The sequence below is a fragment of the Streptomyces sp. KL109B genome (assembly GCF_030766935.1).
Classification (GTDB): domain Bacteria; phylum Actinomycetota; class Actinomycetes; order Streptomycetales; family Streptomycetaceae; genus Streptomyces.
Genome location: NZ_JASERL010000014.1, coordinates 168,486 through 225,338, shown reverse-complemented (window position 1 = coordinate 225,338; position 56,853 = coordinate 168,486). Strand labels below are relative to the sequence as shown.

48 protein-coding genes and 1 pseudogene (2 of these 49 running past the window's edge) are annotated in these 56,853 nt (G+C 72.5%); 18 read left to right on the top strand and 31 right to left on the bottom strand.

All coding sequences use genetic code 11. From position 1 onward, the window contains the following. Positions 1-489, bottom strand: the 5' portion of a protein-coding gene (locus RBJ65_RS35830) for a dihydrofolate reductase family protein (RefSeq protein ID WP_306319594.1). Its footprint begins 84 nt before the window's first position; only the first 489 of its 573 coding nucleotides appear in the window; the start codon lies at positions 487-489; its stop codon lies beyond the left edge, outside the window. An 81-nt stretch (positions 490-570) separates the two neighbouring features. Then, a complete protein-coding gene (locus RBJ65_RS35825) occupies positions 571-1,584 on the bottom strand; it encodes a LacI family DNA-binding transcriptional regulator (protein WP_306319593.1) in 1,014 nt (337 codons plus the stop codon). Positions 1,585-1,707: 123 nt separating this feature from the next. On the opposite strand from RBJ65_RS35825, the gene RBJ65_RS35820 reads away from it, so the two are divergent. The 3 genes from RBJ65_RS35820 to RBJ65_RS35810 all read left to right on the top strand — a co-directional run bounded on the left by RBJ65_RS35820 (position 1,708) and on the right by RBJ65_RS35810 (position 5,633). Next, positions 1,708-2,775 carry a C45 family peptidase gene (locus RBJ65_RS35820; protein ID WP_306319592.1) on the top strand — a complete coding sequence of 356 codons (1,068 nt, stop codon included), beginning with the start codon at positions 1,708-1,710 and terminating at the stop codon, positions 2,773-2,775. 50 nt (positions 2,776-2,825) lie between these two features. Then, positions 2,826-4,151 carry an MFS transporter gene (locus RBJ65_RS35815; RefSeq protein ID WP_306319591.1) on the top strand — a complete coding sequence of 442 codons (1,326 nt, stop codon included), beginning with the start codon at positions 2,826-2,828 and terminating at the stop codon, positions 4,149-4,151. A gap of 120 nt (positions 4,152-4,271) precedes the next feature. Then, positions 4,272-5,633 (top strand): MFS transporter, encoded by a 1,362-nt coding sequence (locus RBJ65_RS35810; RefSeq protein WP_306319590.1) that lies wholly within the window; start codon positions 4,272-4,274, stop codon positions 5,631-5,633. Between the two features lie 95 nt (positions 5,634-5,728). On the opposite strand, the gene RBJ65_RS35805 is transcribed toward RBJ65_RS35810, so the two are convergent. Together RBJ65_RS35805 and RBJ65_RS35800 are read right to left on the bottom strand one after the other, a co-directional pair. Next, the gene (locus RBJ65_RS35805; RefSeq protein ID WP_306319589.1) at positions 5,729-8,677 is read right to left on the bottom strand and encodes an FAD-binding and (Fe-S)-binding domain-containing protein; all 2,949 of its coding nucleotides are present in this window, start codon (positions 8,675-8,677) and stop codon (positions 5,729-5,731) included. 183 nt (positions 8,678-8,860) lie between these two features. Beyond that, the gene (locus RBJ65_RS35800; protein ID WP_306319588.1) at positions 8,861-10,129 is read right to left on the bottom strand and encodes an aspartate aminotransferase family protein; all 1,269 of its coding nucleotides are present in this window, start codon (positions 10,127-10,129) and stop codon (positions 8,861-8,863) included. Between the two features lie 116 nt (positions 10,130-10,245). Here RBJ65_RS35800 and RBJ65_RS35795 point away from each other — a divergent pair, with 116 nt between their 5' ends. Together RBJ65_RS35795 and RBJ65_RS35790 are read left to right on the top strand one after the other, a co-directional pair. After that, positions 10,246-11,793 carry an NAD-dependent succinate-semialdehyde dehydrogenase gene (locus RBJ65_RS35795; RefSeq protein WP_372341294.1) on the top strand — a complete coding sequence of 516 codons (1,548 nt, stop codon included), beginning with the start codon at positions 10,246-10,248 and terminating at the stop codon, positions 11,791-11,793. 71 nt (positions 11,794-11,864) lie between these two features. Next, positions 11,865-12,386 (top strand): DUF3830 family protein, encoded by a 522-nt coding sequence (locus tag RBJ65_RS35790; protein WP_306319587.1) that lies wholly within the window; start codon positions 11,865-11,867, stop codon positions 12,384-12,386. A 40-nt stretch (positions 12,387-12,426) separates the two neighbouring features. On the opposite strand, the gene RBJ65_RS35785 is transcribed toward RBJ65_RS35790, so the two are convergent. The 5 genes from RBJ65_RS35785 to RBJ65_RS35765 form a co-directional block, all read right to left on the bottom strand. After that, positions 12,427-13,341 (bottom strand): SDR family oxidoreductase, encoded by a 915-nt coding sequence (locus RBJ65_RS35785; protein ID WP_306319586.1) that lies wholly within the window; start codon positions 13,339-13,341, stop codon positions 12,427-12,429. 54 nt (positions 13,342-13,395) lie between these two features. Then, positions 13,396-13,908: a putative immunity protein gene (locus tag RBJ65_RS35780; RefSeq protein WP_306319585.1), complete on the bottom strand. Its 513-nt coding sequence runs from the start codon at positions 13,906-13,908 to the stop codon at positions 13,396-13,398. A 3-nt stretch (positions 13,909-13,911) separates the two neighbouring features. After that, on the bottom strand, positions 13,912-14,259 hold the full coding sequence (locus RBJ65_RS35775; protein WP_306319584.1) for an SH3 domain-containing protein: 348 nt from the start codon (positions 14,257-14,259) through the stop codon (positions 13,912-13,914). A gap of 108 nt (positions 14,260-14,367) precedes the next feature. Next, positions 14,368-15,843: an amidase gene (locus tag RBJ65_RS35770; protein WP_306319583.1), complete on the bottom strand. Its 1,476-nt coding sequence runs from the start codon at positions 15,841-15,843 to the stop codon at positions 14,368-14,370. Further along, complete coding sequence (locus tag RBJ65_RS35765) at positions 15,840-16,856, bottom strand: D-2-hydroxyacid dehydrogenase (protein WP_306319582.1); 1,017 nt, start codon at positions 16,854-16,856, stop codon at positions 15,840-15,842. The genes RBJ65_RS35770 and RBJ65_RS35765 overlap by 4 nt, the downstream gene beginning before the upstream one ends. Positions 16,857-17,223: 367 nt before the next feature. On the opposite strand from RBJ65_RS35765, the gene RBJ65_RS35760 reads away from it, so the two are divergent. The 3 genes from RBJ65_RS35760 (at position 17,224) to RBJ65_RS35750 (ending at position 19,764) form a co-directional block, all read left to right on the top strand. Continuing rightward, positions 17,224-18,123, top strand: a complete 900-nt coding sequence (locus tag RBJ65_RS35760; protein ID WP_306319581.1) for a decarboxylase — start codon at positions 17,224-17,226, stop codon at positions 18,121-18,123. Positions 18,124-18,257: 134 nt separating this feature from the next. Further along, positions 18,258-19,028 carry a decarboxylase gene (locus RBJ65_RS35755; RefSeq protein ID WP_306319580.1) on the top strand — a complete coding sequence of 257 codons (771 nt, stop codon included), beginning with the start codon at positions 18,258-18,260 and terminating at the stop codon, positions 19,026-19,028. Positions 19,029-19,065: 37 nt separating this feature from the next. After that, positions 19,066-19,764 carry a GntR family transcriptional regulator gene (locus tag RBJ65_RS35750; RefSeq protein ID WP_306319579.1) on the top strand — a complete coding sequence of 233 codons (699 nt, stop codon included), beginning with the start codon at positions 19,066-19,068 and terminating at the stop codon, positions 19,762-19,764. Positions 19,765-19,823: 59 nt separating this feature from the next. On the opposite strand, the gene RBJ65_RS35745 is transcribed toward RBJ65_RS35750, so the two are convergent. Continuing rightward, on the bottom strand, positions 19,824-20,570 hold the full coding sequence (locus RBJ65_RS35745; protein WP_306319578.1) for a cyclopropane-fatty-acyl-phospholipid synthase family protein: 747 nt from the start codon (positions 20,568-20,570) through the stop codon (positions 19,824-19,826). A gap of 322 nt (positions 20,571-20,892) precedes the next feature. Between RBJ65_RS35745 and RBJ65_RS35740 the strand changes: the two genes are divergently transcribed. Next, positions 20,893-23,298 (top strand): MFS transporter, encoded by a 2,406-nt coding sequence (locus tag RBJ65_RS35740; RefSeq protein ID WP_306319577.1) that lies wholly within the window; start codon positions 20,893-20,895, stop codon positions 23,296-23,298. A 36-nt stretch (positions 23,299-23,334) separates the two neighbouring features. Here RBJ65_RS35740 and RBJ65_RS35735 read toward each other — a convergent pair whose 3' ends face one another. Continuing rightward, positions 23,335-24,519, bottom strand: a complete 1,185-nt coding sequence (locus RBJ65_RS35735; protein ID WP_306319576.1) for an epoxide hydrolase family protein — start codon at positions 24,517-24,519, stop codon at positions 23,335-23,337. An 82-nt stretch (positions 24,520-24,601) separates the two neighbouring features. Here RBJ65_RS35735 and RBJ65_RS35730 point away from each other — a divergent pair, with 82 nt between their 5' ends. Both RBJ65_RS35730 and RBJ65_RS35725 read left to right on the top strand, forming a co-directional pair. Then, complete coding sequence (locus RBJ65_RS35730; RefSeq protein WP_306319575.1) at positions 24,602-25,210, top strand: CGNR zinc finger domain-containing protein; 609 nt, start codon at positions 24,602-24,604, stop codon at positions 25,208-25,210. Positions 25,211-25,216: 6 nt separating this feature from the next. Beyond that, positions 25,217-26,182, top strand: coding sequence for an Lrp/AsnC family transcriptional regulator (locus RBJ65_RS35725; RefSeq protein WP_306319574.1), 966 nt, complete (start codon positions 25,217-25,219; stop codon positions 26,180-26,182). Between the two features lie 18 nt (positions 26,183-26,200). Here RBJ65_RS35725 and RBJ65_RS35720 read toward each other — a convergent pair whose 3' ends face one another. The 7 genes from RBJ65_RS35720 to RBJ65_RS35690 all read right to left on the bottom strand — a co-directional run bounded on the left by RBJ65_RS35720 (position 26,201) and on the right by RBJ65_RS35690 (position 33,122). Then, complete coding sequence (locus tag RBJ65_RS35720) at positions 26,201-27,487, bottom strand: MFS transporter (protein WP_306319573.1); 1,287 nt, start codon at positions 27,485-27,487, stop codon at positions 26,201-26,203. A gap of 49 nt (positions 27,488-27,536) precedes the next feature. Continuing rightward, positions 27,537-28,193, bottom strand: a complete 657-nt coding sequence (locus tag RBJ65_RS35715) for a GntR family transcriptional regulator (RefSeq protein ID WP_306319572.1) — start codon at positions 28,191-28,193, stop codon at positions 27,537-27,539. A gap of 61 nt (positions 28,194-28,254) precedes the next feature. Continuing rightward, entirely contained in the window at positions 28,255-28,974 is a 720-nt protein-coding gene (locus tag RBJ65_RS35710; protein ID WP_306319651.1) for an MIP family channel protein, read from the bottom strand. A gap of 165 nt (positions 28,975-29,139) precedes the next feature. Then, on the bottom strand, positions 29,140-29,715 hold the full coding sequence (locus RBJ65_RS35705; RefSeq protein WP_306319571.1) for a helix-turn-helix domain-containing protein: 576 nt from the start codon (positions 29,713-29,715) through the stop codon (positions 29,140-29,142). Beyond that, complete coding sequence (locus tag RBJ65_RS35700; protein ID WP_306319570.1) at positions 29,712-31,256, bottom strand: MFS transporter; 1,545 nt, start codon at positions 31,254-31,256, stop codon at positions 29,712-29,714. The genes RBJ65_RS35705 and RBJ65_RS35700 overlap by 4 nt, the downstream gene beginning before the upstream one ends. A 59-nt stretch (positions 31,257-31,315) precedes the next feature. Beyond that, the gene (locus RBJ65_RS35695; protein ID WP_306319650.1) at positions 31,316-32,401 is read right to left on the bottom strand and encodes a HAMP domain-containing sensor histidine kinase; all 1,086 of its coding nucleotides are present in this window, start codon (positions 32,399-32,401) and stop codon (positions 31,316-31,318) included. A 13-nt stretch (positions 32,402-32,414) separates the two neighbouring features. Further along, positions 32,415-33,122 carry a response regulator transcription factor gene (locus RBJ65_RS35690; RefSeq protein WP_306319569.1) on the bottom strand — a complete coding sequence of 236 codons (708 nt, stop codon included), beginning with the start codon at positions 33,120-33,122 and terminating at the stop codon, positions 32,415-32,417. A 219-nt stretch (positions 33,123-33,341) separates the two neighbouring features. Here RBJ65_RS35690 and RBJ65_RS35685 point away from each other — a divergent pair, with 219 nt between their 5' ends. Together RBJ65_RS35685 and RBJ65_RS35680 are read left to right on the top strand one after the other, a co-directional pair. Continuing rightward, complete coding sequence (locus tag RBJ65_RS35685) at positions 33,342-33,737, top strand: peptidase M15 (RefSeq protein WP_306332195.1); 396 nt, start codon at positions 33,342-33,344, stop codon at positions 33,735-33,737. Then, positions 33,734-34,795, top strand: coding sequence for an endonuclease/exonuclease/phosphatase family protein (locus RBJ65_RS35680; RefSeq protein ID WP_372341293.1), 1,062 nt, complete (start codon positions 33,734-33,736; stop codon positions 34,793-34,795). The genes RBJ65_RS35685 and RBJ65_RS35680 overlap by 4 nt, the downstream gene beginning before the upstream one ends. A gap of 12 nt (positions 34,796-34,807) precedes the next feature. Here the strand turns inward: RBJ65_RS35680 and RBJ65_RS35675 are convergent, their stop codons facing one another. After that, entirely contained in the window at positions 34,808-35,380 is a 573-nt protein-coding gene (locus RBJ65_RS35675) for a helix-turn-helix domain-containing protein (protein ID WP_306319567.1), read from the bottom strand. Between the two features lie 94 nt (positions 35,381-35,474). On the opposite strand from RBJ65_RS35675, the gene RBJ65_RS35670 reads away from it, so the two are divergent. Further along, a complete protein-coding gene (locus RBJ65_RS35670) occupies positions 35,475-36,311 on the top strand; it encodes an EamA family transporter (protein WP_306319566.1) in 837 nt (278 codons plus the stop codon). A 129-nt stretch (positions 36,312-36,440) separates the two neighbouring features. Continuing rightward, positions 36,441-37,145, top strand: a complete 705-nt coding sequence (locus RBJ65_RS35665) for a B3/4 domain-containing protein (RefSeq protein ID WP_306319565.1) — start codon at positions 36,441-36,443, stop codon at positions 37,143-37,145. A gap of 1 nt (position 37,146) precedes the next feature. On the opposite strand, the gene RBJ65_RS35660 is transcribed toward RBJ65_RS35665, so the two are convergent. The 4 genes from RBJ65_RS35660 to RBJ65_RS35645 form a co-directional block, all read right to left on the bottom strand. Then, the gene (locus RBJ65_RS35660; RefSeq protein ID WP_306319564.1) at positions 37,147-39,804 is read right to left on the bottom strand and encodes a hypothetical protein; all 2,658 of its coding nucleotides are present in this window, start codon (positions 39,802-39,804) and stop codon (positions 37,147-37,149) included. Positions 39,805-39,921: 117 nt separating this feature from the next. Beyond that, entirely contained in the window at positions 39,922-40,833 is a 912-nt protein-coding gene (locus RBJ65_RS35655; RefSeq protein WP_306319563.1) for a formylglycine-generating enzyme family protein, read from the bottom strand. Beyond that, a complete protein-coding gene (locus RBJ65_RS35650) occupies positions 40,830-42,305 on the bottom strand; it encodes a sulfatase-like hydrolase/transferase (RefSeq protein WP_306319648.1) in 1,476 nt (491 codons plus the stop codon). Before RBJ65_RS35650 ends, RBJ65_RS35655 begins: the two co-directional genes overlap by 4 nt. A gap of 79 nt (positions 42,306-42,384) precedes the next feature. Next, a complete protein-coding gene (locus RBJ65_RS35645) occupies positions 42,385-43,593 on the bottom strand; it encodes an ROK family transcriptional regulator (RefSeq protein WP_306319562.1) in 1,209 nt (402 codons plus the stop codon). A gap of 136 nt (positions 43,594-43,729) precedes the next feature. Here RBJ65_RS35645 and RBJ65_RS35640 point away from each other — a divergent pair, with 136 nt between their 5' ends. Beyond that, a complete protein-coding gene (locus RBJ65_RS35640; protein ID WP_306319561.1) occupies positions 43,730-45,109 on the top strand; it encodes a sugar porter family MFS transporter in 1,380 nt (459 codons plus the stop codon). Positions 45,110-45,113: 4 nt separating this feature from the next. Here the strand turns inward: RBJ65_RS35640 and RBJ65_RS35635 are convergent, their stop codons facing one another. The 4 genes and pseudogenes from RBJ65_RS35635 to RBJ65_RS35620 form a co-directional block, all read right to left on the bottom strand. Continuing rightward, entirely contained in the window at positions 45,114-46,289 is a 1,176-nt protein-coding gene (locus RBJ65_RS35635; protein WP_306319560.1) for a damage-control phosphatase ARMT1 family protein, read from the bottom strand. A gap of 36 nt (positions 46,290-46,325) precedes the next feature. Then, positions 46,326-47,510 (bottom strand): aminotransferase class V-fold PLP-dependent enzyme, encoded by a 1,185-nt coding sequence (locus tag RBJ65_RS35630; protein ID WP_306319559.1) that lies wholly within the window; start codon positions 47,508-47,510, stop codon positions 46,326-46,328. A gap of 62 nt (positions 47,511-47,572) precedes the next feature. Beyond that, positions 47,573-49,036 carry a CehA/McbA family metallohydrolase gene (locus RBJ65_RS35625; RefSeq protein ID WP_306319558.1) on the bottom strand — a complete coding sequence of 488 codons (1,464 nt, stop codon included), beginning with the start codon at positions 49,034-49,036 and terminating at the stop codon, positions 47,573-47,575. Positions 49,037-49,122: 86 nt separating this feature from the next. Then, positions 49,123-49,770 (bottom strand): annotated as a pseudogene (locus tag RBJ65_RS35620) (MmgE/PrpD family protein); the annotation flags it as partial. Between the two features lie 262 nt (positions 49,771-50,032). Here RBJ65_RS35620 and RBJ65_RS35615 point away from each other — a divergent pair. Beyond that, on the top strand, positions 50,033-50,317 hold the full coding sequence (locus tag RBJ65_RS35615; protein ID WP_306319557.1) for a GntR family transcriptional regulator: 285 nt from the start codon (positions 50,033-50,035) through the stop codon (positions 50,315-50,317). Here the strand turns inward: RBJ65_RS35615 and RBJ65_RS35610 are convergent. From RBJ65_RS35610 to ald, 3 genes are all read right to left on the bottom strand, one after another. After that, on the bottom strand, positions 50,298-51,779 hold the full coding sequence (locus RBJ65_RS35610; protein WP_306319556.1) for an amino acid permease: 1,482 nt from the start codon (positions 51,777-51,779) through the stop codon (positions 50,298-50,300). The genes RBJ65_RS35615 and RBJ65_RS35610 overlap by 20 nt on opposite strands. Before the next feature lie 120 nt (positions 51,780-51,899). Then, positions 51,900-53,267, bottom strand: coding sequence for an aspartate aminotransferase family protein (locus RBJ65_RS35605; protein ID WP_306319555.1), 1,368 nt, complete (start codon positions 53,265-53,267; stop codon positions 51,900-51,902). A gap of 83 nt (positions 53,268-53,350) precedes the next feature. Next, positions 53,351-54,466, bottom strand: a complete 1,116-nt coding sequence (gene ald, locus RBJ65_RS35600) for an alanine dehydrogenase (RefSeq protein ID WP_306319554.1) — start codon at positions 54,464-54,466, stop codon at positions 53,351-53,353. 223 nt (positions 54,467-54,689) lie between these two features. On the opposite strand from ald, the gene RBJ65_RS35595 reads away from it, so the two are divergent. After that, positions 54,690-56,279, top strand: a complete 1,590-nt coding sequence (locus RBJ65_RS35595) for a PLP-dependent aminotransferase family protein (protein WP_306319553.1) — start codon at positions 54,690-54,692, stop codon at positions 56,277-56,279. Here the strand turns inward: RBJ65_RS35595 and RBJ65_RS35590 are convergent. Continuing rightward, positions 56,194-56,853, bottom strand: the 3' portion of a protein-coding gene (locus RBJ65_RS35590) for an IclR family transcriptional regulator (protein ID WP_306319552.1). The gene runs 117 nt beyond the window's last position; the window shows 660 of its 777 coding nt (coding positions 118-777); the start codon falls outside the window, past its right edge; its stop codon occupies positions 56,194-56,196. The two genes, RBJ65_RS35595 and RBJ65_RS35590, sit on opposite strands and share 86 nt — an antisense overlap.

Here is a 56,853-nt window from a genome sequence, read left to right as displayed (position 1 = left end):
GTCCGTGGCGCTGAACAGGCGCTTGCCCGCGCCCAGCAGCACCGGGAAGACGAGCAGGTGGTAGCGGTCGATGAGGCCCGCGTCCGAGAGGTTCCGGTTGAGGGTGGCACTGCCGTGCACGATGATCGGGCCGCCCTCGGTCTCCTTGAGCGCGGCGACCTCGTCGAGCGAGCGCAGGATCGTCGTCTCGCCCCAGTCGGACACCAGGTCGCCCTGCTTGAGGGTGGTCGACACGACGTACTTCGGCATCGGCTTGTAGTGGGCGAAGTCCGCCATCCCGGGCCACACCGGGCTGAACGCCTGGTAGCTGACCCGGCCGAGCAGCATCGCGGTGGCCTCGGTCTGCTCCCTGCCCTTGATCTCGTACGCCTCGGGCACGAAGTCGATGCCCTTGAACGTCCATCCCGAGTTGCGGTACTCGGGCTCGCCGCCCGGCCCTTCCATGACTCCGTCGAGGGAAACGAAGGCCGTGCTGATCAACGTACGCATATCGGATCTCCCTGAATCTGCGCCTGTTACCTGTGGACTCTGCACCAATTACCTTTCCTTGACCGGCGTGTGCGGCGAAACTCATCGTTTTGTCGAGGCCCGCTCCCACAAATGCGCTTGGGTGATGCGCGGTGCGGTGGGGCGTTCCCCCGCGATCAGGGACTGGAGGATGTCGAGGAGCGCGCCGGAGCTGCCGACCGGGTCGAGTTCGAGCGCGGAGATGGTGGGCCGTGCGCCCCGGGAGTGCTCGGAGTCGGAGCCGGCCGCGACCATGACCCGGCCGGGGACCTCGACGCCTTGGGACATGAGTCCCTCCTGGACGCCCGCCGCGTGCCGGCCGGTCAGGCAGAAGACGGCGTCCGGGAGGCCGTCGGCGGCGATCCGGCGGGCCAGGTCGACGCCGCCCTCGACGCCCGCGCGTTCGGCGAGTTCGTAGAGGCGCGGCGGGAGGCCGCGGTCCGCGCACCAGGACGTGTAGGCCGCTTCGTGCTCGCTGTTCCAGGCGTTCGCGTCGGTGCCGCGGACCAGGGCGACGGTGCGGGCGCCGCGGGCCGCCAGGTGGTCGAGGACGAGGCGCGCGGAGGCCGCGTCGTCCTCCGACGCCCAGTACGGGAAGTCGGGGCGGCCGGGGGCGCTGCCGTAGGTGACGTAGGGGATGCCGCGCCGGTCGAGGAGGGCGACGACCGGGTCGTCGCGGTGCGGGTTGGTGACGATGTAGCCGTCCATGGAGAACGCCAGGGGCGGCACCGGCGACCGGGTCAGGTCGGGCACCAGCATGAGGCTCAGGCCACGGGCGAGGGCCTGTGAGGCGGCGGCGCCGACGAACTTCTCGAAGACGTCGACGCCTTCGGGCTTGTAGTCGCCGAGCGCGTCGAGGGAGCGGAGCACGAGGCCGACCGCGCCCATCGTGGAGCTGCGCATGCCGCGCGCGAGGGCGTCCGCCGCGTACCCCATCTCGTCGGCGGTCTCGCGGATGTGCGCGCGGGTGGCGGCGCTCAACGTCCCCTTGCCGTTGAGGGCGTGCGAGACGGCGGTGATCGACACCCCGGCCCTGCGGGCCACGTCCTTGATGGTGATGCCCTGCGCGCGTGCCACTTCCCGTCCCGTCCTCTCGTCCATGCCCAGGCCCGTGCGAACCCGTCCTGGCCAGGCATTGTATAAAACGTTTTACCTTCCTACGGTGATCCGCGCCCCCTCCCCCGTCCTGGAAGGAATCCCGTGTATCTGCACACCCTGACCACCGACACCGTCGACCCGAGCGAGCGCGGGGCGCTGCTCGGCGGCCGGTTCGGCGGCGAGATCCGGCGCGGCGCCGCGCTGTACCTGGAGCACTTCGCCGCGCTCGGCCTGCCCGATGAGCGCGTGCGCGAGCTGGCCGAGCGCAGCCATGAGGCGCTGCGGGCGTGGGCTCCTGGTCTCGCCGCGGAGTCGGACGCCTGCGCGGACGCGGCCGGTGTCGAGCGGTGGCGGGTCGCCGCGGTCGGCGCCCGCACGGAGATCCTCGCGGCGTGCCCGCCCGCCGGTGAGGGCGAGTGCTCGACGGCCGTGTACGCGCCCGGGGGCGGCGCCGCCCCGCAGACGGTGCAGACGTGGGACTGGCACGAACACCTCGTGCCCGACGCCCTGTTGCACGCGTTCACCCCGGCCGAGGGCCGCACGGTGAAGCTGTTCACGGAGTTCGGCGCGGCGGCCAAGATCGGGGTGAACAGCGCGGGCCTGGGCGTGCACTTCAACATCCTGTTCCACCGGGCGGACGGCGCGGGCGGCGGCGTTCCCGTGCACGCGGTGGCGCGCCGAATCCTCGACGAGGCGGACACCCTCGAAGAGGCCGTGGAGCTCGCGGGGTCGGCGCGGGTCTCCGCGTCCACGTCGCTGACCGTCGTGACCGCCGACGGCGGCGCCGCGAGCCTCGAACTGTCCCCGCGCGGGCTCGCCGTGGTGCGGCCGGGCGACGACGGCTGGCTGCTGCACACCAACCACTTCCTCGACCCGGAACTGGCCGCCGGTGATGTGTGCCCGGGTGACTCGTCGACGGCGGAACGCCTCGCACACCTCGGCGCGGTCCGGGCCGCGCTGCCGGGGCTCGCGCCGGCCGAGCGCGCCAAGGCGCTGTGCGGGAGCGCGGGTTCGGGCGCCGTGGTGTGCATGCGGCCCGACGCCGCGAAGCCGCCGCACGAGCAGTGGGGCACGCTCCTGACCGTCGGCCTCGACATCGCGGGCGGCGGCCTTGACTACGCGGTCGGGACACCCGACATCGCGGCCGAGCGGGGCTTCTCCCGCTTCTGACACGCCGCCTCCCCCGCCCGCCGTCTTCGAAGGATCAGCAAGGACCAGCGATGACACAGACCGTCAGATCCGGCCCGCCGCAGCAGGCCGCCACCTCCGTGAACGTGGTCCGCACGTTCTTCATCTCCGGCTTCGGAACCGCCCTGGAGTTCTACGACTTCATCATCTACGGGCTCGCCGCCGCGCTCGTCTTCCCGGAGGTGTTCTTCCCGAGCTTCGATCCCACGGTGGGCACCCTCGTGGCGTTCGCGGCGTTCGGCAGCGGCTTCGTGGCGCGTCCGCTCGGCGGCATCGTGATCGGTCACTTCGGCGACCGGATCGGCCGCAAGGCGATGCTGGTGCTCACGCTCCTGGTGATGGGGTCGAGCACGTTCCTCATCGGCTGTCTGCCGACGTACGGGGCGTTGGGCGTGGCCGCGCCGATCATGCTGGTCGTCCTCCGCCTCGTGCAGGGTTTCGCGGCGGGCGGCGAGTGGGGCGGCGCGTCGCTGTTCGGCATCGAGAACGCGCCGCGGGACCGACGCGGCCTGTGGGGCAGTTTCACCAGCGCGGGCATCGGCATCGGCTCGCTGTTCGGCACCGGCGTCTTCACGCTGGTGACCCTGCTTCCCCAGCGTGCGCTGGAGAGTTGGGCCTGGCGGGTGCCGTTCTGGCTGGGCGGGCTGCTGGTCCTGGTGGGGGTCGTGGCGCGCTCGCGGATGCCGCACGAGGAGCGCCGCACCGAGTCGGCGCCGCGCGTCCCGATCCTGGACGCCGTCAAGCGGCACCCGCGCCAGATGCTGCTCGCCATCGGCGTCGCGTTCGGCTACAACACCCTCGCGTACATCGGCTCGATCTTCACGGTGACGTACGCGGAGGAGCGCGGCTACAGCCACACGCAGTCGCTGCTCCTCCAGGTCGCGGGCTCCATCGCGTTCATGGTCGCGGTGCCGGTGATGGGGCTGCTCTCCGACCGGTTCGGCCGCAAGCCGGTGGTGATCCTGGGGACGCTCGCGTACGGCGCGTTCTTCTTCGCGTACTTCCCGATGGTGGACGGTCATGTGCTGCTGCTGGCGACGGTCGCGTACGTGGTGGTGAACGTGTTCATGGCGGCGCCGCAGGGCTGCATTCCGGCGTTCCTGGGCGAGCAGTTCTCCGCCGCCACCCGCTACTCGTCGATCTCCGCGACGTACCAGGTGGGCGCCGCGCTCGGTGGCGGTACGGCCGCGACGACGGCGACCGCGCTGCTGCTCGCCTTCGACGGGAACCCGATCGGGGTGGGGCTGTACTCGGCGGCCGCTGCGCTCGTCCTCGCGCTGTGCGCGTGGGGGCTGCGGGAGACGTTCCGGGTGCCGACGGACGAACTCGGCACGGCCCAGGGAGCGCGCCGCGCCTGACGCGATCGCGGCCCTTGCCAAACATTCCGCGCAACTGATCTCATGCTCTCCGATCGTCAACAGTCCAGTTGTTGACAATAGACATTCTGAGAACATGAGATCAGCGGAAGGCACACCGCCATGGATCCTCTCTCGCATCAACCGGCCGGCGGCGACAGCGGCGGCGGACGCCCGCCGGTCCCGCCCAAGACCCTCCGCCGCGTCGTGGCCGCCGCCGCCATGGGCAATGCCATCGAGTGGTTCGACTACGGGATCTACGGCTATCTCGCGGTCCATGTCGGCCGCGCCTTCTTCCCTTCCGGCGACTCGCTCTCCCAAATGCTGTCCACGTTCGGCGTGTTGGCGGTGTCGTTCGCGGTGCGCCCCTTCGGGGGCATGGTGTTCGGTCCGCTCGGCGACCGCATCGGACGCCAGCGGGTCCTCGTCCTGACGCTGTCCCTGATGTCGCTCGCCACCTTCGCGATCGGTGTGCTGCCGACCTACGCGACGGTGGGGGCTGCCGCGCCGCTGCTGCTTGTGCTGTGCCGGATGCTGCAGGGCTTCTCGACGGGTGGCGAGTACGGGGGTGCCGCCACCTTCATGGCCGAGTACGCGCCGGACCGCAGGCGCGGGTTCTTCGGCGCGTTCCTGGAGTTCGGCACGTTGATCGGCCTGACGTCGGGCGCGGCGCTCGCCACGTTCGTGTCCACGGCGGTCGACCCGGCGACGGTCGACGCGTGGGCGTGGCGGGTGCCGTTCCTGGTGGCGCTGCCGCTGGGCGCGGTCGGCCTGTATCTGCGGATGCGGCTGGAGGACACTCCGGTGTTCCAGGAGATGGCGGAGCGCGAGGCGACGTCGAAGGTGCCGCGCCGCGAGACACTGAAGCACTGGCGGATGATCGGCATCCTGATGGCGTTCACGCTGCTCCTGAACGTCACCGACTACGCGCTTCTGACGTACATGCCCACGTACTTGAAGTCGGTCCTCGGCATCGGTGACCTGGCGAGCGACCTCGTGCCGATGACCGTGATGGTGGCGATGATGGTGGTCATCCTGCCGATCGGCGCGCTCACCGACCGCGTCGGCCGCAAGCCGGTCGTGCTGACATCGTGTGTCGGCTCGCTGATCCTGTCGGTGCCGGCGGTGTGGCTGATCGGTCGCGGCTCAACCGCCGCCACGGTGGCGGGCGTTGCCGTCCTCGGCCTGCTCCTGGTGATGCTCCAGGCGTCGGTGGCCTCGACACTGCCCGCCCTCTTCCCGGCACACGTCCGCTACAGCGCCTTCGCCATCGGCTACAACTGCGCGACGTCACTCTTCGGCGGCACGGCTCCCCTGGCCATCACGGCACTGATCGCGTCGACGGGCGACCACCTCGTGCCCGGCTACTACATGGCGGCGGCCGCGCTGCTCGCCCTGGTGCCGCTGATCCGGATGCCGGAGACGGCGGGCCGCTCGCTGCGGGCGGCGGCGCCGGAGGAGGCCGGGGTGTCCGTACGGGCGTGAGGGACGGCGTACGGAAGTGACGGCGTACGAAAAGGGGGCGGCACCCGGTGTTGGGTGCCGCCCCCTTTTTTTCGTGGTGTGCGGGGCGTGGTGTCTCAGCGCTCGCGGCGGGTGCGCAGGGCGTCCCTGAGGAGTTCCGCGAGGTGTCGGGGGCGGCGGTCGGAGAGTTGGGTGATCTGGGTGCGGCAGCTGTAGCCGTCCGCGAGGACCACCGTGTCGTCGGCCGCCTCGCGCAGCGCGGGCAGCAGGGTGTGTTCGCCGACCGCGACCGACACGTCGTAGTGGCCGTCCTCGAAGCCGAAGTTGCCGGCCAGGCCGCAGCAGCCGGAGTCGAGGCGGCCGCTGTCCACGCCGACGCGGGCGAGCACCCGGTCGTCCGCCTTGCTGCCGAGCGTGGCGTGCTGGTGGCAGTGGGTCTGGGTGAGGGCGGTGACGTCGTCGAGGTGGCCGAAGTCGACGTCGGGGGCGCGCTGGTCGAGGAGTTCGGCGAGGGTCATCGTCTGCTCGGCGAGGCGCTCGGCGCGCGGGTCGCCGGGGAACAGCTCCGTGGCGTCCGAGCGGAACAACGAGGTGCAGCTGGGCTCCAGGCCGATCAGCGGCATCCCTTCCTGGAGGTACGGGTCGACGGCCTTCAACGTCCGCTCCAACACCCGCTTGGCCATGTCGAGTTGCCCCGTGGTGTGCCAGGTGAGTCCGCAGCAGAGGCGGTCGGGCGGGAGGACCACCTCGAAGCCGGCGTGTTCGAGGACGAGGACCGCCGCGCGGCCCACTTCGGGCGACATGAACTCCGTGAAGGTGTCCGGCCAGAGGAGGACCTTGCCCCTGCTGCCGGGGGCCGGGGTCTTGGGGCGCTTCTTGAAGCTCGTACGGAAGCGGCGTGACGCGAAGGGCGGGACCGGGCGCTCCGGGGCGATGCCGCCCGCCTTCTTGAGGAGACCGGCCGCCTTCTTGTTGCGCGTCACCGCGTTGACGAGGCCGGGGGCAAGGCCCGCCACATGCGACCACAGGGGCAGCCAGCCGAGGGCGTAGTGGGAGGCGGGGCGGCGCTTGCCCTTGTAGTGGTGGTGCAGGAACTCCGCCTTGTAGGAGGCCATGTCGACGCCCACGGGGCAGTCGCTCTTGCAGCCCTTGCAGGACAGACACAGGTCGAGGGCCTCGGCTGCCTCCTCGGACTGCCAGCCGTCGGTGATGACGTCGCCCTGCACCATTTCGTAGAGCACGCGTGCGCGCCCGCGCGTGGAGTCCTTCTCGTCTCCGGTGGCGCGGTAGCTGGGACACATCACGCCGCCTGACGCGGTGCGGCACTTGGCGATGCCGACGCAGCGGCGCAGCGCCTTGGACAGGTCGCCGCCGTCCTCTTGGAGCGCGAGCGTCGTCGTCAGGGAGAGGGTGGGGCGGTGGCCCGCGGTGATGCGGAGGCGTTCGTCTGCGGGGCGGGGATGGACGAGGATGCCGGGGTTGAGGCGGTTCTCGGGGTCCCAGACGGCCTTGAACTCGCCGAAGGCTTCCATGGCTTCGGCGCTGTAGACGAGCGGCAGGAATTCGGCGCGGGCCTGGCCGTCGCCGTGTTCACCGGAGAGGGTGCCGCCGTGCTTGGCGACCATTTCGGCCGCGTCCCTCATGAACGTACGGAAGATCCGTACGCCGTCCGCCGTCTCGTGGTCGAAGTCGATGCGGATGTGCACGCAGCCCTCGCCGAAGTGCCCGTACGGGGTGCCCTGGAGGCCGTGCGTCTCCAACAGGGCGGCCAGGTCGCGCAGGTAGTCGCCGAGGTGCTCGACGGGGACGGCGGAGTCCTCCCAGCCGGGCCAGGCCTCGGAGCCGTCGGGGGCGCGGGTGGCGAGCCCGGAGCTGTCCTCGCGGATGCGCCACAGGGCGGCCTGCTCCTTCGGATCCTGTACGAGGCGTACGTCGACGGCGCTGGTGTCCTTCAACAGGGCGTCGGCGCGGGCCCGTTCGGCGTCCGGGTCGGGTGTCGGGTCCGTGTGGCCGAACTCGCACAGCAGCCATCCCGCGCCTTCGGGAAGCATCTCCTCGGGGCGGGCGTCGGGCACGTTGCGGCGCAGCGCCGCGACCTGGTCGCCGCCCAGGCCCTCGCAGGCGATGGGCTCGTGGCGCAGGACGTGGCGGGCGGCGTCACCGGCGGCGGGCAGGTCGGAGAAGCCGAGCGCCACGAGGGTGCGGCGGGCAGGGAGGTCGACGAGCTTGACGGTGGCCGACACGACGACGGCGCAGGTGCCTTCGGTGCCGACCAGGGCGGCGGCGAGGTCGAAGCCCTTCTCCGGGAGGAGGTGTTCGAGGCTGTAGCCGGAGACCTGGCGGCGGAAGCGGCCGAACTCGGTGCGCAGCATGGCCAGATGGCGGTCGCGCAGGTCGCGGAGGCGGGCGTGGATCTCGCCGGTGCGGCCGCCCTCGTCTATGACGTGCTGGAGTTCGTCCGCGTCGAGGGAGCGGAGGCGGATGCGCTCGCCGTCGTAGGTGAGGACTTCGAGTTCGACGATGTTGTCGGCGGTGCGGCCCCAGGCGACGGAGTGCGTGCCGCAGGCGTTGTTGCCGATCATGCCGCCGATGGTGCAGCGGGCGTGCGTGGAGGGGTCGGGGCCGAAGCGCAGTCCGTGCAGTTTGCAGGCGTCCTGGAGGCGGTCGAGGACGACGCCGGGCTCGACGCGGGCGGTGTGGGCCTCGGCGTCGATGTCGAGGATGCGGTTGAGGGAGCGGGAGGTGTCGATGACGACGCCGTCGCCGACGGCCTGGCCCGCGATGGAGGTGCCGGCGCCGCGCAGGGTGACGGCGACGTCGAGGCCGTGGCAGGCGGCGAGGGCGGCGGCCAGCTCGTCGGTGTCGGCGGGCAGGACGACGGCGGCGGGGACCTGCCGGTAGACGGAGGCGTCCTGGGCGTACTCGGCGCGGCGCCGCGTGCCGAAAGCGACCTCGCCGCGCGGGACGGCGGCCCGCAGCGCGCGCTCCAGCTCGCGCAGCGTCGCCGGGTCGGGGCTGTCGGGGCGGGGCGCGGCGGATCCTGGCGGGGCGACGGGGGCGGACATCTGGGGCTCCTTCGGGCGGGGTGGCGGGTGGTGCGCAGGCGTGCGGCCGATCACTCACGGCAGTGGCGCGGAACGCGGTCACGCGGAACGCAGTGGCGCCCCGGCGCGGCGGGAGGCCGGCCGGGGCGCCAGTGGAGGTGCGGGGCGGCGCCGATCGCGCCGCACCCGCTCCTGCCGGAGGCGTCAGCCGAGGACCGCCGCGACCGACTCGCGCCACAGGCGCAGGCCCTCGTCGATCTGCTCACCGTTGACGACGAGCGGCGGGATCATGCGGACGACCTGGCCCTGCGCGCCGCAGGTGAGCAGCAGCAGACCGCGCTCGGCGGCGGCCGCGTGGACGCGGGCGGCGGTCGCGCCGTCCGGGGAGCCGTCGGCGGTGACGAACTCGGTGCCCGCCATGAGGCCGAGGCCGCGGACGTCGCCGATGCCGCCCTGGCCGCCGACCGGGTAGGACGCGGCGACCTCGCGCAGCCCGGCGAAGAGCTGCTCGCCGCGCTCGCGGGCGTTCTCGACGAGCTTCTCCTCCTGGATCACGTCGAGCGTGGCGATGGCCGCCGCGCACGCCACCGCGTTGCCGCCGTACGTGCCGCCCTGCGAGCCGGGCCAGGCCCGCGCCATGAGTTCCTTGGACGCCGCGATCGCCGAGAGCGGGAAGCCGCTGGCGAGGCCCTTGGCGGTGACGATGATGTCGGGCTTGCCGTCGAAGTGGTCGTGGCCCCAGAACTTGCCGGTGCGCCCGAACCCGGTCTGCACCTCGTCGATGATCAGCAGGATGCCGTGCCGGTCGGCACGCTCCCGCAGGCCCCGCAGGAAGGCCGTGTTGGCGGGAACGTAGCCGCCCTCCCCGAGGACCGGTTCGACGATGAAAGCGGCGGTGTCGGCGGGCGCGGTGACCGTGGCGAGCAGCTGGTCGAGCTCGCGCAGCGCGAACTTCGTCGCGGTCTCCTCGTCCCAGCCGTAGTAGAACGCGGCGGGGAACGGCGCGAGCGCGACGCCCGCCATCAGCGGCCCGTACCCGGAGCGGAACTTGGTGGCCGACGTCGTCATCGACGCGGCGGCGAGCGTACGGCCGTGGAAGCCACCCTGGAAGGCGACGATGTTGGGCCGGCCGGTGGCCTGCTTCGCGAGCCGCATCGCGGCCTCGACCGCCTCCGAGCCGGAGTTCACGAAGAAGAGTGAGTCCAGCCCGTTCGGCAGCACCTCGCCCAGGCGCTCGCTGAGCGTGCGCAGCGGCTTGTGCATCACGGTCGTGTACTGGCCGTGGATGAGCTTGCCGACCTGCTCCTGGGCGGCGGCGACCACCTTCGGGTGGCAGTGCCCGGTGGACGTGACGCCGATGCCGGCGGTGAAGTCCAGGTGGGCACGGCCCGACTCGTCGTAGAGATGGACGCCCTCGCCGCGTTCGGCCAGGACGGGGGTGGCCTGCTTGAGGACGGGGGACAAGGCACTCATGGACGGCTCCTCGCTCGGTGACCGGACCTGCTGCGGATCTTCTGCCCACAGATCTTCTACGGAGATCAACATCGGGCTGCGTCGTAGGATTGTCAACAACCTACACTCATGCAAGCATGCAATTCCGCGGCTGTCCACGAGTGAGCCGGGCCGGGAGTTCCAAAACCACGGGAGTCGAAGTGAGTGCAGTGAGCGAGCAGCAGACAGAGCGCGAGCGGGCGGTCGTCGCGTCCGTGCCCGACGGGCTGTTCATCGGCGGCAACTGGCGCCCGGCGGCCTCCGGCGCGACCTTCGGCGTCGAGGACCCCTCGGTCGCCCGTGAGCTGCGCACCGTCGCCGACGCGGGCGCCGAGGACGCGCGCGCCGCCGCCGAGGCGGCGGGCGCCGCGCAGGAGTCCTGGGCGGCGACGTCGCCGCGCGAGCGGAGCGAGATCCTGCGCCGCGCCTACGAGCTGATCATGCAGCGCCAGGACGAACTGGCCCTCCTGATGACCCTGGAGATGGGCAAGCCGCTGGCCGAGGCGCGCGGCGAAGTGGCGTACGGCGCCGAGTTCTTCCGCTGGTTCGCCGAGGAGGCCGTCCGGATCGAGGGCGGCTACCAGACCTCCCCCGACGGCAAGGACCGCTTCGTCGTGATGAAGCGCCCGGTGGGTCCCGTCCTGCTGATCACGCCGTGGAACTTCCCGCTCGCCATGGGCACCCGCAAGATCGGCCCGGCGATCGCGGCGGGCTGCACGATGATCATCAAGCCCGCCGAGCAGACGCCGCTGACGATGCTGAAGCTCGCCGAGATCATGACGGAGGCCGGCGTCCCGGCCGGTGTCCTGAACGTGCTGACGACCTCCCGCCCCGGTGACGTCGTCGAGCCGCTCATGCGCGGCGGCGTCATCCGCAAGCTGTCCTTCACCGGCTCCACGGCCGTCGGCCGCCTCCTCATCGAGCAGAGCGCCGAGCACGTGCTGCGGGTCTCGCTCGAACTGGGCGGCAACGCGCCGTTCGTCGTGTGCGAGGACGCCGACCTGGACAAGGCCGTCGAGGGCGCCATGGCCGCGAAGATGCGCAACATCGGTGAGGCGTGCACGGCCGCCAACCGGCTGTACGTGCACGAGTCGGTGGCCGGCGAGTTCGCCGAGAAGCTCGCCGCGCGGATGGCCGCGCTGGGCGTCGGGCGCGGCACCGAGGACGGTGTCACGGTCGGCCCGCTGATCGACGAGGACGGCCGCGGCAAGGTCGAGGAGCTGGTCGCCGACGCCGTGCAGCGCGGCGCCAAGGTCCTCACCGGTGGCGAACGCGCCGACGGCGAGGGCTACTTCTACACGCCGACCGTCCTCACCGACGTCTCCCCCGACTCCGCCCTGATGAGCCAGGAGATCTTCGGCCCCGTGGCCCCCATCCTCACCTTCACCGACGAGGACGAGGTGGTCGCGGCCGCCAACGACACCGAGTACGGCCTGGTCTCGTACCTCTTCACGGAGAACCTGGAGCGGGCGTTCCGGCTGTCCGAGCGCCTGGAGACCGGCATGGTCGGCCTGAACAAGGGCGTCGTGTCGAACCCGGCGGCCCCCTTCGGCGGCGTGAAGGCGTCGGGCCTCGGCCGTGAGGGCGGCCGGGTCGGCATCGACGAGTTCCTGGAGACGCGGTACCTGGCGATGCCGCTGGGCTGACCGCCGAGCCCCCTCAGCCTCCCCATTTTCCCCGTACGTTGATCATCGATCAGACCGGAGCGACTGCACCCATGGACCGTTTCATCGAGGTCTCCCTGCCCAAGCGCGGCGTCACCGCCACCGCGAAGCTGCTCGACGACCGCGCGCCGATCACCTGCGAGGCCATCTGGAACGCGCTGCCGCTGGGCAGCGACGTCTACCACGCGAAGTACGCCCGCAACGAGATCTACACCCTCGTCCCTGCCTTCGCCCCGCAGGAGCCCCCGCTGGAGAACCCGACGATCACGCCGATCCCCGGCGACCTGTGCTACTTCACCTTCTCCAACACCCAGATGAGCACCGCCTCCTACGGCTACGAGGCCGCCGCCGAGCAGCAGGGCAACCAGGCGGCGCACGCCGAGCGGGACATCGTCGTCGACCTCGCCCTGTTCTACGAGCGCAACAACCTGCTGATCAACGGCGACCAGGGCTGGGTCCCCGGCATCGTCTGGGGCTCGGTCGTCGAGGGCCTCGACCGGCTCGCCGAGGCCTGCCAGGACCTGTGGCGGGCGGGCGCCATCGGGGAGTCGCTGCAGTTCAAGCGCGCGGAGTGAGGTAGGCGGGGCGCATACCGGAGGGGCGGGTCACAACGGGTCACAGTGGGTCCCCGAGGGGCCCGTGCTCCCCCTCCAGGCCCTTGGCCCAGTACGCGGCGAAGTCCGGCTGCGTGCCGTCGATGTCGGTGAACCCGTACTCCTCGTACAGCCCCCATGTGGCCAGCGCCCGGCCCGACTTGGCCAGTACGTTCGGGTCGGCGGCCAGCGCGGCGACGGCCCGGCCGAGGTAGGCCGGGGTCTCGGAGTGCGCGAAGTGCGGGTCCCTGGCCGCGCCGTCGCGCCAGTTGGCCTCGGTGACCCCGAAGTGGTCGAGCATGGCCTCCGAGCGCAGGAATCCGGGCGTGAGGGCGACGGCCGCGACGCCGTGGGGCCGCAGTTCGGCGGCCTGCGCGACGGCGAGGCGGATGACGGAGGACTTCGCCAGGTCGTAGAAGAGGGTGCCGCGGTAGCGGGCGGTGTTGCCGTCCGTGACCTCCACGACGAGGCCGCTCCCCCGGGCGACCATGAGGGGGAGCGCGTACCGGCTGGTGATGATGTGTGTGTCGACCGCCTGCCGCAGCAGCCGGAACCCGGTGTCCAGGTCCTGTTCCCACAGCGGGTGTTCCCAGTCGGTCAACGGGTCGCCGCCCCATACGGAGTTGACGAGGACGTCGAGCCGCCCGTCCTGTTCGGCGGCGATCCGGTCGACGAGGGCGCGGACCTCGTCGGGGCGGCTGTGGTCGGTGCGGACCGGGATGCCGTGGCCACCGGCGGCGGTGACCCGCTCGGCGGTCTCCTCGATGGTTTCGGGGCGGTCCATGTCGGAGCGCCCCTCCGCCTTGCCGCTGCGGCCGGTGACGTACACCGTCGCGCCGGCGGCTCCGAGTTCGACGGCGATGCCGCGTCCGCCGCCGCGCGTACCGCCCGAGACGAGGGCGACCTTCCCGGACAGCGGGCGTGCGTCGGTCGTCATGTGGCCTCCGAGTGTCGGTTCCGGCAGGGCCTTGAACCGTAGCGGCCGCCACTGTCAGTCGAAGACTGACCAGCAGATGTCGTTGCGCAGCCGCTGGTCGTCCAGGACGAGTTCCCTTACGGCGTCCGGGAGTCGGTCCCGCTGCCAGCGGCACTCGGCCCGGCCCGCGCGCTCGGCCTCGCTCTTGGGCACCGACGCCCGTACCGCCTTGATCGCGTATGCCGCCGCGCCGAGTTCGTGCGCGGCGACGTGCGCGACCACCGCGGCCTGCCCCGCCGCGAACGCCGCGTGCCGGGCCGCTCCTTCGAGCACGCGCGCCGCGGCCATGGCGTGGCCTCCGGCGGCGCGCGAGTCGGACATCCGGATCTCGCCGCGCGTCCAGGCGCGGACCTGATCGAGGGCCTGGCGAGGGCGCGGGTCGGCCGGTGCCACCGCTTCGAAGAGCGGCAGTACGTGTTCGGCGCACGTCGCCGCCCACAGGGCCAGGAGGTGGTGGTCGGCGTCCGTGAGGGTGCCGCCGCGGCGCAGGGTGATGAAGCGGGGGTCGCGGATCTTGGGCAGGATCACGGGTCAGGCACCCGTCCCCTTCGGGAGCACGGCGTGCGGCACCCATCCCGCGCGCCCCTGGGCGTTCTCGCACCAGCTCCAGCCCGACTCCGGGTCGTCCTCGACGACGACCAGTTCCTCACCGGTCGCCACGGGCAGCTCCTGGGTGTCGTAGGCGTGCCGGACCTCGGCCGTCGGGCGGCCCTCTCCCAGATACCGTTCCGGCACCCAGCCGGCGCCGCTGGCCGTCGTGACGAACACGAAGGCGGGCCACGTGGTGTCCCGCTCCCCCACCCGCACCTGGTCTCCGGGCCGGACCCGGATCGGAGCCCGCTCGGAGATCTCGTGATCGGTGACGGCCTGCACACGCATGACGGTCAACTCCCCTCCCCCGACTCCCCCGACTCCCCGAAGACGACTTCGGCGGGAGCGACCAGCCTACCGGCGGTACCGGCGCCCGGTACCGCCGGTGGACGCCCCTCAGCCGACGGGCGCCGTGCCCACCACGCCCGCCCCGCGCAGCGCCGCGTGCAGCACCGCCGAGGCGCGCAGGATCAGCTCGTCGCCGTGGCGCGCGGCGACCAGTTGGGCGCCCACCGGGAGGCCCGCGTCCGTGACGCCGCAGGGGACCGTGGAGGCGGGCTGCTGGGTGAGGTTGAAGGGGTAGGTGAAGGGGGTCCAGCCGGTCCAGCGCTGGTGGGAGCTGCCGGGCGGCACCTCGACGCCCGCCTCGAACGCCGGGATCGGCACGGCGGGCGTGAGCAGCAGGTCGTACGTCTCGTGGAAGCGGCCCATGCGGACACCGAGCGCCATGCGTGTGTCGACGGCGCCCAGGTAGTCGAGCGCGGTCTTGGCGGCGCCCTCGCGGCACGCCTCCTGAAGGCCCGCGTCGAGGCTCGCGAACTGCTCGGTGCCGAGGTGCTCGACGACCTTGGCCGCTCCCGAGAACCACAGCGTGTGGTACGCCTCCACGGGGTCGCTGAAGCCGGGGTCGGCCTCTTCGACGTCGGCACCGAGGTCGGCGAGGAGGCGGGCGACGGCCGCCACGCGCTCGGCCACCTGCGGGTCGACGGGGGCGCCCGCGAGGGTCGGGGCGTAGGCGATGCGCAGTCCGCGCAGGGAGCCGTCGGCGAGGGCCTCGGTGACGGCGGCGCGGTAGCTGCCGCGCGGGGCGTCGAGGGCCGACCAGTCGCGGCTGTCGAAGCCGGTGACGACGTCCATGAGGAGGGCCGCGTCCTCGACGGTGCGGGTCATGGGGCCCGCGTGGGCGAGGGTGCCGAAGGGGCTCGCCGGGTACAGCGGGATGCGTCCGTACGTGGGCTTCATGCCGAAGATTCCGCAGAACGCGGCGGGGATGCGGACCGAGCCGCCGCCGTCCGTGCCGATGGACAGCGGGGCCATGCCGGCGGCGACGGCCGCGGCGCTGCCGCCGGAGGAGCCGCCCGCCGTGGTCGAGACGTCCCACGGGTTGCGGGTGACGCCGGTGAGCGGGTTGTCGGTGACGCCCTTCCAGCCGAACTCCGGCGTCGTCGTCTTGCCGACGAACACGGCGCCCTGTTCCCGCATCCGGGCGACGCACGGCGCGTCCTCGTCCCACTCCCGGTCGGGCGAGACGGTCAGGGAACCGCGCAGCGTGGGGCGGCCCTTGGTGAGCATCAGGTCCTTGATGGAGGTGGGCACGCCGTCGAGGAGGCCGAGCGCCTCGCCGCGTCCGCGGCGCTCCTCGCTGGCCCGCGCCTGCGCGAGCGCCTCCTCGCGGTCGACCAGGCAGAACGCGTTGAGCTTGCTGTCGACGGCCTCGATGCGGTCGAGCACGGAGGCCGTGGCCTCGACCGGGGTGAGGTCGCCGCTCTCGTAGGCGGCGAGGAGTTCGGTGGCGGTGAGCGCGTACGGCTCCTGGGGGGCGGCGGGTGCGGCGGGGGTGCTGGTGGTGGTCGTGCCGGTCGTGCTGGTCATCGGGGGCCCTCCTCTGATGCGGCGGATGCGGCCTGCGGGGCGTCCGCGACCGGTACGTAACCCAGTTCCTTGTCCACGACGTTGCGCAGTGGACGGCCCGCGCGCCAGCGCGCGAAGTTGTCGGCGAAGACCTCGGCGAGGTCGTCGAGCCAGGTGTCGGTGTCGGCCGACATGTGCGGGGAGACGAGCAGGTTCGGCGCGGCCCACATCGGGCTGTCGGCGGGCAGCGGCTCCTCCCGGAACACGTCGAGCGCCGCGCCACCCAAGTGGCCCTCTTCGAGGGCGGAGAGCAGGTCCTTCTCGACGACCATGGGGCCGCGTCCGACGTTGATGAAGCGCGCGCCGCGCTTCATCCGGCCGAACGTGGCGGCGTCGAACAGGTCCTGCGTCTGCTGCGTCAGCGGCGCCGCGCAGACCACCCAGTCGGCGCGCGCGAGCAGCCCGTCCAGCTCGTCGAAGGCGTGCACGGTGCCGACCTCGGGGTCGTCGTCCCTTCGGGTGCGGCCGACGAGGGCGGTGTCGATGCCGAGGGCGCGCAGGGTGCGCACGACGGCCCGGCCGATGGGCCCGCCGCCGAGCACGACGGCTCGGGTGCCCCAGACGCGCTGGGTGACGCGGTGCCGCCAGACCCGGTCGCGCTGGCGGTCGTAGGTCCCGGCGAAGTCCTTGGCGAGGGCGATGACCTGGCCCGCGACGTACTCGGCGATGGGCTGTTCGAAGACGCCGCGCGAGTTCGTGAGGATGGCGTCGGACTCGCGCAGGGCAGGGAACATCAGCCGGTCGACCCCGGCGCTCGCGGTGTGCACCCAGCGCGGTCCGCCCCGTTCGGGCCAGGCGGCGGGCAGCGCCTCGGTGCCGAACTCCCACACCAACAGGGCGTCCGCGTGTGGCAGTTCGGCGGCGAGCCGGTCCTCGGGGATGCAGACGAGCTCGGCGTGGGCCGACACCTCCTCCAGGCCGTTCGGCCGGTGGTCGGCGAGCACCAGAACGCGGGATTTCTCGGTCTTCGGCACGGCGTTCCTTCTGGTCGCGCGGCGGGGCGCGGCGACGGTTGGAGCGGACGGTATGCGAGGTGCGGGACGAGGGTTGACCATGGGGGGACGAAGCCCCGTGAGGGCCAGGGGAAACGACATCCCCTGTGCTGATTTCCCCGGCTCTTTACCGAGGCTTTCACCACGATGAACGAGCCGTCCCCCGTAGGGGATTGACACGCTAAGCAGCCGATCTTTACGTTGTCAACAATCTACAGGTGCAGCGCGGGACATCTCCGCTACCCGTAGGCCGCCCGGCAAAACCCTTCTCCGCACCACCTGCCATCACGTCCACCTCAGGCGTTCGGACCGGAAACCCGTACGCGTGCAGCCATGAAGGGGCTCTGCATTGGACATCACGACCTTCGGCGGACCCGTTCCGCAGCGCGGCATCGGCGTAGTCGCCCCGTTCGACTTCGCGCTCGACCGTGAGCTGTGGCGTTGGATCCCCGAGGAGATCTCCCTCCACCTGACCCGAACCCCGTACGTCCCCGTGGAGGTCAGCGTGGACATGGCTCGCTTGATCAGCGAGCACGAGACCTTGCACAACGCCGTCATGGCGCTCGACGCGGTGCGGCCCGTTTCCTTCGCGTACGCGTGCACGTCCGGCAGTTTCGTCGGCGGCACGGCGCACGAGCAGGCCATGTGCGCCTCCATGAGCGGCGCGGGCCGCGGCGTACCGGCCGTGACGACCTCCGGGGCGCTCCTGGAGGCCGTCACCGAGCTTGGCGCACGCCGGGTCAGCGTGATCACGCCCTATACGGCGTCGCTGACCGACTCGCTCGCCGACTTCATGGGCGAGGCGGGGGTGGACGTGGTCGGGCGGCAGTACATGGGCCTGACCGGGGAGATCTGGAAGGTCGGTTATCGCAACGTGGTGGAGCTGGCCCGCTCCGCCGACCTCACGCACGCCGACTGTCTCTTCATCAGCTGCACGAACCTCTCGACGTACGACGTGATCCCGCAGCTGGAGGCGGAGCTGCGGATCCCGGTGATCTCCGCGAACCAGGTCACGATGTGGTCGGCGCTGCGGCACGCGGGCGCCGAGGCCGCGGGTGACTACCAGTCACTGATCGACCCGGCGGCCCGTGCGGCGCTCGCGCCCTACCAGAGGCGGGTCATCGCGCCGCCGCCGATCACCGCGGCGGCCGTCGCGGCGGAGGCCGCCGACTGGGAGCGGCTGTCCGCGTCCGAGTCCGCCGCGGCCGCTCCCCCGGAAGAGCCGATCGCGGACATCGACCTCGGCTGAGGCCCTCTCCCGTACCGCTGAGCCCTTGTGCGGTGCCACGCCCGTGGCACCGCCGTTGCAGCTCTTCCTACTGTCAACAATCTACATTTGACCGGATTCCCGGTACACTGCCTGCACGAAAGGACGTCGAAAGCATGAGCGAGAAGACCACGCGCGTCGGGTTCCTCTACCCCGGCCACTCCGCCGAGGACGACTACCCGCGCCTCGAGCGGATGATCGGCGGCGGCGCCCGGCTCACGCTCGTCCACACGGACATCGGCGTGGACGCGCACCGGGTGGACGACCTCCTGGAGATGGGCTCTACGCACCGTCTCAAGGCGGCGCTCGGCGAGCTGCTCGCGCAGCCGCAGGACGTGGTCGTGTGGGCGTGCACCAGCGCCAGCTTCATCTTCGGTCCGGACGGTGCCCGCAAGCAGGTCGCCGAGCTCGCGGAGGCGGCGGGCCTGCCGGTCGAGCGGGCCTCCTCGACGTCCTTCGCCTTCGCGCACGCCGTGCAGGCGCTGGGGGTACGCCGCCTGGCGATCGCCGCCACGTACCCGGACGATGTGGCGGGCTACTTCGTGCGGTTCCTGGAGCACCACGGCGCCGAGGTCGTCTCGGTGTCCGGGCAGGGCATCATCACCGCCGCCGAGGTCGGCACGCTGGGCCGCGAGCAGGTCCTCGAACTGGCCCGGGAGAACGACCACCCGGACGCCGAGGCGATCCTGCTGCCCGACACCGCGCTGCACAGCGCCGCCTGGCTGGACGACCTGGAGGAGGCCGTCGGCAAGCCCGTTCTGACGGCGAACCAGGTCACCGCCTGGGAGGGCCTGCGGCTCGCGGGCGACGAGGCGCCGCGCGAGGGGCTCGGCTCGCTGTTCCGCCTCTCCCGTAGTCCCCATTCCCCGACCCCCGCGGCCGTGTGAAGCGCCGGCCGCGCCGATGTGAGGAAACGAACTGAATATGGCCACTGCGAAGACGCTGCGACCGGTCAAGCGTGAACCCGCGGCGACCGTCATCGCCGCCCAGCTCACCGAAGCGATCATGGACGGCACCCTGGCGCCCGGCACCCAGCTCGGCGAGGCCGAACTGGCGAGCCAGCTCGGCGTGAGCCGGGGGCCGCTGCGCGAGGCGCTGCAACGCCTCGTACAGCAGGGCATCGCCGTCAGCGCACCGCATCGCGGCGTCTTCGTGACCCGCCTCGACGAGGACGATGTGCGCGACATCTATCTCGCGCGCACCGCCATGGAGTCCGCGGCCTGCCACCTCGTGCTCCAGAAGGACCCGCAGGCCACGGCGGCCCACCTGGAGAAGGCGCACCGCAGGATGGAGTCGGCGGCGCGGCGCGGCAACGACGCGGCGCTGAGCGCCGCCGACATGGAGTTCCACCAGGTGCTCGTCGAGGAGTCCGGGAGCCCGCGCCTGCAGCGCATCGCGCAGACCCTGTTCGTCGAGACGCGGATGTGCCTGTCGGTCCTCACCGACGACCACCCCGACCCGGACGCGCTGGTCGAGGAGCACGCGGAGCTGATCGAGGCGCTGCGCGACGAGGACGAGGAGCGGCTGCTCACCCTCCTCGACGCGCACATGCAGGACGCGGTGAACCGCCTCACGGGCGAGTCCGCGCAGCCGGTGGCCGAGCCGGACGCGGCGGCGGGCTGACCCGCCGCCGCGCACGACCCGCTCCCCCGTGGGCCGCTCAGCGGCCCATCAGCGGCCCATCAACGGGCCATCAGGACGAAGACTCCCCAGCCGAGGTACTCCCGCTGGTACCGCGTGTACCGGGCGGGCTCGGTGGTGAGTGTCTCCCGTACCTCGGCGGCCATCTCGTCGTCGGGGTTGGCGTCGAGCCAGCGGCGCATGGTGAGCCACTGCGCCGCCTGGTACCGGTCCCAGCTGTCCTGGTCGGCGAGGACCATTTCCACGACGTCGTACCCGAGCTCGCCGAACCGCTCGACAAGGTCCGGCAGCGGCAGGAAGTCGTCCCTGCCGGTGGCGCCGCAGGCCTGGGCGGTGTCTTCGTCCGGTACGTCGCGCCGCCAGTACGGTTCGCCGATCAGCATCAGGCCGCCGGGACGCAGGCTCTTGGCGAGCAGGTCGACGGTGCCGGCCACGCCGTTGCCGATCCAGGTGGCGCCGACGCACGCGGCGACGTCGACCTGCTCGTCCGCGACGTGTCCCGCCGCGTCCCCGTGCACGAAGGTGACACGGTCGGCGACGCCGAGTTCGGCGGCGCGGGCGCGGGCCTGCTCGGTGAACATCGTGCTGATGTCGACGCCGGTCCCGGTGATGTGGTGGTCCCGGGCCCAGGTGCACAGCATCTCGCCCGAACCGCTGGCCAGGTCGAGGACGCGGGTCCCGGGCGCCATGCGCAGCGCCCGGCCCAGGTCGGCGAACTTGCCCGGGGTGAACGGGTTGTGGATGCGGTGGCTACTTTCGCGAATGGTGAAGATGCGTGGCAGATCCACGAGGGGTGTTCCTTACGTTCGATGAGGTCGGGGAGTTCACGTAGGGCGGTCGACCGGAGTCGGCCACCGTCGCTCGGACCGTCATCAAGCACACCTCGTTCAGCACGTATCGATCTTCGACCCACTCAACGTAGGTCTTCCGGTTCGATGTCTCCACCGAATTTCTCGCGCCCTGTCGGAAATCCGTGAATCCGGGTACTCCGGCATCGGTTTTCCGGGGTTCGGCCCACCTGGCTGGCCTCGATGCCGTCCGAGGACGCAGGGTGCTCACGGTCGAGGGAAGAGTCGAGCGCGGTGCGCGGCGCCGCAGGAGAGGGTTTTCGTGAACGTGGCGACAAGGGCGAACGGAACACAGGAGCGGCGGGCCGTCACACTCGTCATGGCCTGTGTCGGGGTGTTCGTCGCCTATCTGCCGGTGACCTCCGTGTCGGTGAGTCTTCCGGCGATCCAGCGGGCGCTCGGCGCGTCCACATCGGAACTGTCCTGGGTGTCCGACGCGTTCGTGCTGCCGATGGCGGCGCTCATCCTGACGGCGGGCGTGTTCGGCGATGTGCACGGGCGCAAGAAGGTGTTCCAGGCGGGCCTGGCGTTCACCGCGATCGGCGCCGCGACGGCGCTGTGCGCGCGGTCGATCGAGGTGGTGTGGACCGGTCAGGCGCTGGCCGGGATCGGCGCGGCGGCGCTGCTGCCGACGACGCTGGCGATGATCAGTCAGGCGGTGCCTGATCCGCGTGAGCGCGGCAAGTTCGTGGGGCTGTGGGCCTCGTCGCTGATGGCGGCGCTGGCGGTCGGGCCGCTGATCTCCGGCGTGATCCTCGACCACGCGTCGTGGCGCTGGATCTATCTGCCGTCCATACCCGTGGCGCTGCTCGCGATGGCGGTCGCGGCCCGCCTCGTCAGGGACTCGCGTGCCCCGCACGCGCGTGCCCTGGACTGGCCGGGGCAGATCACCGCGACGGTCGCCATCACGGCGCTCGTGTACGGGGTGATCGAGGGCGGCGCCGAGTCGTTCTCGGACGTGCGGGTGCTGGTGGCGCTTGGCCTTGCCGTGGTCGGCCTGATCGCCTTCGTCGTCTTCGAGCGGCGCAGCGCCAGCCCGATGCTCGACCTGAAGCTGTTCCGCAGCGCCGGGTTCAGCGCGACGAGCCTCATCGCGATGATCACGTTCATGGGGCTCATCGGGTTCTTCTTCGTGCTGAGCCTCTACTTCGGCATGGTGCAGCGGCTCGACACCCTGGACGCCGGGTACCGGCTGCTGATGGTGACCGGTGTGTGCTTCTTCGTCGGACCACTGGCCGGTCGTGTCATGCACCGGGTGTCGCCGCGCGTGCTGATCAGCGTCGGTCTGCTGTGTGCGGCGGGCGCGCTGTTCGCCCTGATGTCGCTGACCGCCGACACCTCGTTCGGGCCGATGTCCTGGCGGCTCGCGCTGCTGGGGCTCGGGATGGGTCTCGTCGTCACCCCGATGACGGCGACGGCCGTGTCCTCCGTGCCGCACCACCTGGCGGGCATGGCCGCGGCGGGCAACAACGCGTTGCGGCAGGTGGGCGGCGCGCTCGGTCCCGCGATCCTCGGCGCGCTGCTCACGTCGAGGTCGACGGGGAATCTGGCCGGGCACCTGGCGGATGCCGGGGTGACCGGGTCGGCGGCGGAGCGGATCGTCGGTGCCGCGGAGGCACAGGGGCTCGGGGCGGTGGCCCAGTTGGACCTCGGGGCGGACCGGGGGCGGGCCCTTGGCGCGCTGTCGGAGTCGTTCCTCGACGGGATGCAGCTGTGCCTGGTCGTGGCGGGTTCGCTGGCCGTGCTCGCGGCGCTGGTCGGGGCGGTGTTCCTGCGCCGGCCCGAGCCGAAGCCGGCCACGGAGCCGAAGCCGGAGCCGGTGCCCGCGCGGCGGGAGCCGGTGTCGGTGCCGCAGCGGACGACCGCTTCCGCGACCGTTTCCGAGCACGAGGAGCCGGTCGCGGGTCCCGCTCTGTCCGGCTCCGTGCGCGACGCCTCGGGCGCGGCCCTGTCGGGAGCCGTACTCACCCTCATCTCGCCCTCGGGTCAGCAGCTCGCCCCAGCCGTCGCCGGGCCCGACGGGCACTACCGCGTGCCCGTTCCCGGTCCCGGCGCCCATGTGCTGATCACGACGGCGGAGGGCCACCACCCGCACGCCACGAACCTCGTCCTCGACGGCGACCGGCCGGCCGCGCACGACATCCTGCTGTCCGGCGCGGGCAGCCTCACCGGCAAGGTCCTCGGCGCCGACGGCCTTCCCGTGGCGGGCGCCGTCGTCACGGTCACGGACGCGCGCGGCGACGTACTGGCGAGCGGCACCACGGACACCTCCGGGGGCTACGCGTTCGGGGACGTCGCCGAGGGGGAGATCACGGTCTCCGTGGCCGCCGAGGGGTTCCGGCCGACCGCCGTCGCGGCGCGCGCCGACCGGTCGGCGACGGTGCTTGCGGAGATCACGCTCCGTCCGGGTGTCCGCCTTCAGGGGCAGATTCGTACGAAGTCGGGGCTGCGGCCGCTGTCCGACGCGCGCGTCACCTTGCTGGACGCCGCCGGGAACGTGGTGGGCACGTCGACGACGGGTTCGGACGGCGCGTACGCCTTCGGTGATCTGGACGCCGGGGAGTACTCGCTGGTCGCGAGCGGGTATCCGGCGTCGACGCGGACGGTGTCGGTGAACGGCCGCGCGGTGGACCGCCTCGATCTCGATCTGGCCCACCCGCAGGGCTGAGCCCGTCGGTCGGCGGTGATCGGTCGGCGGTGCTGCTCACGGCCGCGCGGCCAGCACCGCCGCGAGGCCCTCCCGCAGGTCCTCGACGAAGTACTCGGGAACCTCCATCGCCGCGAAGTGTCCCCCGCTCTCGGCCGTCCGCCAGCGGACGATCCGCCGGTACCGCTCCTGCGCCCAGGGGCGGGGGCACTTCTCGACGTCGTGGGGGTATCCGGTGATGGCGGCCGGGACGTCGACGCGGAGTTCGGGGTCGAGGGAGTTGTGGCTCTCGTAGTAGATGCGGGCCGCCGACGCGCCGGTCCGGGTCAGCCAGTAGAGGGTGACGTCGTCGAGCACGCGGTCCATGGGGATCGTCTCGAAGGGGCTGTCCTCGGTGTCGGACCACTCGGCGAACTTGTCGAGGATCCAGGCGAGAAGGCCGACCGGTGAGTCGACGAGCGAGTAGCCGATGGTCTGTGGCCGGCTCGCCTGCTGCTTCGCGTACGCGGCCCGGCGCTGCCAGAAGTCGCGGGTGTCCTCGGCCCATTGGCGCTCGACCTCCGTCAGCCCGTCCGTCGACAGGCCGGGCGGGCCTTCCGCGAACGTGGTGTGGATGCCGAGCACGTGCTCGGGGAACCGGCCGCCGAGGACCGTGGTGATGTTGCCTCCCCAGTCGCCGCCGTGGGCCAGGAACCGGTCGTAGCCGAGTCGCCCCATGAGCTCCACCCACGCGGCGGCGATCTTCTCGGTCCCCCACCCGGTGGAGGCCGGCCTGTCGCTGTAGCCGAAGCCCGGCAGCGAGGGGACGACGACGTGGAACGCGGGCTCCTCCGGGTCCTTCGGGTCGGCCAACTCCTCCACGATGTCGACGAATCGGGCGACGCTGTCCGGCCAGCCGTGCGTGAGGATCAGCGGGGTGGCGTCAGCGCGCGGCGAGCGGCGGTGCAGGAAGTGGATGCCCAGGCCGTCGATGGTCGTACGGAACTGGCCGATGCGGTTGAGGCGGTCCTCGAAGGGCCGCCAGTCGTACGCGGTGCGCCAGTGGTTCACGACGTCGACGAGGTCGGCGAGCGGAACACCCTGCTCCCATCGGGCCGGTCCGGCCCCGGCGCCGCGCACCGTCTCGGCCTCCGGCAGCCGCGCGGCGGCGAGGCGCGCGCGCAGTTCGTCGAGCTCGGCTTCGGCCGCGTGGGCTTCAAATGCTTGTACGTCGGCTTGTACGTCGCTGGTCGGGCGGGGCATGGAACCTCCTGGCCATCGTGGAACCGGCTAAGACGGTTCTAGCAGTTCTCCGCGCCGAGCCGCAACCGGCTAAGGTGGTTCCATGTCCGCTGCGTACCCTGATTTCCGCCTCGGCAAGGTGCTGGCCACGAGCTTCACGGGCACCCTGTCGGAGCGTCATGGCGATCCCGTCGAGCGCATTCCGGTTCCGGACCGGCTCATGGACTGGCTGGCGGTGTACGGACTCGCCGTGGACTCCTGCACCCTCGCCCAGCTCGAACTCGCCCGGGAGCTGCGGGAGTCGATCCACGCCGCCGCCACAGCGGCCGCGGCCCACGAGCCGCTCCCCGGGCCCGCCGTCCGCACCATCAATGAGTTCAGCGCGCACGGGCGGGCCGCTGCCGTCCTGACGACCGGGGGCGAGCGGCGCTGGCGGCTCGGAGCGAACCCCGCCGCCGCCTCCGTGGAGGACGCCCTCAGCGTGATCGCCGCCGACGCGGTCGACGTCATCGCGGGCGAACGGGACGGAAAGCTGGCCCTGTGCGCGTCACCGACCTGCCGGGCGGCGTTCTTCGACACCAGCCAGAGCCGCACCCGCCGTTGGTGCGACATGAACACGTGCGGGAACCGCCAGAAGAAGGCCCGCTTCCAGGCCAACCAGCGCAAGACCTCCAGCAAGACCTCCAGCAAGACCTCCAGAACGGCGAAGTGACCCGGCGTGCTCGACACACTCGACCTCCAGGTCCTGCAGGCGCTGCAGCTCGACGGGCGGGCGCCGTTCAGCCGGATCGCGGCCGTGCTCGGCGTCTCCGACCAGACCGTCGCCCGCCGCTTCCGCCGGTTGCGCGGCAGCGTGGGCCTGCGGGTCATCGGCGTCACCGACGAGGCGCTGCTGGGGCGCAGCAGTTGGCTGGTGCGGCTGCGCTGCGCGCCCGACGGCGCGGAGCAACTCGCGGGCGCCCTGGCGCGGCGCCCCGACACCTCGTACGTGGGGCTGCTCTCCGGCGGCACCGAAGTGCTGTGCTCGATCAAGCCGCGCGGCGGGCAGGAGGACGAACCGCTGCTCGCGCGGCTGCAGCGCACACCCCTCGTCACCTCGGCGACCGCGCAGTGCGTGCTGCACGCGTTCTACGGGGGCCCGGTCGGCTGGCTCAACAAGATCAACGCGCTGGACGCGGACCAGGAGGCGGCGCTGCGCGTGCCGTTCACCGAGCCGTCCGCGACCGCCCCTCCCCCGGTTTTCGACGACGCCGACGAGACGCTGCTCGCGCTGCTGCGCCGGGACGGCCGGGTTCCGCTCACCGAACTCCAGGCGGCCACCGACCAGTCGGAGTCGGTGGTGCGGCGGCGCCTGGACCGGCTGCGTTCCAGTGGCGTCCTCTACTTCGACGTACAGCACACGCACGAGCAGTTGGGGCGTTCGGTGATGGCGGCGCTGTGGCTGACGGTTTCCCCGTCGGCGCTCGCCGATGTGGGCGCGTCCCTCGCGGCGCACCCGGAGGTGCGGTTCGCGGCGGCGGTGACCGGGGTGGCCGGGGTGTTCGCCGCGACGGTGCACCGCGACTCCCGGGAGCTGTACTCGTATCTGAGCGACGGGATCGGGGCTCTCGGCGGCGTACGGTCCGTGGAGAGCGCCCTGTTCGTACGGCAGGTCAAGCAGCTGACGTACGAGCCGGGGCGCTGAACACGCTTACGGGAAAGGTCAGTTGCCGCCCGCGCCCTGCTGGGCCGCGACGCGCACGCGCATCCGCCCGCCGAACGTGACCAGCACCAGACAGCCGAGGGCGACGACGGCGATCGCGGTGAGCATCACCGAGTACGGCAGCCACGTGGACAGCGTCGCGAGGACGGTGGGCAGCAGGAACCCGGAGTAGGCGAGCGTGTAGTAGATGCCGGTCAGGCCCGCGAGGTCGTCGGGGCCCGCCATCCGCTGGATCTCCAGGAGCCCGGAGACGACGGCGATGCCGTATCCGGCGCCGAGCGCGACGGCCGCAGCCGCGGCCAACCACGGTGACAGGACGGCGGAGTTGACGGCGCACAGCACCGTGCCGAGCAGCATCACGGACATGGCCGCGACGGGGGCACGGCCGGTGCGGACCCCCGGTCGCCCGTCGAGCCACTTCGCGAGCGGCTGCACGGCGGCGCCGGTGCCGAGGGTCAGTACCGTGAGCGCGGTCGCGTAGGCGAGGCCCCAGCGACCGACCCGGTTGTCGACGAGCTGCGGCATCACCGCGTACGCGAGTCCCGCCGCGCCGAACACCCACGGCGCCATCGGCAGCACCACCCAGCGGAAGCGGCGGCGGGCCGCGGCGGGGACGCGCAGGTCGGCGGCGAGTGCGCCGAGCAGCGCACGGAGCGAGCCGGCGGCCTCGCGCGCCGCGGTCCGCGTCTCGGGGACGCGCAGGAGGAGTACGGGGACGGCGGCGGTGAGGGCGATGTGGACGACGTACGGCGTCACCATCGGCCAGGGGCCCCACTGGGCCAGGGCGCCGGCCACGCCCGCGCCGAGGGCGAAGCCGGCCGTCTGGCAGAGGGAGGCGCGGCGCGCGGCGGCGCCGGTGTCCGCCCCGGTCGACAGTTCCTTGACCCAGCTGCTGCCCACGGCCATGGCGATGCCGACGGCGACGCCCGTCATCAGGCGGCCCACGTAGATGGGCCAGGCGGCGTGTCCGCCGAAGCACAGGACGAGGCTGGCGACGATGGAGGCGACGGTTCCCGCGATCATCACGGGGCGGCGTCCGCGCCGGTCGGACATCGGCCCGGCGAGCAGCAGCCCGGGGACGAGGCCGACGACGTACGCGCCGAGGAACGCGTCGACGCTGAGGGTCGAATAGCCGCCCAGCTCGCGGTACATGAGCAGGAGCGGGGTGAACTGGTTGCCGCCCCAGCCGCAGACGAACATCGCGGCGGCGACGGTCTTCCACTGTCCGGGGCGTATGGGAGCGGCCGACGGTTCGGTCGACTGCTGGACGGCGTGCGTGTCGAGCATCGTGAGGGCAGGGCCCTTTCAGGGGTGGCAGGTGTGCGGGGGGGGTGGGTCAGTGCTGGGGGCCGTGTGTCGTGGCCAGGTGGGTGCGCAGGGCCTCGGCGAACGCGGCGCCGTCCCGTGCGCCGAGGTGGCCGAGCAGTGCCTCGTGCTCGTCGGCGAGGCCGGGCAGTCGCTCGGGCCTGTGGCCGAGAGCGGAGACGCTCATGCGGCGTTGCCGGTCGCCGAGGGTTTCGTAGAAGCGGGCGGCGATGGCGTTGCCGGAGGCCTCGACGACGCCGCGGTGGAACGCCTCGTCCGCGACGGCGAAGGCGCGTACGTCCCCCTCCCCCGCCAACTCCCGCTGCCGCGCGACGAGTTCACGCAGCCGCTCCTCGTGTTCGGGAGCGAGGCCGACGCGTGCGATGCGTTCGGCGGCGGACTGCTCGACGGCCTGCCGCATCTCCAGCACGTCCGCCGCCTCCCCCGGCGGTACGGGCACGACGACGGCGCCGCGCTTGGGGTGCAGCGTCAGCAGTTCCTCGGACTCCAGGCGCAGGAACGCCTCGCGCACGGGGGTGCGGCTCACCCGCACGCGCTCGGCGATCTCGCCCTCGCTGATGAGGCTGCCGCCGGGGAGTTCCCCGGTGAGGATCAGCTCCTTGGTGACCGCGTACACGGTGCGCGCCGCCGAGGTCGACTTCGTCCGCTGGGGCTGGGGTTGAGGCATACGGGGACCCTAGCAGGCATAGATACAAGCTTGTATCTATGCCCCCCCTCTGCTGCTGCTTTCAGGCCGCCGCGGACGCCTCGTCGGCGATGGTGCGGTCCTCGCCGGAGGGGTGGGTGAGCTGGTGGACGAGGGCCGCGATCACGCCGCCGACCAGTGGTGCCACGATGAACAGCCACAGCTGGGACAGCGCGTCGCCGCCCGCGAAGAGCGCCGGGCCGAGGCTGCGCGCCGGGTTGACGGACGTGCCGGTGAGCGGGATGCCGACGAGGTGGATCACGGCGAGGGCGATGCCGATGGGCAGGCCGTCGAAGCCGACGACGGCCACGCGGTGGGTGACGCCGAGGACGACGAAGACGAGCAGGAACGTGAGGACGACCTCGGCGAGGAACGCGCCGCCCATGTTGATGTGCACGTCGGAGCGGTCACCGTAGCCGTTGGAACCGAAGGCCCCGTCGGTCTTGAGCCCCGGCACCTGCTTGGCCAGCAGGAACAGCAGGGCGGCGCCGACGATGCCGCCGACGAACTGGGCGATCCAGTAGCGGACGGCGGTCTGTACGTCGATGCGGCGGGCGCACAGCATGCCCAGCGTGACGGCCGGGTTCACGTGGCAGCCGGAGATCGGGCCGAGGGTGTACGCCAGGGCGAGCAGCGTGAAGCCGAAGGCGAGGGCGATGCCGAGGGTGCCGATGAACTGGGCTCCCAGGACCGCCGATCCGACCGCGAAGAACACCAGCAGCAACGTGCCGAGAAATTCTGAGATCAGGGCTCTCGTCTGCATCTCCGCCATCTCCACCATCTCCAGCACCTCGAAGGAACGGTCGGTTACTAGCGAGGCTCACGCCCATGGGGCGGCGGCGCAGATCGAGGCGGTTCGAATGCCGCCGTTCGGGTGGCAGGTGCGCGGGCGTGCGGGGGTGCGGGGGTGCCGGGGTGCCGGGGCGCGTCAGTCGGCGCCCCAGGACTCCAGGAGTATGTCGACGACTTCGTCGAGGTCGGCTCCGGCGAGGTCGTCGAAGGCGCCGGAGTGGCGGGCCAGCAGCACTCCGGCGACGGAGGCGACGAGGACGTCGGCGCGCAGGCCAGGGCGGTCGCGGCCGTCGCGGGCGAAACGCTCGCGCAGCGGCTCGACGAGCCGGGCCTGGAGGGCGGCGCGGGCGGCGTCCTGCGCGGCCCGGTCGGTCGAGGGCTGGACGGCGACGCGCAACAGCGGCACGGGTCCGCGCCGCTCCGCGCGCCGCGCGACCTCGCGGAGCCTGGGCTCGGTGAGCAGGTCGGCGGGGGCGGTGTCGCCGTGCTCGGCGTGCAGCACCGCCACGTACAAGAGGGCCTTGCTGCCGAAGTAGCGGGAGATGAGGGCGGCGTCGACGCCCGCGCGTTCGCCGATCTCGCGGATGGTGGTGCGGTCGTAGCCGCGCTCGGAGAACAGCTGGGTCGCCGCTTCGAGGAGCGCCTCGCGGCTGCGGGCGCTGCTGCGGGCGCCGTTGCGGCGTCGGTCGGGGGCGGTGCCGCCGGCCGTCATGTGCGGCTCGCTTCGGTGCGGGCCTCGGCGCTCGCGGCGGCCGCGACGACGGAGGGGCGCGGGCGGGCGCCGGTGCGGGTGAGGGCGACGGCGATGACTCCGGTGGCCAGGAACGCGGCGCAGCCGACGAGTCCCGCGTTGTGGTAGCCGTCGTTCGTGGGGAGCGTGGCGCCGGGGGCGGTGGAGGCCTGGAGGACGACGGCGCTGAGCGCGCTGCCGGTCGAGTATCCGATGTACTTCACGACCTGATTGAAACTCATGGCGCTGCCGGTCTCCGCCGCGGGCACCCCGGCGACGATGAGGCCGGGGGTGACGGCGAAGGTGACTCCGACGCCGAGTCCGGCGAGCGCCATCATGGTGCCGATGCCCCACAGGCTGGAGCGGGCGAGCAGGAAGCAGACCAGCGAGCCGAGCGAGAGCAGGCAGCCGAGCGGCAGCATCCGGGCGGGCGTCGCGGCCCGGCCCATCGCCCGCACAAGGCGCCCGGTGACGAGGCTCGCGGCGGAGAACGGCACGAGCAGCAGCCCGGTGACGACGATGGACGCGCCGAAGCCGTAGCCACCGGATTCCGGGGTCTGTACGTAGCGGGTCACGAGGGAGATCAGCAGGTACGTGCCGACGCCGCCGACCATCGTGGTCAGGTTGGCGACGAGTACGCCGCGGTCCTTGACGAGGCGGACGCGGACGAGGGGGTGCGTGGAGCGCAGGGAGTGGGCGATCCAGCCGCCGAGGAGGACGATCGCGGCGACGGCCAGGGCGATGAGCCGTACCGATCCCCACCCCCACCGCTCCCCCTCCGCGAGCGCGAGGAGCAGCGCCGCCATGCCGCCCGCGAGCAGCAGCGCGCCCGGCACGTCCATGGGGGTGCTGGGCCGGTGCGGCGGCTTCGGCACGACGATCAGGGTGGCGACGAAGGCCGCGGCGGCCGTGCCGACCGCGAACCAGAACCCGGCGTACATGCCGAGGTACTCGGCGAAGAGCCCGGTGATCGGGTAGCCGAGTCCGATGCCCGCGGCGGTGGTCAGCGACAGCGTCGTGACCGCGCCGCGCGCCTTCTCCGGCGGCAGCGCGTCGCGGGCGGTGGCGATGGCCAGCGGTACGAGGCCCATGCCGACGCCCTGTAGTGCGCGGCCCGCGAGGAGGCAGGCGAAGCCGATGGGCAGCGCCGCGAGGAGGCTGCCGACGAGGACGGCGGCGAGTCCGCCGAGGATGACGCGCTTGCGGTGCGGACCGTCCCCGAGCCGCCCCATCACGGGGGTCGCGATGGCGCCGACCAGCATCGTGACCGTCAGCGCCCACTGCGCGGTGGAGACGGCGACGTGGTCCTCGGCGGCGATGGTCGGGATCAGCGGCGCGCCGAGGCTGCTGACGACGGCGACCAGCATGCCGAGGCCGACCAGTACCGGTACGAGGGCGCGGGGGTGGCGGAGCGGGGCCGGGGCCGGGTCGGGGGCTTGGGCGGGGCTGGGCGCGGGCGTCGGTATGGAGGGCTGCACGGAGGGCTGCAAGGTCTTCCCGTTCATGTCATCAAGCGATGTCATCGCATGATGACACGGTGACCTGGGGTTCTTGGAGCTGAAGGGGTCTTCGGTGGCCGACCTCACACGGCGGCGGCCGGCAGCTCCACGGTCACGCGCAGGCCGCCGCCGGTGCGAGGGGCGATGGTGAGCGTGCCGTCGTGGGCGCGGGTGAGGGACGCGACGATGGCGAGGCCGAGGCCGACGCCCGCGTGGTCGCCGTGGATGCGGTCGGTGCCGCGCCGGAAGGGTTCGGTGAGGGTGGCGACCAGGGCCGGGGAGAGTTCCTCGCCGGTGTTCTCGACGGTGAGGCGCGCCGTGCCGGGGCGCACACCGGCGCCGGTGGTGACGCGGACGGTGCCCCGCTCGGGCCGGTTGTGGACGATCGCGTTGTGCACGAGGTTCGTGGTGAGTTGCAGCAGCAGCGCCTGCGAGCCGGACGCGCGGGCGGGTTCGCCGTGGGTTTCGAGGGTGACGCCGTGGCGCTCGGCGAGCGGGAGCAGGGTCTCGACGGCCTCCTCCGCCACGAGGGACAGGTCGACGTCCTCGCGGGTGAAGGCGCGCCGCTCGGCCCGGCTGAGCAGGAGCAGCGCCTCGGTGAGGTCGATGGCCCGGGTGTTGACGGCGCTGAGCCGGTCGACGAGTTCGTCGATGTCGCGGTCGGGGTCGGCGCGGGCCACGTCGAGCAGTGACTTGGAGACGGCGAGCGGGGTGCGCAGTTCGTGGGAGGCGTTGGCCGCGAAGCGCCGCTGTTCGTCGACGTGTGCCTGGAGTTTCGCGAGCATCGCGTCGAAGGCGTCGGCGAGTTCGCGGAACTCGTCGCGCGGGCCCGCCAGTTGGATGCGGTGGGACAGCGAGCCGCGCGCCGCCGCGCGGGTGGCGTCCGTGATGCGGTCCAGCGGGGCGAGCACGCGTCCGGCGAGGAACCAGCCGCCGGCGAGGCCGAACACGAGCAGGAACACCATGACTCCGGCGGCCGCGGGCGCGAAGCCGCGCAGCAGCTCGGAGCGGACCAGGATGCTGCCGCCCGCGACGGAGGTGATGTCGGGCAGGGAGTGCTCAATGTACAGCCACATCGCGGCGAGCAGCAGGACCCCGGCGACCATGAGGAATCCCGCGTAGCTGAGGGTGAGCCGGACGCGGACGCTGAGCCCGCGCTCCCTGTCCACGGCTTCCACTGCCTCATCCACGGTTTCCACTGCTTCCACTGGCCGCTCCCCCGTCCTCGGGTCGTACGTCGATGCGGTAGCCGACGCCCGGTTCGGTGGCGATGACCCAAGGTTCGCCGAGCCGTTTGCGGAGGGCGGAGACGGTGATGCGGACGGCGTTGGTGAACGGGTCGGCGTGCTCGTCCCACGCGCGTTCCAGGAGTTCCTCTGCGCTGATGACGCCGCCTTCCGCGCCGACGAGGACCTCCAGCACGGCGAACTGCTTGCGGGTCAGCGCGACGTACCGGCCGTCGCGGTACACCTCCCTGCGGAACGGGTCGAGGCGCAGGCCCGCGATCTCCCGTACGGGTGGCCGGCTGTGGCCGCGCCTGCGGTCGAGGGCGCGCAGCCGCAGCACGAGTTCCTGGAGCTCGAACGGCTTCGTGAGGTAGTCGTCGGCGCCGAGTTCGAACCCGGACGCCTTGTCGTCGAGGCGGTCGGCGGCGGTGAGCATGAGGATCGGCATGCCGCTGCCGGAGGCGACGACGCGCCGGGCGACCTCGTCGCCGGACGGTCCCGGGATGTCGCGGTCGAGGACGGCGATGTCGTACGAGTTGACGCTCAGCAGGTCGAGGGCCGTGGCGCCGTCGCCCGCGATGTCGGCCGCGATGGCCTCGAGGCGCAGCCCGTCGCGTACGGCCTCCGCCAGATACCGCTCGTCCTCGACTATCAGCACACGCATGCGTCTCACGCTACGAGCCGCCGCATATCGCCGGCATATCGAAAACCGCAGACGTTCCGGCAACATCGCGCCGCCTTCACTGGCGGCATGACTCAGAGCAGCTTTCCCGAACACACTCTTCCCCTACGAACCGCTCCCCTACGAACCGCTCCCCTACGAAAACGTCCCCGTCGCCGGACGCGGCGGCTGCTCGCCGGCGGCCTGGTCGCGGTGACGGTGGTGACCGGCACGGTCGTCGCGTCGGGCACGGCGGACGGTGACGTGACCGACGGGACGACCGTGTTCGACGAGGACGTCCCGGCCGTGGGCAAGCTCGATCCGGGACTCGGCGACGCGCTGCGCAAGGCCGCCGGGGACGCCGCGGGCGACGGCGTCGAGTTCCGGGTCAACAGCGGCTGGCGCTCCCCGGAGACCTCCGAGCACGTGTCGGGGGACGCGGTCGACCTCGGCGGCTCGGGGGCCGCGGAATGGCTGTCCGAGCACGGTGCCCGCTACGGCCTGTGCCAGATCTACGCCAACGAGCCATGGCACTTCGAGCTGCGCCCCGCCGCCGTCGACCGCGGCTGCCCGGCCGAGTACGCCGACCCCACCGAGGACCCGAGGTTGCAGAAGTGACCAGTACGCTCCGCACGGCCGACCGTGCACAAGAACGTCCGGCCGGATCCGGTGGCCGGGGCCCGGTGCGCGGCGCGCGCCGCGCATCGGGTCCGTGGCGGCGCGGGCGGGTGCTCGCGGCGCTCGCGGTGCTGCTCGGGCTGCTCATGGCGCTGCACGCGTGGCTGCCGGACACGGCGGGTGTCGGCAGCCTGGTGGAGACGTTCCTGCCGTGGTTCGGCCTCGCGATACCGGTGCTGCTGCTCGCCGCGCTGGTGCGCCGCTCGGCCTCCGCCGCCGTCGCGCTGCTGCTGCCGGCCGTGGTGTGGACGAGCCTCTTCGGCGGGCTGCTGTTGGGCGACGGGGCCCACGGGGGTGGCAGTGACCTCACCGTGGTCAGTCACAACGTCGGCGCTGACAACCGGGATCCGGCGGGCACGGCCCGCGACCTGGCGGCGTCCGGCGCGGATGTGCTCGCGCTGGAGGAGATCACGGAGCGGGCCCGCGGCACGTACGAGAAGGAGCTGGCCGATGCGTATCCGCACCACACCGTGCTCGGCACGGTCGGGCTGTGGAGCAAGTCGCCGCTGTCGGACGTCGAAGCGGTCGACACCGCGATCGACGTGGGCCCGCTGGGCGCCGCGAAGCCGGACTCCGTGAAGGCCGGCTACAACCGGGCGCTGCGCGCGACGGTGGCCACGGACCGGGGGCCGGTGGCGGTGTACGTGGCGCACCTGGGGTCCGTGCGTGTCATGCCGCGTTCGGGTTTCTGGACGGAGAGCAGGGACCGCAACGCGCGGGCGCTGGCGGAGGCGATCGCCGCCGAGAGGAACGAGCGGGTGGTCCTGCTCGGCGACCTCAACGGCAGCACGGACGACCGGGCCCTCGTGGGGCTCACCTCGCGCCTCGACTCGGCGCAGGAGGAGGCCGGGAGCGGCTTCGGCTTCAGTTACCCGGCGGACTTCCCGGTGGTGCGCATCGACCAGATCCTGGTCGGGGGCGTCACGACGGACCGCTCGTGGGTGCTGCCCGCGACCGGCAGTGACCACCGGCCGGTGGCGGCGGGGCTCAGTTGGTGACTCGGGCCGACGCTACGATCCCGGCGGCAGCTGCACCGTCATGATCAGGTGGCAGGTGCCGTCCCCCGCGCCCCGGTACCCGTGCGCGGCGTCCCCGTCGAAGGTGGCGGTCTGACCGGCCGCGACGGGGTGTTCGGTGCCGTCGACGACGAGCGTCATGCGTCCGGCGGTGACGCTCACCGTCTCGACGACCCCGGCCTGGTGGGGGTGGCTCGGATACTCCTCACCGGGTTCGAGGCGCCAGCGCCACACCTCGACGGGGGCCGGGCCCGCGGTCGTCAGCATGAGGCGGGCCTCGCCGCCCTTCTCCCCCTGCCACAGCGGCAGCGCCTCGTCCCCCGACACGACGCGCACGCGCGCCTCGGCGGGTCCTTCGAGGAGGGCGGAGACCGAGACGCCGAGGGTGTCGGCGAGCCGGATGAGGGTGGCGAAGTTCGGGTTGCCCTGGGCCTTTTCGAGACCGACCAGGGCGCCTTTGCTGACCTTGGCGCGGCGGCCGAGCTCGTCCAGGGAGAGGCCGGCGCGGGCGCGGGCCGTCCGGACATTGCGCGCGAGGGTGCGCAGGGCTTCCTCGGTCTCGGGCACCGGATCACCTCACGGTCGTTTTGATGTACGGTCTAGTCGTTCCACTGAATCGTACGGCATGAACGGCATGCCACCGCATGACAAGGAAAGTTTCGTGATCGCTCTGCTGCTGGCCCTGGGCAGCTCTCTCGCCTACGGATGCGCCGACTTCCTCGGCGGTCTCGGCGCCCGCAAGGCGCACGTGCTGCGGACCGTGATGGTCGCGGCGCCCGCCAGTCTCGCGGTCGAGCTGCTGCTGTGGCCGTTCCTCGGCGCCTCGTTCGGATCAGGCGCCGTGGCGTGGGGCGCGGCCTCCGGTGTCGCGTCGGCGGCGGCGTTCGCGATGCTCTACAAGACCCTCGCCATCGGGCCGATGAACGTCCTGTCCCCCGTGACGGCACTGGTGTCCGCCGCGCTGCCGGTCGCCGTCGGCCTGTCGCAGGGCGAGCATCTCGCCACGGCGGGGCTCGTGGGGCTGCCGCTCGCGCTCGTCGCCGTGGTGCTCGTCAGCGCCGGGAGCGGCGCGGGCTCGGCGCGGCCCTCGCGCACGGCGCTGCTGCTCGCGTTCGGTGCGGGCGCGGCCATCGCGCTGCAGTTGGTGTGTCTGCACCAGGCGCCGTCGGACAGCGGTGTGGCGCCGTTGATCGTGGGCAGGGCCGTGTCGTCGGCCGTCACGCTGGGCGCGGCCGGGCTGATGTTCCGGCGGCTCGGCGCGGAGAAGCCCGCGTACGGGATCTCGGCGGCGGCCGGCGTGCTCGACTCGCTCGCGAACCTGCTGTTCCTGCTGGCCGCCCGCAGCGGCGACCTCACCGTCGTCGCCGTCATCACCGCCCTGTACCCGGCCGGTACGGTGCTGCTCGCGCGCGGCGTGCTCGCGGAGCGCATCCACCGGGGGCAGTTGGTCGGCCTGGGGACGGCGGCGGTGGCCGTCAGCCTCCTCGCCCTGACCTGACCGTCCCCGCCACCTCGGACACGTAACAACACACACGTGACAACGCACACGTGACAACACGCACGTGACAACACGCACGTGACAACACGCACGTGACAACGCACACAAGACCCAGAAACGGAGCCCCAGATGCCCGCCTTCCACCTCACGCCCGCCGTCGCCGAGGCCTTCCCCGACACGCTCGTCGCCGTGGTCACGGCCACCGGCCTGCGCGGCCACGAGCCGTGGCCCGACACGGTCGCCGCCGTGGACGGCCTGGAGCGGGAACTGGCCGACGGTTCCTGGCAGCCCGCCGACGAGACCGACCCGCGCATCGAGGCGTGGCACACCGCGTACCGCTCCTTCGGCACCAATCCGCGCCGCATCCGCCCCAGCGTCGACGCGCTCGGCCGCCGCATGGCGAAGAAGGGCGCGCTGCCGCGCATCAACCCGGCGGTCGACTCGTACAACGCCGTCTCCGTGCGGCACGGGCTGCCCGCCGGGGCCTTCGACCTCGACCATGTGACGGGCGACGTCGTCGAGATCCGGTACGCGGACGGCACCGAGGAGTTCACCCCGCTCGGCGAGCCGGACACCGTCGAGCACCCCAAGCCCGGCGAGATCGTCTACACCGACTCCACCGGCGTACTGACCCGGCACTGGAACCACCGCGACGCGCACCGCACTTGTGTCACCGAGGACTCGACCCGCGTCGCGTTCCTCATGGAGACGGTGCGCGCGGACCGCGACGGGCACCTGCTGAAGACGGCGGCCGAGGAGCTGCGCGCGCTGCTCGCACCGCACGCGGAGCAGGTCACCGTGGAGTACGTCGCCGGGGCTCCGGCTGCACAGTGACTCAGTCGGTCGTGCGGGCGCGGCGGCGCGCGGTGAGGACGTCGGTCCAGTCCTGCCAGGCGCGGTCGGGGCCCTGGGGCCAGGTCATCGCGTCGAACTCGTCCCGGTGCCCGGTCCAGACGTCGGCCGCCGCGAGCCAATGGTGCGGACGGTGGCCGGCCGCCGCCTCGTACAGGCGCGCGCGGCGCTCTTCGGCGAGGGTGGGGTCGTGGTCGACGGCGGCGGCGAAGACCGCGACGGCCAGCGGGGCGAGCGCATCGTTTTCGAAGCCGCCGTCGAGGAACGTCGCATGTGCCTCGTCGAGGAGGGTGTCGACGACGCCGAGGGGAACGGTTCCCGTGAGGGCGACCGCGCGTGACGTGAGGCACTGGGCGACGCCCACCTTCTGGCCGAGTTCGCGATTGAGCGCCTCCGCGCGGTCGATGATCGTCAGCGCGCCGGCGGGCCGGCTCCAGCAGGAGGCGAGGGCGACGTGGCGGGTGGCGGTGGCCGTCATCAGCGGGGAGCCCTCCGCCAGCGCGGCCTGCCGGGACCGCTCGAACGCGGTGACACTCTCGTCGAACTGTCCTGCGTGCAGGAGGATTCCTCCGATCTGCTCCCAACGCCGGTAGTCGGACTGCCGTTTGGCGGCCTCGCCGTCTCCCTGGCTCTCGATCGTCCGCGCGGTGGCGAGCGCTCCTACGAGGTCGCCGCGGCGGCTGAGCCAGTTCGCGAGCGAGGACCGCGCGACGGGCGCCAGCCAGTCGCCGCTGTCCGCCCCTTCGATGACCTCGCGGTAGAGCGCGCCGGCGTCGCCGTGCCGCATTGCGTACGCGCCGCCCAGACATTGGCACGCCAGCCGGCGCATGTCCCCGGTGAGGTCGGGCGAGCGATGAGCCAGGGTGTAGCGGTCGAGTGCCTCCTCCACCGTTCCGACATGGCGCTCCAAAATGCCGTCGAGGATGTGCATCAAGGCATGGCCGCGGGCCGTGAGGAGGGGCTCGGGCTGGCTTCGGGCGCCGTCGATGGCGGCCCAGGCGCCCTGCGACTCGAACTGCATGATGACCTGCGCCAGGGCATCGGCGTCGACATCGGTCGTGGCGTACAGGCTCGCCAGTTGCCAGAAGGCCAGCGCGTGAGTGCGGCGGTCGCGCCGCAGGGACGAGGCCGGGTCCTGGAGCCAGGATGCCCAATGGTGCGCGAGCCGCCCCTCCGCCTCCCGCCACTCCTCCGGTGACCAAGGGCTGGACGTCGCCGCGTCGTGCACCCGCACCGACGTCTGCAGCAGTTCGTGCACGGAGTGCAGACCATCGCCTCGTACGGTGACGAAACCGCGCTCCAGGAACCGTTCGATCGCGGCGGCGCGCAGCCCCGGCAGCGCGACGTGGAGTGTCTCGCGGTCGAAGACGCCGAGGAGGGCCGCCGTGCGCAGCAGGTCGGCCTCGTCGTCGTCCAGGTCCTCCATCATCCGTACGACGATCTGCGGCAGCCCGCGCGCGAAGTCGTCGGCGGTGGGCGTGCGGCCGCGTGTGGCCAGGTTGCGGAAGTGCTGGGCGGCGACGTCCAGGTAGAGCGGGAGGCCCGCGGACATGGCGGCGATGGAGGCGCGCAGCGGCGCCGGGACGGCCGGTGTGCCGTCGGGGTTGAGGAGGCAGCCGCTGAGGTAGTCCTCGCAGTCCGGCGCGGACAGCTCGCCCACCCGGTACTGGTCGCCGCCCGTCTCCGCCACCAGGCCGGGCCAGTCCGTCGGACCCGCGTACTCGAAGGTGGCGGCGCGGAGTTCGGAGCCCCAGTCGAGTCGGTTGCGGGTGGTGAGCAGGGCGGTGACGGAGGGCAGGTGGAAGATGCTGCGGGCGACGGTGTCCTCCAGGTCGCCGCGGCGGGCGCGGTGCGCGCCGTGCGAGACGTGCTCGAAGGTGTCGAGGCAGAGCAGGACGTCGACGTCGCCGTGGCGTTGCAGCCGGGCGAGGTCCCAGCCGAGCAGCAGCGGCAGGTGCAGCCGCAGTTCCTCCAGGTCCTCCTCCTGTACGCAGGCCGTGAACCAGGGGCATTCGCGTTCCAGCGTTCGTGTCTGCCGGGCGTGCCGGATCGCTTCCCAGGTCACGGCGAGGGCGCGGGTCGCGCCGCCGACCACGGGTCCCGCGCTGTCGAGGAGGCCGGTGGCGAAGTTCCGCAGGTTGCCCGCGAGGGCCTCCCGGTCGACGAGCCCGCCGAGCAGGGACTGTTGGTGGACGAATTCGTGCAGCGAGGCGCCCGGGTGCCTGCGGGTCCAGTACAGGGCGAGGCAGGTGTCGAAGGCGGGGAACGACGGCGCCAAACGTGCCAGTCCGGCGCGCAGGGCGAGCAGGTACAGCTCGGGGTCGCGCGCCGAGGGTTCGGAGAAGTCGATGCGGATGGCGGCCCGCCGGGTGCCGCCCGGTTCGGGCCGCAGGCCGAAGAGGCGCTCGCACTCGGCGCTGAGCCGGGTCTTACCGATGCCGCCCGCGCCGTGGAAGACCAGCACGTTGCGCCTGGGTTCGCGCAGACCGAGGTTGAGGTCGGGGTCGACGAGGCGCGCCGCGCGGACCTCGTCGGCCTTGGCGAGGAGGGCGGCGGTCTCGCTGTGCCGGTTGGTGAAGAGCTGCTGCGCCGAGAGCGAGCTGCCGAAGCGGACCGACCTGACCTCGTCCGCGATGCCCATCCGGTCCCCCGTCCGCGCCCGGCCACCGTGCGGTGGCCACAGCGATCAGGAAAGCCGGACGCGACCCGTGGCGTCAACCACTGTGTGCATCCGGCATCGGGTTCCCGTCGGGCCGGATCAGACCGAATAGGCCACCCGGAACCCCGTGTTGCCCGAGGTGCTGTCCGCCGTGTTGGAGGTGCGGGCGGCGACGCGGTAGCGGTTGCAGTACGAGTGGTGGCACAGGTAGGAACCGCCGCGCATGACACGGGTGTTGGGGTCGCCGCCGGCCTGCCACAGGTCGGCGTTCCACTCCCACACGTTTCCGGCGACGTTGTACAAGCCGTAACCGTTGGCCTGGTACGCGTGGACGGGGGCCGTGCCCGCGTAGCCGTCGTCCTCCGTGTTCTTGGTGGGGAAGGTGCCCTGCCAGATGTTGCACATGTGCGCGCCGTCGGGGGTGAGTTCGTCGCCCCAGGCGTAGCGGGCCTGGTCGAGGCCGCCGCGGGCCGCGTACTCCCACTCGGCCTCGGTGGGCAGCCGGCCGCCCGCCCACTTCGCGAAGGCGACGGCGTCCGCCCAGCCGACGTGGGTGACCGGGTGGTCCCAGCGGCCTTCGAGGTCGCTGCCGGGGCCCTCCGGGGCGCGCCACGTGGCGCCCTCCACGCCGCACCACCACGGGGTGGCGTCGGGGCGCGGCGAGATCTTCCGCAGGTGGCCGGGGAGGAACTTCGCGAACACGTAGCTCCAGCCGAAGCGTTCGGCCTCGGTGCGGTGCCCGGTCGCCTCGACGAAGGCGGCGAAGCGGGCGGTGGTGACGGCGTACACGTCGATGGCGAACGCCTTCACGCGCACGGAGCGCACCGGCCCCTCCGCGTCGCCGGGGTTGGCTTCGGCGTCCTCGTTGCCCATGCGGAAGGTGCCGCCGGGGAGCGTGACACGTGTGTCGTAGGCGGGCGCCTCGCGAGGTGTGACGGTGAGTGCGAGCGGTTCCGCGGCGGCGGCACCCGAGGGGCCGCCGTCGCGGGACGGGGAGCAGCAGCTCTTCACGCCACGCCCTCGGACTCGAACGCGGACAGCGTCGTGTCGTAGTCGGTCGGCACGTCGTACATCGGGGTCATCCAGTGGTAGAAGTTGTCGCCGCGGTCGCGCAGCAGGTGGTACAGGCGGTGCATCAGGTCCGTGCGCACCTCGCGCAGCTCGGGGTGCTCGTACCGGTTCTGCAACTCGTCGGGGTCGGCCTGGAGGTCGTACAGCTCATTGTGCGACTCGGGGTTCACGACCAGCTTGTAGCGGCGCGTCCGGAGCATGCGCTGAGGGTACGGGAAGTGGTGGCCGTGGTACTCGGCGAGGTGGTGTTCGGCCCACTCGGGGTGCTCGCCGTTCGCAATCGGGAGCAGGCTGCGGCTGTCGACGGCGGGGCTCGCGTCGGCGCCGGCCAGCTCCAGGATGGTCGCCGTGTAGTCGGTCAGTGACACGAACTCGTCGCGCACCTGGCCCGCCGCACCGCCGGGGACGCGGAGCAGTCCGGGGATGCGGTAGATGTCCTCGTACATGGCGGGGCCCTTGTCGTGCAGGCGGTGGGCGCCGGTGAACTCGCCGTGGTCGGCGGTGAAGCAGACGGCGGTGCGCTCGTCGAGGCCGAGGTCGCGCACGGCCTGCATGATGCGGCCGATCTGCTCGTCGATGAGGGTGACGTAGCCCCAGTACGCGGCGATCAGCTTGCGGCTGTCTTCGAGGGGCATGGTGTCGAAGGCCCACAGCTGGCTGTAGTTGCTCTGTACGGGCGGCTTGTTCGCGAACGTCTCGGCCATGGAGGCGGGCAGTTCGACGAGCTCCGGGTCGTACATGTCGAAGTACTCGTTCGGCAGGATGTACGGCAGGTGGGGGCCGAAGAAGTGGGTGGCGAGGAAGAAGGGGTTGCCCTTGCCGCCCTTCTCGTCCTCGGCGAACCGGCGGAGCATTTCGATGGTGCGGGTCGCGAGGTAGTACTCGAAGGTGGCCTCGACGGGCTGGTGGAGGCGGGCCGCGAGGAGGTTGCCGGGGCTGCCGTTGGGGGTGGTGCCGCGCATCCGGTCGGAGATGGCGTACTCGGGCAGGCCGTTCTCCTTGAGGTAGGCGAGGTAGTCGGGGTGGTCGACCGGGTTGTGCCAGCCCTCCAGGTTCGGGCCCTCGAAGCCGTAGTCGGCGGCGGTGCGCTTCACGCCGCCGTGCCACTTGCCCATGAGGCCGAGGTTGTAGCCGCCGCCCTTCAGCTGCTCGGCGAAGGTGAACTGGTCGTCGGCCAGATCCTCCAAGTACCCCACGTTCCGCTCGTAGTTGGCGAGCAGCTTGTGCCGGAAGGGGGCCGCGCCTGTCAGCAGGCTGGCGCGGGCCGGGGTGCAGATGGCGGTGGGTGTGTAGCAGCTGTCGAAGCGGGTGCCCTCGGCGGCGATCCGGTCGAGGTTCGGGGTGCGCACGTGCGGGTTGCCGTAGGCGCCGAGGGTGTCGACCCGGTGCTGGTCGGTCATGAGGAAGAGCATGTTGTGGCGCACGGCGTGGCCTTTCGGATCGTACGAGGGGGGTGTTCGGTCGGGGTGCGGTGTCGAGGTGCGGTGGTTGTTACGAGGCGTGGGTGGCGGCGGCTTCCGCGTCGGAGGTCCCGTCGGCTTCCGTGTCGCGTGCCGCGGTGTCCTGCGTCGAGTACCCCGCGAGCAGTGGTGACTCGTGGAAGACGAGGGCGAGCGCGCCGAGGGCGCCGGAGCGTTCGCCGAGCGCCGCCGGGACGAGTTCCACGCCGCGGTGGACGCGGGTGGGTGTGTAGTGGCGGAAGGCGTTCTCGACGGGGCCGAGGAAGACGGGGCCGAGCTCGGCGAGCTCGCCGCCGATGACGACGCGGCGCGGGTCGGCGGTGCTTGAGGCGGCGGCGAGGGCGCGGCCGACGGCGTGCGCCGCGCGTTCCACGGCGGCCCGCTCGGCCTCCTCGCCGTCCGCGAGCGCCTGTGTGAACCGGCCCCAGCTGCGCCGCCCGGCCGCCCGCAGCAGCGCGGGCACCGCGGCGACCTGCTCCAGGCAGCCGTGCCCGCCGCACCAACAGCGCGCCCCGTCCGGGTCGACGCTGATGTGTCCGAGCTCGCCGGCCGCGCCCCGCGCTCCCCGGAACAGCAGTCCACCGGCGACGAGCCCGCCGCCGATGCCGTACGAGAGCGTGACGTGCAGGGCGTCGCCCGCGCCGCGGGCCGCGCCCCAGATGGCCTCGCCGAGGGCGGCGAGCCGGGTGTTGTTGTCGGCGAGGACCGGTACGTCGAGGGCCTCGGCGACCGCGTCGGCGACGGTCCTGCGGCGCTCCGTGGTGTCTCCGGGCCCCGGTGTGCCGATACCGACGCCGCCGAGTCCGGCGAGGTCGATGCCTTCGCGTGCGGCGAGGTTGCGCAGCAACTCCAGTGCGGCGCCCGCCTGTTCACGGTCCGGGGAGCGCAGTGCGTGGTGGGTGCCGGCGAAGGCGGTGACTTCGTGCGCCGCGTTGGCGATCGCGACCGTGATGCGCTCGCGGCCCACCTCGATGCCGACCGCCTGGGCGGACCGCGGGTTGAGGGTGAGCCGGTGCACGGGGCGGCCCCGGCCCGAGGGCGGGCCGGCGGGTTCCTCGGTGACGACGCCGTCGGCGAGGAGCTGTCCGACGATGCCGGAGAGCGTGGTGCGGGAGAGCCCTGTGGCGGTGCCCACATCGGCCCTGCTGCTGGGGCCCTGCCTGCGCAGCACCTGGAGGACCCGCTCCACGTTCCCGTACCGCAACCGGCGGAGCACGGTGGGGTTCTTGACCACTGCCATGCGTCGGATACTCCCCCGCCTCCGGCATTTTCGTCAAGACTCGCGACAGAAATCAAAAGTGCTGGTCGCTACCCCCTTGATTTTCGTCGGAGTGTTGACGCTAATGATGCGGAGCCGACCAGCAAGGGAGCTGTTCATGCCTGCCGTCACCCGGACCCAGGTGTCCGACGCACCGGGCGCGGATGTCCGATCACGCCGTACACTTCTGCTCTATCTCTGTGGCGCCTTCGGCGGTCTGCTGTCGGGGTACGACATGGGCATCGTGGCGGGCGCCCAGCTGTTCCTCACCCGGGATCTGGGGCTGAGCGCGTGGATGCAGGGCGCGTTCGTCAGCTCGCTGATGATCGGCGCGATCGCCGGCTGCTTCGCGGCGGGGCCCGCCACCGACCGCTGGGGGCGCCGCCCGGTGATGCTCGGCACGGCCGTGGTGTTCGGGGCGGGCGCGCTCGGCATGGCGCTGGCCGCGGGGCCGTGGCCGCTGATCGCGTTCCGGGTGATCACGGGTGTGGCCGTCGGCCTGTCCTCGTCCGTGATCCCCAGCTATCTCTCCGAGCTGGCGCCGACGCGCATCCGCGGCCGGGTCTCCACGCTCAACCAGATGATGATCGCGGTCGGCATCTTCGTGTCGTACCTCATCTCGTACCTCCTCTCCGACGCCGGTGCCTGGCGCTGGATGCTCGGTCTCGCGATCGTCCCCGCCGCCGTGCTGTTCGCCGGGATGTGGACGCAGCCGGAGACCCCGCGCTGGCTGGTGGCGCACGGGCGCGCGGACGACGCCAAGGCCGTGCTGCTGCGGCTGCACACCGAGGAGGAGGCGGAGGCCGAGCTGCGGGACATCCGCGCCGCCGCGCAGAGTGCGGACGAGCGCCGGGGCCGTCTGAAGGAGCTGTTCGCGGACCTCCGGGTGCGGCGCGGGCTCTGCGTCGCCGTCGCGATGGCGGTCATCCAGCAGGTCATCGGCTCCAACACGATCGTGTTCTACGCGCCGACGATCCTGAAGGCGGCCGGTTTCGGGGACTCCGCCGCCCTCCTCAACAGCGTCGGCCTCGGCCTCCTCTCCATCGTCACGACGTTCGTGACGGGCCGCCTGGTCGACCGGGTGGGCCGCAAGCCGCTGCTACTGACCGGGCTGGTCCTGATGATCGTCAGCATGAGCACGCTGTGCGCGGTGTTCTCGCTCGGCCTGCTGCACGACACGTTCGGGCAGGTCGCGGCCGTGGGCAGCCTCGCCCTCTTCAAGGTCGCCTACTCGCTGAGCTGGGCGCCGCTGCTGTGGGTGATGCTGCCGGAGCTGTTCCCGCTGCGGGTGCGCAGCGTCGGCGTCAGTGTCGGCTCGGGCACCAACTGGGCCGCGAACTTCGTCGTCTCGCTGGTCTTCCCTGTGCTGTTGACGGCGGGCGCGGGCGTGGCGTTCGCGCTCTTCGCGGGGATCTGCGTGCTGGCGTTCGCGTTCACGGCGGCGTTCGTCCGGGAGACGGCGGGCCGGTCCCTGGAGACGCTGGAGCGCACCGCCTGACGCGCTACGTGTGTGCCTGTACGAGGGCGTGGGCGCCGCTGACCCGCCACTTCTGGTGGGGTTCGGCGGCGTCCAGTGCGCCCCGGACCTCCGGGTCGAGCCCCACGATCACGTCGGACTTCAGCGTGCGCAGCGCGACCACCGGGGTGGGCCAGTACGCGGTGCGCTCGGCGAACGACGTGGTCGGCTCCCACAGGCGGTCCCCCACCAGGCGCCGGTAGTTGAGGTCGCCCTTCAGTACGGTCAGCGTCGTCGCGGCGAACTCGGCGCGCAGGTCGTCGGGCATGTCGGCGTACGGCAGCGGCGCGCAGGAGAACGGGTGGGCGCGCAGGAGCAGCCGCCCGTCCCCCATCGCCGCCCACAGCCGCCCACCGGCCTCGGCCGCGCCGCCGCCCGCGCGTGTCAGATGCCGTACGCAGTCGACGACGTCGGCGGTCATGGCGTCGGAGACGTAGTACGGGTACGGCTTGACCTGAAGCTCGACGCGTGCGGCGCGGCCGTGGGTGAGGAGGTGGTCGGCGAGCAGCAGGTCGGCGAGGAGTTCGCGTCCGGAGTTGTCCGCGACGAGGCTGACCGTGGCGCCGCCGCCCTTCGGCAGGGCGGCCCAGACCGCGTCGGAGTCGTCGGCGACGAGCCGGGTGTCGGCGCCCGGGTCGGCGCCGCCCGCGTCGATCCGGAAGCCGAGGTCGGCGCGGTTGCCCCAGAGCGCGCCGAGGAGCAGGCCGCGCTCCCGCTCGGCTTCGGAGGCGGTGGCGAGCCGGTCGACCGCGGCGAGTTCGGCCTCGGTCTCGGGTGTGTCGAGCTCGGCCCGCTTGAACGGCTGGAACGGGTCGACGCCCTGCCAGGCCCCTTCGGTGAAGTAGCCGACGGCGCCGAGGAGTTGGCGGTAGAAGTAGCTCTCCGCCCACAGGAACGGCGCGTCGAACCACGGCCGCCCGAACCACTCGCCGCCCCACGCCTCCCAGCGCTCGCGGTCGTGCGCGGTGTCGTCGAGCGGTTCGATCACTCCGTCCGCGGTGTTCCGCAGCAGCGCGTCGAGGGCGCGGTGCTGGTGCGGGCCGTACGGGAACGCGGCGCGCACCTTCTCGATGAGCGCGGGGTGCCGCTCGGCGAGGACGGCGCGGGCGAAGGAGCCGGGGACGTCGCCGTGGATGACGGGGGCGGTCGGGGTGTCGGGCATCGGTGGGTGTCCTCCGAGGTGGGGTGGGTCCCGACCTTAACCGGAGTGGACGTGGCGCCCGGAGAACTGGGCCAGTGCCGCGGGCAGCCGGTCGGCCAAGTACGCGTAGTCGTCGAGGTCGTTGTAGAGGTGTGCGGACAGGCGGAGGAAGCCGCGGCCGTTCCAGGTCGTGACGGCGGTCTCGCAGCCGATGGCGTCGGCGATGTGGTGTTGCAGGGCGTGCGCGGCGTCCTGGTCGGTGGCGGTCCCCTCGGGCAGTGGGACGAGGCGCATGGCGGGGGCCGGGCTGCCGTCGACGGCGGCGGTGTCCACGCCCAGCGCGTCGGCGAGCAACTTCTGTGCCTGCCCGGCGAGTTCGGCCATCCGGTGGCGCGCGGTGTCCCAGCCGAAGCGTTCCTCGACGAAGTCCAGGGAGCGCGGCGCCGCGAGCCACGGCGTGAGGTCCAGCGTGCCCTGATGGTCGAACCGCTCGGGGAAGGGGTACGGCGCGCCCCAGGAGTCCGTCAGCGGGTACAGCCGCTGGGCCAGGTCGCCGCGCGCCACGAGGGCCGCCGTGCCGCGCGGCGCGCAGGGCCATTTGTGCAGGTTGCCCACCCAGAAGTCGGCCTCGCCCGCGTCCGCGACCGGGTCGGCGAGCATGCCCGGCGCGTGCGCCCCGTCGACGAGCACGAGGGCGCCGGCCGCGTGGGCGTGCGCGGCGATGTCGGCGACCGGGAAGAGCCGGGCCGTCGCCGAGGTGACCTGGTCGACGACGACGAGGGAGGTCGGTGCCGCGCTGTCGCGGAGGGCGTCGGCGAAGCGCGCGGCGATGTCCTCGGGCGTCGCGTCGAGCGGTATGTGCAGGGTCCGCACCCGCGCGCCCGCACGCTCGGCCGCGCGCCGCACTCCCATGGTGACGGCGCCGTACGAGTGGTCCGTCAGCAACACCTCGCTGCCGGCGGGGAGTTCGACCCCGCCGAGGACCGTGCTGACACCCGCGCTGGCGTTGGGGACGAGCGCGAGCGTGTCGGGGGTGACGCGCAGGTGCCGGGCGAGTTCCGCGCGGGCCGGCGCCACCCGCTCCGGGAGCCCGCGGAACCACCGGCACGGGTTGCCCTCCATCTCCGTACGCAACTCCCGCAGCGCGTCGAGGGCGACTCGGGGCACGGCGCCGAAGGAGCCGTGGTTGAGGTGGCGTACGTCGGGGTCGAGGGCCCAGGCGTCGAGGGGGTGGGAAGACATGTCGCTCCGCGGGTCGTCCGATGACGGGGTCGGTCCGGGCGATGGTGTCACCCGCGGGTCCGTCACGGCCAGAGGGCGGGGGTGGCGGGGGTGGCCCACACGGGGTTGGAGGCGGCGAGGGCGGAGGCGTGCGAGCGGTTGCACGAGGCCCAGAAGTACGGGTCGTCGCTGGCGGCGTGCAGTTCGGCGCGGTAGGGGCCGGGCAGCGGGCGCGAGTCGGTCACGCGGAGGTGCGCGGGCCCCTCGGCGTCGACGGGTTCCATGTGCCACAGCAGCCCGCCGCGCAGGACGAACAGCACGGCGGGGCGGGGTGTGTCGAGGTGTACGTCGAGGTGCAGGGGTCCCCCGTCCAGCGGCACGCTCCCGCCCATGCCGCAGCGCCCGCCGCCGTCCGTGTGGGCGGCCAGCCGCAGCCCGGCGCCTCGCGACACGTACGCGTCGCCCGCCCGGAGCGCACCGATGATGCCCTCGCGGGTGGGCTCGGCCCGTACGTGGGTGGTGACTTGACCGAGTCGGTGTTCCGGTTTCCGGGGGTGGTGGCAGTCGGTGCCGGCGACGCCCGTGATGTGGTGACCGGCGGCGAGGAGGCGGTCCCACAGCCCGACGGCCGCGTCGTTATTGGCCCCTTGGCCGAAGTTGTCGATCTCCAGGAGGTCGATGTCGTCCCAGGTGTGGTCGTCCCTGCGCCAGGCCTGGCGGCCGCTGAAAGGGTGGTTGACGCCCACGAGTCCGCCTTGGTCGTGGACGTCGCGGGCGGCGTCGGCGAAGTCCCATCCTTCGGCGTCGACGTACGTTCCGGGCCACCGGGTCAGGCCGTGCAGGTTGGCGTGGCCGAAGTGGGAGGTCAGCTCGATGGAGCGGAGCAGGACGAGACCGTCGGCGGCCCCCTGTTCCTCCAGGCTCGTGAGCTGCGCCCAGTGGCTCGACGTGTAGTGGTCGCTGACGGCGAGGAAGTCGAGCCCGGCGGCGCGTGCGGCGTCGAGCAGGGTGGGGAGGTCGGCGGAGCCGTCGCTGTGGAGCGAGTGCGAATGGAGTTCGCCGCGCAGCCAGGCGGGTGGCGACTGGGATGGCGACTGGAGTGGCGACTGGGGTGACGGCTTGGTAGCGCTGCGCACAACTCGCCCACCAGGAGCCGGTGTTGGGGTGCCGGCCGCCGTGTCCGTCACGTACACCCGCAGCTCGTAGTCGCCGCCTTGCGTGAACCGGTCGAGGTCGACGCGGATCGTCCACTCCCCCGCGGGCAGCGGCCCCGGGTGGCAGCCGGGACTGGCCCGTCCCTCCCCCACCTCGAAGGTCAGCCGCCTGGGCCCGGGGTCGCCGGGGCACTGGACGTGGCCGCGCAGGAACCCGACGGGGTCGAGGGCGGCGGCGTAGAGCTGGAAGCGGTCCGTGACCTTGTGGAAGTCCAGCTCGACGCGGAGTGTGCCAACGCCTTCGGGGAGGGTGAGGGCGCGGTCGAGGTACTGGGCCATGGTGGCGGAGGGGTCGATGGTGCGGTTGTCCCGTAGGACGCACTGGCTGTTCACGCGGCCTCCTTGATGCGCGGCACGGGCGGGCTCGTCCGTCAACATACGCGTGGGGGGGGCGTGCGCCGGGGCCGCCAGGACAGGCCCTACGGGACGAGGAGCGCGCCGAGTCCGCGCGCGTCGCTCGCGTCGGGCAGGCCGAATACCGCGCCCTCCAACTCCCGGGCCCGTTCGGGCGTGAGCGAGCGGCGGGCGAGACCGTGGAACTTGTCCCGGACGGCCGCTTCGCCGAGCGGGTTTCCCGGGGAGCCACTGGGCTCGGTGACCCGGAGCGAGCGGCGTCGCCCGTCGGTGCGGGTGACGGTGACGACGGGCTCGTCCTGCGGCGGCATCGCGTCGTCGACCTGGAGCTCGACGCGGTCCATGGCGACACGGGCCGCCGCCCCGGTCCTGCGGCCGTCGGCGTACGCGTCGAGTCCCGCGTGCCCGTGGGCGAGGACGGCGGCCAGCGCGTAGGGGAGGCTGAGCTGGGCCGCGGCGAGGGTGGCGGGGACGACGACCGCGCCCGAGTGGTCGCAGCCACCCGTGTCGTCGACCTCGCAGGCGTGGCTGGAGACGCCGTTGACCAGGGCCGCCGCCCGGGGTGTCAGCCGCTCCGGGCGCCCCCACACGGGGATGTCGCCCGGCTCGTCGCCAAGTACGGAAAGGGCGATCCGGCTCTCGTCGCTGCGCGCGCCCGCGAGCCCGGCGCCCAGGGTGTCGAGAAGGTGCAGTACGGCTTTGCGGCGGGTGGCTTCGGGGAGGTCGGCTTACGTGGTGCCGGTGATGTGTCGGGCGAGCCGGGTGAGTGGGCGCGGAGATGTCATACGGCGTGCTCCCGCTTCGACCGCAGCCCGGCGAAGAGGGCCGCCGGGTGGCCGGGGTCGTTGACGGGGTGGTTCGCGCGCCACCAGTCGGCGACCTGCGATCCGGTGGCGAGCCAGACATCGGGGAAGCCGACCGGCTGCGCCAGGTGACCGGCGCGCCCGTGCGCGGATTCCGCACCCCGGCGGGGGAGTGGCGGCCGGGCCTCGGCGCCCGCCTCGCCGACGCGGGCAAGCGCTGCGCGAGGAGATGTACCGGGGTGCCATCGAGGGCGGCACGTCGCTGCGCGAGAGCCAGGTCGCGGAGAGCCTCGGGGTGTCCCGCAGCACGGTGCGAGAGGCGCTTCACGTCCTCACGGCGGAGGGCCTGTTGGTGCGGCGACCGAACCGCGGCGTCGAGGTGCGGGTGCTCACAGAGGCGGAGATCGAGGAGGCGCATCTGGCGCACGCCAAGGCGTTCATGCCGACGGCCGGTTGACCGGATCGGTGTCGACAGGGTCGGTGTCGACCGGGTCCGTGGGGTGCTCGCCGCGCGCCCTGCGCCGTCTGCGCAGCAGCGCGTACGAGGCCAGGACGACGACGACCGTGAGGAGGCTCGCGGCGAAGTCGGCGCGGGTGGCCGGGAGGACGGCCATGGCGAGGATGACGAGGGCCATCGCGCCGATCGTGAACCAGCTCAGGTACGGGTAGCCCCACATCTTCAGGGTCAGGGAGCCGGGGTCCTCGCGTTCCAGGCGTGCGCGCAGGCGCAGTTGGGAGAGGGCGACGAGGAGGTAGACGAAGAGGGCGACCGCTCCGTAGGAGTGCACGATGAACGAGAAGACCGTGTCCGGGGAGACGTAGGCGAAGACCACGGCGACGTAGCCGAGGACGGTCGCGAGGAGGATGGCGCGGCGCGGGACTCCGCTCCCGCTCAGTTTGGTGAGGCCGCGTGGCGCCTCGCCCTCGCGGGTGAGAGCGAAGACGATGCGGGAGGCCGAGTAGAGGCCCGCGTTGAGGGAGGAGAGGACCGCGATCAGGATGAGGATCCGCATGAGGGTGTCGGCGCCCGGGATGCCGATCTCCTGGAGGGCGGCGATGTACGGGCCGCCGTTCAACTTGTCCGAGCTCCACGGCACGATCGCCACGACGAGGAAGATCGAGCCCACGTAGAAGAGCAGGACGCGCAGGACGACGGAGCGGGTCGCGCGGGCGACGTTGCGGCCCGGTTCCGCGGACTCGGCGGCGGCGAGCGCGGCGATCTCGGCGCCGGTGAAGAAGCCGACCGCCGGGATGATCGAGGTGAGGACCGGTCCGACGCCCATCGGCAGGAAGCCGCCGTGCGCGGTCAGGTTGTCGACGCCGCCCGCGTCGTGCGCGCCGGGCCACAGGCCGACGACGAAGACGAGGCCGACGACGAGGAACACCGTGATCGCGGCGACCTTGATGGAGGAGAACCAGTACTCGAACTCGCCGAAGGTCTTCACGGAGAGCATGTTGACCGCGGTGAGGATCAGCATCAGGGCGAGGCTGATCGTCCACAGCGGGAGGCCCGGGAGCCAGGCACGGACGAGTTCCGCGCCCGCGACCGCCTCCAGGGCCACCACGTTGACCCAGAAGTACCAGTACAGCCAGCCGATGGTGAAGCTGCCCAGCGGGCCGAGGGCGAGGCGCGCGTAGGCGTGGAAGGAGCCGACGGCGGGGCGGGCCACGGCCATCTCGCCGAGCATCCGCATCACGAGGATGACCAGGCCGCCGGCGAGCGCGAAGGAGATGACGGCGGCGGGTCCGGTGTCCTGGATGACGACGCGGCTGCCGACGAAGAGGCCCGCGCCGATGACACCGCCGATCGCGATGAGTGTCATGTGGCGCTGCTTGAGCGCGCTGCGCAGTCCTGGTCCGCCGGGCTCCTCGCCGCTCGTGCCCTGCTCCCGCAGGGATCGGTCGCTGGTGTCCGTCACGTCCGCCTCTTCTCCGTATGGCTGCGCGCCGCGTCATGATCACGCGGCGCTGCCGGACAGTGTGGGCACGCCCGACCGCGCATCGGGCGTGTTCAACGAACCGTTCACAAGGCTGAAACGTCAGCCGATGGCGCGGTCGACCGAGGCCACCATCTCCTCGACGCCTTCGAGGAGTTCGCCGAGCACCGCGTGGTCCGCGACGAGTGGTGGCGCGATCATCAGCATCGTCGCGCCCCGGTCGTCGGGCCGCAGCACCACGTTCGTGCGGCGCATCGCGTCGGGCAGGATCTCGCGCAGGATCCGCGTCGACTGCTCCTCGGTGAGTTCCCGGCCGGTGTCCCGGTCGGCGGTGAATTCGACCGCGTAGAAGAATCCGGTGCCCCGGACGTCGGCGACGACCGGGTGGCGGGCCGCGATCTCGTCGAGTCCCGCGCGCAGGGTCGGCCCCAACTCCCTTACGTTTCCGGGGATGTCCTCGTCGCGCATCGCGCTGATGTTGGCGACGGCGACGGCCGTGGACACCGGGTGGCCGCCCCAGGTGGCGCCGTGCGTGAAGGTGCCGCCGAGCGGCGAGTCGTACAGGCCGCGGACGAGGGGTTCGCGGACGATGGCGCCGCCGAGCGGGGCGTAGCCGGAGGTGGCTCCCTTGGCGAAGGTGACGAGGTCGGGTACGACACCTTCGGCGGCGCTGCCGAACCAGTGGCCGAGCCGGCCGAAGGAACAGATGACCTCGTCGGCGACGAGCAGGATGCCGTGGGCGTCGCAGATGCGGCGCAGTTCGCGCCAGTAGCCTTCGGGCGGGACGAGGGCGCCGCGGCCGTTCTGCACGGGTTCGGCGAAGACGGCCGCGATGGTCTCCGGGCCCTCCTCGGCGATGACCTGTTCGATGGCGCGGACGCAGTCCAGCTCGGCGGCAGGTCCGCAATCCCCGGTGAATCCAAGGGTGTTGGGGACGTGCCGGATGCCCGGCAGGAGCGGGCCGAAGGGGTCGCGGATCTTGGGGAGGCCGGTCACCGAGAGCGCGCCGAGGGTGACGCCGTGGTAGGCCATCGACCGGCTGATGATCTTCGTACGCTCCGGCTGTCCCTGCGAGCGGTGGTACTGGCGGGCGAACTTGATGGCGGTCTCGACGGCCTCCGAACCGGAGTTGACGAAGTACGTCACGTCCAGGTCGCCGGGCGCGAGTTCGGCGATGAGGCTCGCCGCCTCGATGGCGGGCGGGTGGGCGGCGCCCCAGTTGGTGGAGTACGCGAGGGTCTCCATCTGCTTGGCCCCGGCGGCCACCACGTCACCGCGGCCGTGGCCGATGTTCACGCAGAACAGGCCGGAGAGGCCGTCGAGGTGGCGCCTGCCCTCGTCGTCGTAGAGGTGACATCCCTCGCCGCGGACGTAGACCGGCGGCGGGGTGTCGTACCAGCCGCTCCGGCGGGTGAAGTGCGGGCCGAGGTGACGTTGGGCCCTGGCACGCAGGGTGGGGTCCTGGGGCACGGTGCGCTCCTTCGCTGTCACGTTCACGGTCGCTGTCGCTGTCGCTGTCGCCGTCGCTGTCCCTGTCGCGTACGCCTTTGTGGTCACAGCAGGGCTTGGTCGACGTCGACGTGCTTCATGTCGTGGGCGTCCGCCACCGGGCGGTAAGTGAGGCGTCCGGCAAGGGTGTTGATGCCTTGCTTCAGCGCCGGGTCGGCCGCGGCGGCGGCCCGCAGACCGTGGTCGGCGATGGCCTGGACATAGGGCAGGGTGACGTTGGTGAGGGCGTGGGTGGAGGTGTGCGGGACGGCGCCGGGCATGTTGGCGACGCAGTAGAAGAGGGTGTCGTGGACCCGGTACACGGGGTCGGCGTGCGTGGTGGGCCGGGTGTCCTCGAAGCAGCCGCCCTGGTCGACGGAGATGTCGACGAGGACGGCGCCGGGCTTCATGCGGGCGACGAGGTCGTTGTCGACGAGCCGTGGCGCCTTGGCGCCGGGGACGAGGACGGCGCCGATCACCAGGTCGGCGTCGAGGACGGCCTGTTCGAGAGCGAGCCGGTTGGAGGCCAGGGTCGTGATGCGGCCCTGGTACATGCGGTCGGCGGCGCGCAGCTTGTGCACGTCGGTGTCGAGGAGGACGACGTCGGCCCACATGCCGGTGGCGACGGCGACGGCGTTCATGCCCGCGACTCCGGCGCCGATGACGACGACGCCGGCGGGGCGGGTGCCGGAGACACCACCGGTCAGGACGCCGCGCCCGCCTCCGCCGCGCATCAGATGGTACGAGCCGACCTGCGGCGCGAGCCGCCCCGCGACCTCGGACATCGGGAAGAGCAGCGGCAGCGAGCCGTCGGCCGCCTGCACGGTCTCGTAGGCGACGCCGGTGGTGCCCGCGTCGAGCAGGGCCTCGGTGCAGGCGCGGGAGGCGGCGAGGTGGAGATAGGTGAACAGGGTCTGGTCGGGGCGGAGCCGGTGGTACTCATCGGCGACCGGTTCCTTGACCTTCAGGACGAGGTCGGAGGCGGCCCACACGTCGTCGGCCGCCGCCAGGACGCGGGCGCCGGCCTCGGCGTAGTCGGCGTCGGGCAGCGCGGAGCCGGTGCCCGCGCCCTCTTCGACGGTGACGGTGTGGCCGCGTGCGGTCAGTTCGTGGACCCCGGCCGGGGTCAGGGCGACGCGGAACTCGTTGTTCTTCACTTCTCGCGGAATGCCGATCCTCACGGTGCGACTCCCATCGGTCCGTGGACGGGTGCGCTCGACACGAGTTGGGGGCGGAGGCCGCACGGTGGGTGCGGGCCCGCACGGGGTGGGTGGCGTCGGTGGTCGCGCTCTCGTGCGACGGGGCCACCACGGCTACCGTGCCGAAGGGGACGGCGTCCGCAACAGGTCCAGTTGTGTGCGCACTGAGGGTGCCAGGCCGACGGCGGCGAGACGGAGGCGCTACGTGCCACGTACGTTGATCGAGATCGAGCGGGGGCGCGGCGAGCCCCTGTACCGGCAGGTGCGGCAGGCGATCGAGCACGGCATCGCGTCGGGGCGGCTCGACGCGGGCGGCCGGCTGCCGTCCTCGCGGGAGCTCGCCCAGGAGTTGGGGGTGTCACGGAACACGGTGACCGCCGCGTACCAGGAGCTGGTCGCGGAGGGGTTCGTGGAGAGCCGGGCCCGGTCGGGTCTCTTCGTCAATCCGCGGATGCCGCCGCACGCTGAGCCCGGGCCCGCGCTCCCGCGCGAGGGTGCCTTCGACTGGTCGGGGCGGCTGCGGGGCCGCGAGGGCGACCGGCTGCCGCACATCGAGAAGCACCAGGACTGGGCGCGCTACCCGTACCCGTTCCCGGCGGGGCAGGTAGAGACGCGGGCCTTTCCGGCCCGCGCCTGGGTGCGGGCGCTGAACCGGGCGCTCGACCGGCCGCACGCCGCCTGGTCGTTGCAGGACTGCGTGGCCGACGACGACCCGCTGCTTGTGGACATGGTCCGCTCCCGGCTGCTGCCCGCGCGGGGTGTCGCGGCGGAGGCGGACGAGGTGCTCATCACGATCGGCTCGCAGCAGGGCCTGTACCTGCTGGGCCGCTCGCTGCTCGGTCCCGGCGCGGTGGCGGCGGTGGAGGATCCCGGATACCTGGACGCGCGGCACATCTTCCTGCGGGCCGGGGCCCGGCTGCGTCCGCTGCCGGTCGACGAGGGCGGGCTGCGACCGCCGGACACCCTGCGCGGCATCGACCTGCTGCATGTGACGCCCAGTCACCACCATCCGACGAATGCCACCTTGGGTCCCGGGCGGCGGGGCGCGCTGCTCGCGGCGGCCAGGGACGCGGGCACGGTCGTCGTGGAGGACGACTACGACAGCGAGTTCCGCTACGAGGGCAGCCCGACGCCCGCGCTGAAGTCGCAGGACACGACGGGGCAGGTGGTGTACCTGGGCACGTTCTCCAAGTTCCTCGCGCCGGGGCTGCGGCTCGGGTATCTGGTGGGCTCTGCGGAACTCGTGGCGCATCTGCGGGAGTTGCGGCGGTATTCGGTGCGGCACCCGTCCGGTCACTTGCAGCGGGCGCTCGGCCTGCTCATCGAGTCGGGCGACTACCAGTGGGCGGTACGCCGCAGCAGGGCGCGCCTCGCGTCGAAGTGGCGGCTGACGCGGGACGCGGTGAACGCGTCGCTGCCGTGGGCGAGTTCACCGGCGCCGGGCGGGGTGAGCCTGTGGATGGCGGGGCCGGAAGGTCTCGACTGCCGGGAGCTGGTGGCGCGGGCGCGGGAGCGGGGCGTGCTGGTGGAGCGGGGTGACATCTTCTTCCTCGACGGTCCGGAGCGGCATGCGCTGCGCCACTTCCGGGTCGGTTTCGCCGCGCCGCGTGCGGACGTGATCGAGCCGGGGATCGCCGTCCTGGGCGACGTAGTACGGGAGTTGCCGCCGTACACCGGGCAGCCGCACGCCCAGGCGCCCGGTGAGACGTTCACCCCTCGTCCGCCTCCACCCGCGCGATCCGCTCCGCCGCCCGCCGCAGCACCGGCACCAGCTCCACGGCCCGCTCCACGCTGACCCGGACGACCGGCGCCTGGAGCGCCACGCACTGGCGCACCCGGGAGCCCGCCGGGTCGCCCTCCGGGCTGCGCGGCACCGGCACGGCTGCGCACACCAGACCGGGCAGGAACTCCTCGTCGTCCAGGGCGAATCCGTCCTCGCGCACCTGCTCCAGGTCGGCCTCCAGGGCGTCGGGGTCGGTGCGGGTGCGCGGCGTGAACGTCTTGAGCGGGGCCGCGGTGAGGATCTTGCGGCGTTGCGCGGCGGGCAGGAACGCGAGGATGAGCTTTCCGCTGGCGCTGCAGTGCACGGGCACCCGGGAGCCGGGGCGCAGGGCGAAGCGGAGCGGTTCCGGTGTCTCGACGCGGTCGAGGTAGACGACCTCGGGTCCGGCGGGCGCGGTCAGGTTGCAGGTCTCGCCGATCTCGTCGACGAGGTGGCGCAGCACCGCGTGCCGGGCCGCGTGGTGGGTGTCGTGGGTGAGCAGGTCCTCGGCGAAGGCGCGCAGCCGGCCGCCCGCGCCGTAGCGACGGCCGTCGCCCTGCCGGTCGAGGAGGCCCGCGCCCTCCAGTTGCCCGAGCATCCGGTGCAC

Bases quoted from the DNA above. Each gene is read 5' to 3' on its own strand.
- RBJ65_RS35815 (WP_306319591.1), top strand. From the start codon at position 2,826: ATGACACAGACCGTCAGATCCGGCCCGCCGCAGCAGGCCGCCACCTCC.
- RBJ65_RS35810 (WP_306319590.1), top strand. From the start codon at position 4,272: ATGGATCCTCTCTCGCATCAACCGGCCGGCGGCGACAGCGGCGGCGGA.
- RBJ65_RS35805 (WP_306319589.1), bottom strand. From the start codon at position 8,677: ATGTCCGCCCCCGTCGCCCCGCCAGGATCCGCCGCGCCCCGCCCCGAC.
- RBJ65_RS35800 (WP_306319588.1), bottom strand. From the start codon at position 10,129: ATGAGTGCCTTGTCCCCCGTCCTCAAGCAGGCCACCCCCGTCCTGGCC.
- RBJ65_RS35795 (WP_372341294.1), top strand. From the start codon at position 10,246: ATGCAATTCCGCGGCTGTCCACGAGTGAGCCGGGCCGGGAGTTCCAAA.
- RBJ65_RS35790 (WP_306319587.1), top strand. From the start codon at position 11,865: ATGGACCGTTTCATCGAGGTCTCCCTGCCCAAGCGCGGCGTCACCGCC.
- RBJ65_RS35785 (WP_306319586.1), bottom strand. From the start codon at position 13,341: ATGACGACCGACGCACGCCCGCTGTCCGGGAAGGTCGCCCTCGTCTCG.
- RBJ65_RS35775 (WP_306319584.1), bottom strand. From the start codon at position 14,259: ATGCGTGTGCAGGCCGTCACCGATCACGAGATCTCCGAGCGGGCTCCG.
- RBJ65_RS35770 (WP_306319583.1), bottom strand. From the start codon at position 15,843: ATGACCAGCACGACCGGCACGACCACCACCAGCACCCCCGCCGCACCC.
- RBJ65_RS35755 (WP_306319580.1), top strand. From the start codon at position 18,258: ATGAGCGAGAAGACCACGCGCGTCGGGTTCCTCTACCCCGGCCACTCC.
- RBJ65_RS35750 (WP_306319579.1), top strand. From the start codon at position 19,066: ATGGCCACTGCGAAGACGCTGCGACCGGTCAAGCGTGAACCCGCGGCG.
- RBJ65_RS35735 (WP_306319576.1), bottom strand. From the start codon at position 24,519: ATGCCCCGCCCGACCAGCGACGTACAAGCCGACGTACAAGCATTTGAA.
- RBJ65_RS35730 (WP_306319575.1), top strand. From the start codon at position 24,602: ATGTCCGCTGCGTACCCTGATTTCCGCCTCGGCAAGGTGCTGGCCACG.
- RBJ65_RS35720 (WP_306319573.1), bottom strand. From the start codon at position 27,487: ATGCTCGACACGCACGCCGTCCAGCAGTCGACCGAACCGTCGGCCGCT.
- RBJ65_RS35715 (WP_306319572.1), bottom strand. From the start codon at position 28,193: ATGCCTCAACCCCAGCCCCAGCGGACGAAGTCGACCTCGGCGGCGCGC.
- RBJ65_RS35710 (WP_306319651.1), bottom strand. From the start codon at position 28,974: ATGCAGACGAGAGCCCTGATCTCAGAATTTCTCGGCACGTTGCTGCTG.
- RBJ65_RS35705 (WP_306319571.1), bottom strand. From the start codon at position 29,715: ATGACGGCCGGCGGCACCGCCCCCGACCGACGCCGCAACGGCGCCCGC.
- RBJ65_RS35700 (WP_306319570.1), bottom strand. From the start codon at position 31,256: ATGACATCGCTTGATGACATGAACGGGAAGACCTTGCAGCCCTCCGTG.
- RBJ65_RS35690 (WP_306319569.1), bottom strand. From the start codon at position 33,122: ATGCGTGTGCTGATAGTCGAGGACGAGCGGTATCTGGCGGAGGCCGTA.
- RBJ65_RS35665 (WP_306319565.1), top strand. From the start codon at position 36,441: ATGCCCGCCTTCCACCTCACGCCCGCCGTCGCCGAGGCCTTCCCCGAC.
- RBJ65_RS35660 (WP_306319564.1), bottom strand. From the start codon at position 39,804: ATGGGCATCGCGGACGAGGTCAGGTCGGTCCGCTTCGGCAGCTCGCTC.
- RBJ65_RS35650 (WP_306319648.1), bottom strand. From the start codon at position 42,305: ATGCTCTTCCTCATGACCGACCAGCACCGGGTCGACACCCTCGGCGCC.
- RBJ65_RS35645 (WP_306319562.1), bottom strand. From the start codon at position 43,593: ATGGCAGTGGTCAAGAACCCCACCGTGCTCCGCCGGTTGCGGTACGGG.
- RBJ65_RS35640 (WP_306319561.1), top strand. From the start codon at position 43,730: ATGCCTGCCGTCACCCGGACCCAGGTGTCCGACGCACCGGGCGCGGAT.
- RBJ65_RS35635 (WP_306319560.1), bottom strand. From the start codon at position 46,289: ATGCCCGACACCCCGACCGCCCCCGTCATCCACGGCGACGTCCCCGGC.
- RBJ65_RS35630 (WP_306319559.1), bottom strand. From the start codon at position 47,510: ATGTCTTCCCACCCCCTCGACGCCTGGGCCCTCGACCCCGACGTACGC.